This is a genomic window from Shewanella sp. T24-MNA-CIBAN-0130, from assembly GCF_040310185.1.
GTDB classification, from domain to species: Bacteria; Pseudomonadota; Gammaproteobacteria; order Enterobacterales; family Shewanellaceae; genus Shewanella; species Shewanella psychromarinicola.
In genome coordinates, this window is sequence record NZ_JBEOPP010000005.1 from 57,672 (window position 1) to 115,342 (window position 57,671).

Sequence of the window (57,671 nt, forward strand, 5' to 3'; positions counted from 1 at the left end):
AAGTATTTGATAACGATGGGGCGGTGTCTTTTGTTGCCTCTGCTGATATGCGAACCGACAGCAGTGGTAACTGTGCCGCCAGCAACGACTGCACTGCAACGTTATTATCGACCCAAGATTTACGTCATGGCAGAGTGGTGATGGACAATACCTTTGGCCCTGAAAATGAAATACTGCGTATGCCAACCTATGCCCAATATTGGAATGGTAGCGCTTGGATAACTAACACCGATGATAGCTGTACTCACGTTATCGATGCGCTTGATGGCAGCGAAATATACGCGCCATCTTTAACCGCTGGTCAAACCGTGACTCGCCGTGATGGTGGCAGTTCAGTTAGCAGTGGCCGATTAAGCTTATTATGGCAAAATAGCGGCTCTGCAGCATATCGAGGTCAGGTGACTGCCCCGTTAAAAGTAGAGCCCTGGCTTCAGTGGTATTGGAATTGGGACGAGGCAAGTCCAACTCTGCTCTATGAGCCAAGAGCAAGTGCGTTCTTGGGGCGTTACCGAGGCCATGATAGGATCATTTATTGGCGCGAAGTCGGTCAATGATCTGGATAAAAAAGCGTCAGTTTTGCGCTTTTTTGATTTAAAACTGCGCGAATGTTGTTTTTTTAACAGCTTTTGTAAAAAAAAACGCCAGATTAGCAATTGTTAACCTATTCGGTATTGTAGAATGGGGGTGTCATTGATAAAGTTAGCTGATTTTTCTTCTTCTGACTCAACAGAATACAGGCCTGATACATGTTCAAAAAGTTGCGCGGCATTTTTTCTAACGACCTATCGATCGATTTAGGTACGGCAAACACTCTTATTTATGTTCGCGATGAAGGCATCGTTTTGAACGAACCCTCAGTGGTTGCCATTCGCGGCGAACGCAATAGCAATGGGCCAAAGTCAGTTGCTGCAGTCGGTAGAGAGGCAAAACAAATGCTAGGCCGAACGCCTGGTAATATTCAAGCTATTCGTCCAATGAAAGACGGCGTAATTGCTGATTTCTATGTGACTGAAAAAATGCTTCAGCATTTTATTAAGCAAGTACACAACAACAGTTTCTTCCGCCCCAGTCCTCGCGTATTAGTGTGTGTACCCGTAGGCGCAACTCAAGTTGAACGTCGCGCGATTCGCGAATCAGCAATGGGTGCAGGCGCTCGTGAAGTGTACCTAATCGAAGAGCCAATGGCTGCAGCGATTGGTGCTGGTTTACCAGTATCAGAAGCGACCGGCTCTATGGTTGTCGATATTGGTGGTGGTACTACCGAAGTGGCGATTATTTCGTTAAATGGCGTGGTGTATTCTTCATCAGTACGTATTGGTGGTGATAAGTTTGACGATGCGATTATTAATTATGTCCGTCGTAACTACGGTAGCTTAATTGGTGAAGCAACGGCTGAGCGTATTAAGCATACCATTGGCACCGCATACCCTGGTGACGAAGTACTTGAAATTGAAGTGCGCGGTCGTAACCTCGCAGAAGGTGTGCCAAGAAGCTTCACCTTAAACAGCAATGAAATATTAGAAGCATTACAAGAGCCGTTATCTGGCATAGTGAGTGCGGTGATGGTTGCCCTTGAGCAGTCGCCACCAGAGCTGGCGTCCGATATTGCTGAGCGTGGCATGGTCTTAACCGGCGGTGGTGCATTATTGCGTGACTTAGACCGTTTATTAATGCAAGAAACGGGCATTCCGGTGATGGTCGCAGACGACCCGCTGACTTGTGTTGCTCGTGGCGGTGGTAAAGCCCTTGAAATGATTGATGTGCACGGTGGTGATTTGTTCTCTGAAGAGACCTAATTATCATCGGCTGAGCGGCTTTGTTAATGGCATTTTATGGGTTAACAAAGTTGCGAACAATTTATGAAACCAATTTTCGTTCGTGGCGTCTCTAGTCAATTTAGATTGACACTGGCAATTATTTTGTCGGTGGCATTACTGATGACTAATCATCGCCTGGATCCCATTCGCCAGTCTTTATCCTCGGTGTTAAGCCCGCTTCAATATTTAGCCAATGTACCAGGTGTGATGCTCGACTGGTCAGCCGAGGCATTTGCAACCCGCAACATGCTTGAATTGCAAAACAAACAACTATTACGCCAACAGCTGCTCATGTCAGAGCGTTTACAACGTTTTGAGCATGTTCGCCAAGAAAATGAGCGTTTACGGGCATTGCTCGGTTCACCTGTGCATATGGATTCTCGTAAAATGGTGGCCGAAGTAATGGAAGTGGCCAGCGATCCATTTAGACAGTTTGTGGTGTTAAATCATGGTTCGCAAACCGGCATTTATGTCGGTCAGCCTGTGGTTGATGGCCAAGGTGTTGTCGGGCAGGTGGTTGAAGTGAGTGAGTTTACCAGCCGTGTGTTGATGGTGTCAGATGCAACGCATGGTATTCCGGTGCGTGTTACCCGTAACGATGTGCGTGCAATTGCTAATGGCATGGGCGATATTGATCAAATTGAATTACGCCATGTGGCTAAAAGTACTGACATCATAGTGGGCGATTTATTAGTCACTTCAGGGCTAGGTAGTCGTTTTCCAGAAGGATATCCAGTAGCCCGTGTTATCAGTGTATCCCGTGATGATGGTCAGAGCTATGCAGTGATTAATGCTCAGCCTTTAGCGGCACTTGATCGCATACGTTACGTATTACTTATTTGGCCGGATGAAACCAAACCTTTTACGCTTCCAGCTGACGTACAAGAGTTGATAAAAAAGGCAGCCGAAGCCGCTGCGAATGAATCAGTATCTCAAGCTCCACCTTCAGAAACCACGACTACGCCAATAACCAGCGAGATAAACCAATGAGCGCGCATATTGCAAATGGTCGCTTAGTGGTATGGCTGACTTTATTTATCGGGATGATGTTTCAGATTATGCCGCTGCCCACAATGGTAGAAGCGTGGCGACCTGACTGGCTGCTTATGGTGATGATGTATTGGGCGATGGCATTACCGCATCGTTACAGTATTTTGACCGCGTGGTTGCTCGGCGTAATGCTTGATGTGCTATTGGGAGCCCATTTAGGCATCCGTTCATTAGCACTGTCGTTGGTTATTTATTTGGTGGTGATGTTGTGTCAACAATTACGCAATTATCCTCGCTGGCAACAGTCATTACTGCTCGCGTGTTTTATTTGTATTTATCATGTGGTGATATTTTGGGTACAGTTTGTTGTTGTTGGGGCTGCACCGTTTAATCTTGAGATGTTTTTACCCGCGATTTCGAGTTTATTTATTTGGTGGTGGGTGTTTTGGATACTACGCAATATGCGTCGCCATTATAAAGTACGTTAATTCACCCGATAGGGTGAATATTGTTTTTATGTTCGTTAATTAGAGTAAATATCAGATGACATGGGTACTGGCTTCAACATCGCCAAGAAGAAAAGAATTACTGGCTCAAGCAGGCTTTAGTCATCCCGGTTTTACGTTCGAGCTCGTCGCACCCAATATTGATGAAACGCCTTTATCGACTGAAACGGCAGAACAATATGTATGCCGTTTAGCGCTTGAAAAAGCCCTAGCAGGTTTGGCGCTCAGTGGTCATATTATCGCCCCTAAAGTACTGGGTTCAGATACAATCGTGGTGTTAAATCAGCAGATATTAGGTAAGCCAATGGACCAAAATGATGCCAAGCGTATGCTGACATTGTTATCCGGTCAAACTCATGAAGTGATGACAGCGGTGGCGTTAACGGATGGTGAACACACCTTTAGCCGATTATGTCGTACCCAAGTGAGCTTTTGTGAATTATCCGCTGCCGACATAGACGCTTATATTGCCTCAAATGAACCAATGGACAAAGCTGGTGCGTATGGAATACAAGCCTTGGGTGGTTGTTTTGTTCAATCTATTAGTGGTAGTTATTCTGCCGTTGTTGGTTTACCCCTAGTAGAAACGCGTGAATTATTAGCCTGCATGATGCAGCACACTTAATAACCTTTTGCTTTAATCGGGCATCTACGGTGGTGCAACTACTGTCAATATTCCCATTGAAGCATGACCCGAATACTGGTGGCTTATGAACATAAAAGCACAACGTAAAAAAGGCACAGAATTGCTCATCAATGTCACGCCAACTGAAGCGCGTGTTGCATTAGTCGAGCATGGTGTTTTACAAGAGGTGCATATTGAACGCCGCATGAAGCGAGGTTTGGTCGGTAATATCTACAAAGGTAAAATCAGTCGAGTATTACCTGGTATGCAAGCCGCGTTTGTTGATATAGGCTTAGAAAAAGCCGCTTTCTTACATGCTTCAGATATTGTTCCTCATACCGAATGTGTTGCCGATGTCGAAAAGGGCAACTTTGTGGTGCGTGATATTGCCGAGTTAGTGCGTCAAGGCCAAGACATTATGGTGCAAGTGGTCAAAGATCCACTCGGCACTAAAGGTGCCCGCCTGACAACGGATATTACTTTACCCTCGCGTTATCTAGTGTTTATGCCTGGCTCTAGTCATGTTGGCGTATCGCAACGTATTGAACTTGAAGAAGAACGTCAACGCCTTAAAAATATTACCCTACCTTATGTTGATGATGACGGCGGCTTTATTATCCGTACCGCAGCTGAAAATGTTGGCGAAGATGAACTCGCCCAAGATGCGGCCTTTTTGCGTCGGGTGTGGGCTAAGGTCAGTGAACGACGTAAGCGTAAAGGCGTTATATTACTGTATCAAGATTTGGCATTACCTGTGCGGATCATTCGTGATTTTGTCGGTACTGAACTTGACCATATTCAAGTCGATTCGCGCCGTACTTATGCTGAATTACAACACTTTGCCCAAGAGTTTATGCCTGAAATTGCTGAAAAAATTGAGCATTATGCGGGCCCAGCACCTATCTTTGAATTGTATGATGTTGAGAATGAAGTTCAACGGGCCTTAGGCCGTAAAGTTGAGCTTAAGTCTGGCGGATATTTGATTATCGACCAAACCGAAGCCATGACTACGGTCGACATTAATACCGGTGCATTTGTTGGCCATCGCAACTTAGAAGAAACCATTTTTAATACTAATCTTGAAGCCACTCAAGCGATAGCAAGGCAACTGCGGTTACGCAATTTGGGTGGGATTATCATTATCGATTTTATCGATATGCAGATTAAGGAACACCAAGCGCGGGTGTTAGAAAGCTTAAACGCGGCATTGGCGTTAGATAGAGTCAAAACAAGCGTCAGCGGTTTTTCGGGTCTGGGCTTAGTTGAAATGACCCGCAAACGTACTCGCGAAAGTTTAGAACATGTGGTGTGTGGTGAATGTCCGTCTTGCAAAGGCACGGGTACCATGAAAACGATTGAAAGTGTGTCATATGAAATTTTCCGGGAAATTATTCGTTTAGACCGAGCTTATAAAGCCGATGAGTTTTTACTGTATTGCTCGCCGGCAGTGTATATGAGCTTTAGTGGTGAAGAATCGCATTTGCTGGCAGAATTAGAAGTTTACATCGGTAAGCGTATTCGTTTGCAAAATGAACCCTTATACATTCAAAGTAAATATGATGTGGTGATGATGTAGTGTCGACAACTCAGGCGGTAACGATTAACAGATTATCTTGGCAAATTTTGGCTATTGCACTGGTGCTATTTGCATTGGTCGTTAGCCTTATTCGTGGTTTATTGCCTCATATTCCTGAAGTCCGTACTGAATTAGTTCATTATCTTCAAAACGAATACCAACTGCATGTGCAGATGGGTGAACTCAGTGCCGAATGGCAAGCTTTTGGGCCAGCACTGACCGTGAGCAATTTAGTGTTACTGCCACAAGATAATCTGCCGATTACCGTTATCAGCGAAAATGTACATATCAAACTCGATTTTTGGCAGTCACTTTTAACCTTGAGCCCGCAGATTGAAACCGTGGTATTTGATGGTGTTAAAGTGGCATTAAATCTCGATGAGTTGGCATCTACGGATGAGAACGCTACCGCGGGTGATATGACTAATCTTGATTGGTTGTATGGATTGTTATTAGAACAGTTAGGGCATTTTTCAATCACCGATGCGTCATTACAACTGTTTAGTAAACAACAGGATTATCGGCCGATTTTTATCGATAATCTGCTGTGGCAAAACAGTGCCAATAGTCACCAAGCGCAGGGTATGATCCATGTGGATCAACTTGAGTCGCAGCAAGAACAGTTAACCTTACGTATTGATCTTAGCGGTGATGGTTATCAACCTGATACGGTCGCAGGCCAACTTTACGTTACCGCAGATTCATTAGACTTAGGTGAATGGGCGTCTAGACAACATATTGCGCAAGAAAACACTGACAACATTGAATTTCAAGGCGTGATTAACCTTGATGCGTGGATGACATTTGCACATCGTCAGATCCAAGATGGTGTATTAGTGTTTAAACCCAGTTGGTTGCAATGGAGTGACGCTGATACCCAGCAAAAATTTGCTATCAACTCAGGTTCATTGCAATGGACACCGCAGCCTGATGGCTGGAAAATCGCCAGCCATGATTTAGATTTATCGACTAATGATCAAACTTGGCCGTCTCTTAAGTTAGCGATAGGCACTCGTGATGGTGATTTTTTTGGTTATGCCAACCAGATTACTCCGTCGAACTTAAAGCCAATGCTGCCGTTAGTGCCCGGTTTGGGCAAACAGCAAGTGAACCTTTGGCAACAACTCAATCCTCAAGGTCAAATTGGCCCCATTAGGCTGTATAAAGCGGCCGACAAACCGCTTATCGGCAACGTTGAAGTTCAGCAATTACAGTGGCAAGCTTATCAGTCGATACCGGGTGTGAGTCCGATTGATGCTCAATTGACATGGGCGAATAGCCTGCTTGAATTTAGCTTGCCAGAACAAGAGTACAGTGTCGATTTTAACGGTGGTTTTAGCCAACCATTAGCGCTTCACGGCAGCGCAATGATGGGCCGCTATGATGTAGAACAACAGCGTCTTACCGTGGCTGATATTGAATTAATTAATGATGATATTACCTTGCAAGCGAGCCTGAATCTTGAGTTTGTTGACGAGATTCATATGGGGTTGGCGGCTCACTTAAGCATTGATGATGTGGCCGATGTTGGACGTTATTTCCCACAGATGGCCATGAGTCCAAAATTAGTCAGTTATCTTAATGATGGTTTAGTCGCAGGGCGAGTCAACGACGCGCAGGTAGTGTGGCATGGTGCGTTAGGCGGTTATCCCTATCAAGATCACAGTGGTGTATTCCAAGCTGCATTTCGCCTCGACAGTGGCACCTTTAAATTTCAACCTAATTGGCCAGAGGTCAGCGAACTCACGCTATCAGCCTTGTTTGAAAATGCCATGATGGATTTGCATATTGATCAGGGCAAACTCGATAACGTTGCGGTTGACGGCGCGCGAGTCTCTATCCCGCAGTTGGGTAAACAGTCTTTATTAAGAATTGAAGCGGATATCACCACCGACGCACAAGCCGCGGCCAAAGTGATTAACGCCTCTTCACTTCGTGATTCAGTAGGTGCCACGTTAGATGTGGTACAAATTCGACAGCAAATCAATACCCAATTAGATCTGGCGATCCCGTTATACAAAGGCGGTGAAAAATTGATTAAAGGCCAGGTGACCTTTGATAATAATCCGCTGTTTATAACCACTCCCGGCTTAGATTTACAAGGCGTATCTGGACAAGTTAATTTTGTGAATCAGTTGGTTGAAGGCAAAAATATCAAGGCGAGGTTATTTCAACAACCGTTGACGTTTAGTGTAAAAACCAAGAAAAACAATAGCAATTTTAGCTTAAATGTTGATATGAATGGTCGCTGGGATCTCGACACATTACCCGCCAGCTTACACAATCCATTGAGTGACACTTACCAGGGCAAAATGGACTGGAATGGTGGCTTAACCATGATTTTTGACCCAAGTGGTTATAGCTTACAAGTCTCTGCTAATTCCGATCTTATCGGCACCTCACTGGATTTACCGATGCCTTATCAAAAGTCGGCCGCTGAACCTAGAAAACTAAGCGTGGATCTTATTGGCGATAATAAACAATCATCGTTAAGCATTAAGTTGGCTAATGATGTCGAGTTTTGGGGGGAATTTAATGCCGACAGTGGCAGCCGGCTTGCTTTTTATGACGTGATGATTGGTCGTCATTTTAAATTGGGTGACAGATTAAATAAACAACAAGGCCATATACATGTAGACCTGCCTAAAGTCGATTTAGCGCAGTGGTTGCCGATTATTAATCGCTTCAGTGTTAGCGCTGAACCAGATGTTGTGAGGTCGTCGGTACGCGATCGTATTTTAACAGCAGATGAGTTGCCGGGGATGGCAACTCAAGACAATCGAGCTGAAACCACAGCGATTATTAATGCCGCAAGGTCATTCCCTCGATTAGCTGGGATTCATGCCGACATCGAGCAATTAAATGTGTTGGGACAATCATTTGATAAATTACATTTTTATGCCGAACCCACAGAACAGGTGTGGCGCTTTGACGCTGAGTCGCAACAGTTTGATGGCCGTATCGATTTTTACCCTAACTGGCGCGATCAAGGGATTAAAGTGGTCGCTAAAAAGTTGTATTTATACCCTAGCGTCAGCATGGCTGAACAAACAGAGCCGACAGCGGCATCCATGCTGCAATATCTGCCCACTTTAGCAATAGATGTGGATGATTTTAAGGTTAATGACTTATCGTTAGGGCACTTAGTGTTACAAGGCTTACCCCATGAACTAGGATACCAATTTCAAACGCTGTCATTAACGCAACCTACTGTTACCTTACAGGCCAATGGGTTATGGTCGCTTGAAAATGGCACCGATAAAACCGTGTTCGATATCAATTTACAGGCTGAAAAGTTTGATGACCTATCAAGGATATTAAACATCAATCCTGGACTACAAGATGCGCCATTGGATCTCAGCGGTCAGTTATCTTGGCAAAGTGCGCCCTATTACTTCACTCTCGACACGCTAAACGGCCAACTCAAGTTTGCACTAGGCAAAGGTCATCTTTCGGAGATTAGTGATAAAGGCGCGCGAGTGTTTTCATTGTTTAGTTTAGATTCATTATTGCGTAAATTATCGTTAGACTTTTCGGATGTGTTCGGCAAAGGCCTATATTTCAATACCTTTAACGGCAATCTTATGATCGATAATGGGGTGGTTAAAACCACCGATACTGAAATGGACGCCATTGCCGGTAACATGCGAGTACGAGGTTACACCGACTTAACCACCCAAAGCTTAAATTATGACATTCGTTTTGTGCCGCAACTTGCGTCCAGTGTGCCAACCGTGGTGTTATTGAGTACCAGTGCGTGGACTTTGGGGTTAGGGGCATTTGCCCTGACAAAAGTGTTAGAACCGGTTATTGAAGTGATCTCAGAAATTCGTTTCCGAGTCACCGGTACCATGGACAATCCGCAACTAGAAGAGCTTGAGCGTAAGAGTAAAGAAATCGAAATCCCAAAGGCAATATTACCGCAGGTAGACGAAACCAGTATAGAAACTAACCTTAATACTAACGCCAATGCTAAAGTAGAGGCTAAAGTCGAAACTGAAGTTGACTCAGATGTTAAAGCTCAGTAATAAAAGCGATAGATCGTGAGGCCATACTCCATCGAGCGCGCCATCAACTCAGCTCGTTCCGGTTATCGATAATTGACCTTAAGCTGACCGACTGCCAGGTAGCGATGCTGAAGTCGGTCCAATGAGACAGGCTTGGGTTTACTCATCAACTAATGTGTTTATGCGATAAGGAGTTCGAGATGCAAATCAGCTTATTACAATCCCAAAGCGGCCGCGATGTCAAAGCCAATCTTGCGTTTATCGACTCGCAACTCAACGCCTTACCCCGTGATGCCAATGAGCCACAATTAGTGGTGTTACCTGAGTGTTGTTTATTGTTTGGCGGCCATGAAAGTCAACAGCTTGAATATGCTGGCAGTCAGCATCAAAGCGAACTAAAAAGCGCATTAGCCGCGTTGGCAAAGCAGTACCAAGTGTATGTTATTGCCGGCACCATTCCCATGCGTGCCGACGATGGTAGAGTGTTCAGCCGCTGTTATTTTTTTGATGATCATGGCGCCACCCTAGGTCATTACGATAAACTGCATTTATTCGATGTTGAGGTGAGTGATGACACCAAAACTTATCGCGAAAGTGATACCTTTCATCCCGGTGATCACATTAGTGTCATTGATACACCTTTTGGCAAAGTTGGTCTAGCCATTTGTTATGACATTCGCTTCGGCGATATATTCCGGGCTTTGCGTTTGGCGGGGGCAGATTATATTGCCCTACCTTCGGCATTTACTAAAGTCACCGGTGAAGCGCATTGGCAAGTGTTATTACAAGCGCGTGCAATTGAAACTCAATGTTATTTGTTGGGCGCAGGCCAATGGGGGCAACATAATCAAGGTAGTAGAGAAACATGGGGTCACAGTATGATAGTCGACCCTTGGGGCCGAGTCATTGCTGAGCGAGCCACTGAATGTGGCTGGGTACAAGCTAAAGTCGATTTAGCCGAATTACGCCGTATTCGTCAACAAATGCCGGTGATGGGCCATAATCGATTTATGGCGCCACAGTTGAAATAACACTGGATACTACTATTAACACTGAATTCGCAGTATGCGTTACCCATTAATAAAGAGAATTTTAATGCCATTTTTAACCCAAATAGAGCAGAGTTTATTGCAAGATGGATTAACCTTAGATGGACTACAAGGTTACTTAAATACCATTCATCAACACAATATCGATTTTTCAGACCTGTATTTCCAAGGTAGCCGTCATGAGTCTTGGGTATTAGAAGATGGCATAGTCAAAGAAGGCAGTTTTCACATTGAGCGTGGTGTGGGTGTGCGTGCCATTAGCGGTGAAAAAACCGGTTTTGCTTATGCAGACGAGATTACTCCGGCCGCCCTTGATGCTGCAGCAAAAGCTGCCCGCGGCATTGCTAGCGCAGGTGAACAACACAAGGTGCAAGCCTTTAAACGTCAAACGGCTCATAAACTGTATGACAGTGCCGATCCGATTGCGGCTATGGACGAAGTCAAAAAAATCGACCTATTAAAGCAAGCCGATGCCTATATTCGTAGCCTCGACAGCCGTATTATTCAGGTAGTGGTCAGCTTATCTGGCGTGCATGAAGAAATATTAATTGCCGCAAGTGATGGCACGTTAGCGGCAGACATTCGTCCGTTAGTGCGTTTTAACTGTAGCGTTATCTTAGAAGACAAGGGCAAACGCGAGCGTGGTAGTGCTGGTGGCGGTGGTCGTCACGATTACAGCGCCTTTTTAGCCACAGATGAAGCAGGCTTACCTTTAAGCTTTGAATTTGCCCGTGAAGCGGTGCGCCAAGCACAGGTTAATGTTAACGCTATTGATGCCCCAGCAGGTGAAATGCCAGTGGTACTAGGTAATGGCTGGCCAGGTGTTCTACTGCATGAAGCGGTCGGTCATGGTTTAGAAGGTGACTTTAATCGCAAAGGCAGCAGTGCTTTTAGCGGTAAGATGGGTCAACAAGTGGCGTCCACTTTAGTCACCATCGTCGATGATGGCACCATGGAAAATCGTCGTGGTTCATTAAGTATTGATGATGAAGGTGTGCCAAGCCAAAAAACCACCTTGATTGAAAACGGTATTTTGAAAGGTTACATGCAAGATAAGTTAAATGCCCGTTTAATGGGGCAAACACCAACCGGGAATGGTCGCCGCGAATCTTATGCGCATTTACCTATGCCGCGTATGACCAATACTTACATGAAAGCCGGTGATTCCAATCCAGCAGACATTATTAAGTCAGTGAAAAAAGGCATTTACGCACCTAACTTTGGTGGCGGACAGGTAGATATCACTTCAGGCAAGTTTGTGTTCTCGGCTTCTGAAGCATATTTGATTGAAGACGGTGAAGTCACTCAGGCGATTAAAGGCGCGACCTTAATTGGTAACGGACCTGAGGCCATGGGATTAATTTCAATGGTGGGTAATGACTTAGCCCTAGATAAAGGCGTCGGCGTGTGCGGTAAAGACGGACAAAGCGTGCCTGTTGGTGTGGGACAACCAACATTGAAAATTGATCGTCTAACGGTCGGCGGCACAGCTTAACGTTAAGCTTCTATTATTAGTATTTTGACGGCTTGCTGAGTGTGTTTACTCAGTGAGCATTTGTGATCTGAGCATCATTTAATGGCTTATCGTGGCTTATGTCAATTTACTGGTATCGATGCCAATTCTATTCGTGTCTGGGTATGTGTGGCCACTGGCGCTTATTTCTGAACCATCGGTATTAGCATCTCAAATTATTCCTGCAGTGCCTGCTATTATGGGAATGCTCGAGCTGAATCAATTAGGAAGTAGGTTGGTTGGCTGTCATGCCTAAATGGCAGCAATTATGGGGTTTGTTTGCGCTATTCGTCACCATGGTCATTATGGCAATTGCGCGTAAACAGCAAGATTTTAAGGTTGCAGCATCAATACCTACAACACCTGCATCATACAACATCAGCACCATAGCCGGTGAAGTCAGTAAGCTAACGTTACTCGGTTTAAGAGATGGTATAAGAGGTGGTATCAGTAAGCTAAAATCAGCCTCTTTCACCTATTTCATCTCAAACATCCCTTTTTTGTTAACAAGGTGCCTTCACGTGTTAATAGCAGCGCTAATAGTGGGTCTATTGCAAGTTATTGCAAGTCTGTTACAAGTTATTGCAAGGTAGTTAGCAGGGCAAAGGGTTGCTGATAACCGTTTATTATCTCGCGGTGAGGTGAAGTAAGCAGGGCTAGCGCTTAGTTAATGTGTCTGGTTAAAAGTACAATGTTTCTTGCTTGGTGCCATCGATAAAGATGTCGCACTTATCTGCCGTGCTCGATTTTGCCGATTGTATAATGCTAGCAACAATACCAAAGCGTCCACCTTGATCACCGAGTACCGAGCCAAAGTAACAATCACCTTTAAACTTCATGTCCTCAAAGTTTGCATTGAGATTTTGTGTAGGCGTCATAGGCGGGAATCTGCCTTGCATGATCGCGTCACCATTGGCGGTCAGTAGCAGTTTCTTCTTTTCTGTATCATACGATCCGCCAAGCACGAAAGTTTGGTCGTTGACGACAACCGTTTTATTTTGAGCCACGATCGGTGGTTTAGCTGCACAAGCGGTGAGTAGTACGCCTGCTGTAAAGGTAAAAAGTATAGAAATTATGCGCATTATTATTCCTTAGTATGCGTCGAGAGTCATAAGTCGGTCCCTCGTGATAGTAAACTAGCCCTGTCTACATATTCATTGTAACAAGTTATTAACAAATTCCAATAAAAAACAGCCTGCTAAATAGCAGGCTGGTTAGTTAGTTTGTCGTTGTATTTTGGTTAGTTACAACAAGGTGACATAAAACGACAGCACAGTTTCAATGCCTTTAGGCGTAGTGGCTGTTAGTGTTACCAAGCTTGTACCAGCAGTACCATCATTTTCAATGCTAAATGAGGTTGATGTTCCACCTGCAGCGGTCTTGTTTGGCACGGTATAGCCAGAGAATTGCAAATCACCCTCTGTGCTAGCCACGGTTAAAGTCGTGCCAAAGGGTAATATTTGCTCAGCATTGTCGGTTAATACCACAGTAAACTGAGCAATATCGCCATTTGCAATTTCTTCATTGTTAGTGATCAAACTACCATCTCTGCTTACTGTCATCGTGGCCGTTGAACCTGACATTGTTAACACCAACGCCTTACGGATATAAGTGGTCATGGCATTGCTATCGCACAAGCTACCTTGGCACTGTGGGCCGTTAAACTTACTATCAGCCGCTTGGTATGTGTCACTCGCTTGAATATTAAAGTACGGTTCACCTGATTGATGTGTTCCTGACTCATCGTCATCTCTAAAAGCATCAGGCAAATCAACAAAACCGCCGTCATGGTAGGTTTCTACATCCATGCCGTTACCACTACACACTACAGGCGTTGTACCGCTTAAGCAGCCGTTAACTACGCCGCCATCAGCATCGTCAAATACATTATTGCCATTGGTATCGAAGAAGGTTTCGTGGCCTAAAGCATAAGCTAAAATGGTGATGCGGTGATCGCTCACCCTAGGCGATGTTGAAGTCCAAGTGACTGAACATGTTCCGTTTACTATGGTACACGATGGCTCAATTTGGCCACCTTCTGCGGTAAAGTTGATGGTGGTGTCGTCCGGTGCTGGGTTAGCAAAACTGTCAGAGGCATAAGCTGTAATAGTGACTTCTTCACCATTGTTATCTCCAGCTTCTGGGTTGCCGGTCGATCTTGAAAGACTAAACCCCAACTGTTGCGGTAAACCAGTGTTAACCGTTAGCTGTTCTGATTGGGTTGTAATGGTCTGGTTATCATCTGAAGTTGATGCCATTACACGCACTGGCGTTGGGGAAGTACCCGCTTGCACTCTGACACTCACTAAACCTTCTGAATTGGTGACACTGCTATCTGTTACGTCACCATTAATAAATTGTAAGTCGCCAACTGAGGTGTCTAAACTAAAGTTCACTGATTGTTGTTCAGCAGGTTGACCACTCGCACTAGTCACTAAAAAAGTCACCAAAGAAGATTCTGTAGTGCCAGTGCCGCCTGAACCTTTAATGCGAATTTGGTTTGGTTCAGCAGATACAAAACTGATATTAGATAAGGTTTGACGCGCCAAAGTAAAAGGTAAACTTGCGCTTATGCTAGTGCCATTAATGGTTGCTGTTGCGATAATGATGTCATTGCGTTCACTGTTGCCACTGCAGCTGATATCTAAAAAGGTTGAGTTGGCAGAACCTGATAAGCTAGCTACTGGGGAATCGAGTGAAGCATTATCAGTTGTTGTACAGTCTGAGCTAAAACTAATACTGGTTGGGCTTTGTAAACGCGTAATCGTACCATCTGAATCTTCAGTCACCAGTGTGGCAGTAACCCCAAATGTGCCACCTGAACTTATGGCATAATTACCATCAATGTCAGCGGTAAGTGTCGTTGATAATTTACCCTCAATAAACGCATCATCCACATAAGCGCCCATTTTAACGATGATATCCGTGACAACATCGTCAGATGAAAGCACCTCATAAGCACTGGTGCTATTGAGGGGTGTGTCTTCGTATTCAGTGGTGACGGTAAGTAAACTCGCACCGAGATCTGAATCTGAAGGTGTGAAGTTAAGGGTAGCAATACCTGAGGTTTTTGTTAGCGCGGTTGCTGGTGTTAACGTAGCACTACCGGCATTAAAAGTAACAATTTGGTTGGCAATACCTTGATTATTGCTGTCTGTAATCAAGGCGTTGAGTTGAACGGTATTGTCAATATTAAAGCGTGTAATAGGGCCCGTTGCATCGCTAATTGAAGCGGTTATGCTAAGTGCTTCAGCTGGAGCTGTGGAGTTATATTCTTTAAATTGATAATTACGAGTCGCACTGACTGAATCGTCATCACTTGATGTATAAGTTGCGGTGAGGACGCCGGCATCGCTGCTGCTTGATGTGACAACTGTTGTTGCAAGACCAGAAGATAGGGTTAACACCGTTGTAGGGGCTATTGCTGCATTGGTTGTGCTAAAAGTAATGAGTGCCCCACTGACGTTGGTATTACCAAACTTGAGGTGAGCTACGGCACAAAAACTGCCATCGATATCAAAAATAAGTCCATCGGTGCTGGAATCACATTGGCCATTAACCACATTTTGATAACTAACCGATAAACCATAACTGTCATCTGATGTATCTGAGTCGGTGCCGTCTGCGGCACCGTTACAAGCTGTCAATAACAACACTGAAGTCAGTAATAACCATAGTGTACGAGCCATCATTTTGAGCCGCATTAGCAACATCCTTATTCTATTAAACGGTTTAGTCTTTTATTTCAGCGCGCAAATACTTAAACAACTCTCTTGATGATTTTGATTCAGCACCTTTAGCCAGTTCTTTATTGGCTTGGCGGATCAATTGACGCATTTTTTGACGCTCAAGTTGTGGGTATAGATCCAATAACACTTGGATTTCATCATCGCCATTAGTTAATAAGCGTTCGCGAATTTTTTCAAAAATCTGCACTTGAGCTGCTTCATTATTGTTTTTATTCAACACTTTATCGAGTGCAGCTTGAATAGGTTCATGCTCAAATCCGCGCATCAACTTACCAATGTATTGCAAATGGCGACGATAGGCTTCAGTTTTTTGTTTAATCAGTTTTGTTTTTAGAATCGCATCATACAGAAATTCATCTAAACCCATTTTGTCTAATTGAGTTTTGCTCAGGGCAATCAAACGCATGCCAAGTTCTTGAGCATCCTCACTTTCTTTTTTTACACCCGTTCTGCTGACATAGTTGTCATCATTATCATAGGGCTGCTGAAATAGCTCAGAATCGCCAACAATTTTCATAGTCATAAACCTCAAATCAATATGCATCAATGATAACATTTATTCGGCCTAGAATATGCAGAATTTATTGCTGATAGGCAGCGATATAAATGCTCGGTTATCAATCGCCATTTGAATTTGATATGCTAAGGTCAATTAGACTAATCAAAGAGTAAATTTGTGGCTTCTCATCCTTCTCCAGCGCCTAGCGCAAGTGAACCAACCCCTAGAATTGATGCTGAATTATCGGCGTTAAAAGACGCTGTCACTGTTGCGTTAGAATACGCAAAAGTGTTGGGGACTTCGGCCGCTGAAGTGGCCATCAGTAAGCAGCAAGGTTTGTCGGTTTCGACCCGTGAAAAAGAAGTTGAAACCGTTGAGTTTAATAAAGACGGTGCATTAGGCATTACCATTTACCGTGATGGCCGCAAAGGTAATTCATCAACTTCAGACTTAAGCCCTGAGGCGATTCGCCAAGCGGTAAAAGCGGCCGATGGTATTGCCAAATATACCTCAGAAGATCCGTTCAGTGGCTTGGCTGATCCCGCTTTGATGGCGCAAGATATTCGCGACTTAGAGTTATATCATCCACAAGATATCGATGCAGAAGAGCTCGCTCAGTTGGCCATTCGTGCAGAAGAAGCCAGTTTGTCAGTTGATAGCCGGATCCGTAATTCCGATGGTGCCAGCGCCAACGCGCATACGGCCGCCAGAGTTTATGGTAACAGCCATGGTTTTCTTAACGGTTATTGCAGCTCTCGCTACAGTTTAAGTTGTGTTGTAATAGGCCAAGAGTCTGATGGCAATATGCAGCGCGACTACGACTATACGGTGGCCCGTAAGTATCATGATTTACTTTCACCTGAATTGGTAGGTTTGCAAGCAGCAAACAAAACCTTAAGTCGATTGGATGCGCGTAAAATTCCTACTGCAAAAATGCCAGTGTTATTTGCGCCTGAAATTGCCACAGGCCTCATGGGTCATTTAATTGGTGCGATTAGTGGTAGCAGTATTTACCGTAAGTCGAGCTTCTTAATGGAAGCGTTGAACACTCAAATATTCCCTGACTGGTTTAGCATTGAAGAGCAGCCGCATTTGGTTGGGGCCCTGGCTAGTGCTAATTACGACAGTGAAGGCGTGGCAACTCAAGACCGACGTATTATTGACCGTGGCCAACTAGAGACCTATTTATTAACCAGTTACTCCGCACGTAAATTGGCGATGACTAATACAGGCCATGCCGGTGGTATTTATAACTGGACCTTGAGCCATTCAAACCAAACATTTGACGACTTAGTGAAAGCCATGAATACCGGCTTAATTGTGACGGAAGTGATGGGCCAAGGCGTTAATGGTGTCACCGGGGATTATTCTCGCGGCGCGGCGGGGTTTTATGTTGAAAACGGCGAGGTGTTATACCCCGTAGAAGAAATTACCATCGCAGGCAATTTAAAAGACATGTTTATGGGAATACAAGGTGTAGGTAAAGATCGCGATTTACGTTCATCAATCCGCACCGGGGGTATTTTACTGAGCGAGATGAAGGTCGCGGGTAATTAACCCCTTTTGCTAAAAAACGCATTTATGGTTTAAATGTAAAAATAATTAAAGCCTCTTATCTAATTGATTAAGAGGCTTTTTTTTGGCTTTAATTTGTCTCTTGACGCTTTATATCTTTACTTTACCTTTCTTGACAGTCGTTTACAGGCAAAGGTTGTCATAACTCTTGTAAATGTAACTAGATGGTTAATGGAGTAAATATGTTTAACAAAAAAATAAGTCGATTGATGATGGTGTCTGCAATGGGAGCCTTGTTATTAGGGTGTGGCTCAGACAGTGAAGAAAGCAGTGATGATGTCGCATATGTGCAGTTTTATAATGCATCACCTAATAGCACATCGACCTCGTTAGTGCTCGATGACTATTCATATACTGCGGTTGATTTTGCTGATGCAATGCCGCGTTATGCTTATAGTACAGGGAGTACAGAACTGGACATTTATGGTCAAGATGAAGATAGTGAAACGGTAACCGTTTACAGCGATACCATTGATTTAGCGAGCGACTCGAACCATTTGTTTGTGCTTTATGGTGACTATCACGATCCCGTACTATTGGATATTAACTATTCACGCGATGAAATGGACGAGTTAAATGCCGACGAGGATAATGACTACAGCAAAATGGAAGTGCTGGTGGCTAACGTAGCGACTGATGAAGGTACTTTTGATACCTATATTTCACTCGATACCCAAACCATTGACGAAGCGGTGATGCTCGGTAATGTGCCGTATAGCAGTTACACCAGCGAACAGATATTCGATACTGATGATTATATTGTGTATCTGACCGAAACCGGCACTAAAAATGTGATTTACACAACAGGCAGCATGAGTTTAACCTCGGAAACTGCCTATAAACTGATGATTCGTAACAGTTTTGGTGCAGGTGATATTAACGTCACTATCGACAGCATTGACTCAACTACAACGCCTGTTACTTACGCCGCATTAGAGGCAACGGCCGATTATCGCGTGTTTAATGGTTTAGAAACTCAAAGTATTGACGTTGATGTGGCCAGTAAGCAAGAGACACAATACTTGTATGGTATTTCACCCTTCACAGTAACGGGTTACCAATCAACATCGTTTAATGATTATGGTATCACTGCTAAAGATGCGACTAGCAAAGCCAAGTTGTTCGATAACTTGCTAGTAACGTTTAACCAAGATGAAGTGAAGTCCTTACTGATTTATCAACAAGAAGACAGTTCTGTCAAAGGTATGGTGATCGAGCAAGACTTACGACCTCGAGCTTTTGAATATAAAGTCGATGTGGTCAATTTGGCTTACGATTATGATGATCTAACCGTGTATTTTGTCCGCGCTTCAGAAACTATCGAAACCGCCGAATACAGCTTAACGGATTTAGATTTTGTCGAGCAACTAAGCCTAACACTGCCTGAAGATTATTATGAGATTAACATTGTTTACGAGGCCGATAATGGCACGCAAACGTTAGTTTATCAGTCTGATGCAATCAGCTTTGATGGCGACAGTAACTATACTTTCGTGCTGACTCCAGACAGTACCAGTACTTTAGGTCATAGACTTACGTCATTACAGTAATGTTAAGTTAATTGAGAGTGAGTTAAGCCACTGTCGATAAAACATCAAAAAAGCCGATATCATCGATATCGGCTTTTCATTTAGCGCTTATATTCAAATGGACATACAAACGAGTAAGTTAGTTAGCCTAAGGCTAATTAGTGCGGTATTGGCTTAAAATTTTACCTAAATCAGCGGATGCTTTTGATAACGCTTTAACACCGCTTGAAGACTGTTGTGATAAACCCCTAATAACATTTGATTTCTGTCTTATATCCGTCAGTTCTTTGGCAATGTCATTTGCCACTGCACTTTGTTCTTCTGACGATGTAGAAATTTGGAAACTCATGTCCATAATTGAACGTGACGATTCTGAAATCGCATTAATATCAGTACCAATATTAGTGATCAAATCGCTGCTGGTTTGTGCCTGCTTAACCGTATCTTGAGTGATACTGTCGATATTGAGTGTTTCACTTTGCAGGAGTTCAATCATTTTATGAATTTCAACAGTCGCTGCTTGAGTACGACCTGCAAGGGTTCTTACTTCATCGGCAACAACGGCAAACCCTCGTCCCATTTCACCCGCGCGTGCCGCTTCAATGGCAGCGTTTAATGCCAGCAAGTTGGTTTGATCAGAAATAGCATTAATGGTGGTGATCACATCATTAATATTGGTCGCATTAATTTTTAGGGTATGGACCGAGTTTGACGTTTGTTCAATGTAGGTCGATAACTGTTTAATTTCATTAATGGCACGCTTTGCCCGGTCATAACTCTGACGTGTATACTCCGAATCTTGTTCAACTTTTTGGGTTGAATTGCGTGCAATATTAGACACTTCAGCGGCGGATGCGGTCATTTCTTCCATTGCCGTAGCAACCGAGTCAAGTGATGCATATTGTTGATCAATTTGTTCAGCACTTTGAGCCGTTTCACTGGCAAACGAGCTGGAAGTCGTTTCCAATGTTTCGGCACTTTTTTTCACTGTAACAACAAGCTCGGTTAATGTGTCCATGGCTTTATCTAGCGCACAACCAATGGTGCCGAATTCATCACGACCAGGATGGAAGCCTAAACGAGAGGTGAGATCTCCTTTGGCAATTTTTTCCGTGGTATCCCATAACACCCACAGCGCTCCACCAATAAAAGTGGCATTCCAGTAAAGCACGATAGCAAAGGGCAAGATCCATAACAATGAGAGCAATAGTGACATTAATGCAGCTTGCTTAGCATTGGCTTCTTGACCATAGACTGATTCACTCAGCGTATAATATTGGCCATCTAATGCATAAACCGCAGTAACGGTATCTTGTTGGCGTGAACTAATTTGCGAACGACCAGACACCTGCAAGCCTAAGTTTGAAGCTTGTGCAAGCTGGCTGGTAGCATCTAGTGCTTGAACGGTAGCGGCCATTTTTTGTTCTAAAACATGTAATGATTGCTGTTCAATATGTTCAATTTTATTTAAGTAACCACTAATCGATACACTGGATAAAATGATCAGGAACAGTCCGAAGACAGTCCAAAACTTATCGTTAATGGACATTTTGATAAAGAGTTTATCGATATTTCTAAAATCAACTTGTTTCATGGTTTTGGTACCTAAACCGGTAAAGACAATAAATTCAAAGACTAGATAAGCTTGTCATATTTTAATATTAAATAGACAGCTTAATCGTATTTTGTGTGTGATGAACATGACATTCAATCATCATCAATACATGATCAATATCGACAATAAATCGAATAGCTTAAGTTATTTATTGGATTTTTTGTACAATGTCTATTTAACGTACTAAGTCACTTACTGTTGGTGGAAATGTCATCGCGACAATCTGATAATGTCTGACATTTTCAAAATGATTAGATGATTAGATGAGAGGAATATACGGCACGCAACAGTATGTTGTAAGTTTTTTCTTTTTTATTTAAACAAGTGTTACAAAGTTTATTTTAACGTGAGCATATTAAAATGGGGGTTGTTTTTGTGTTAGCTACTGTTTTTAATTGGTTATTTCCCTCTCAAGTTATCCTTGTTCTTTTGCAAGCATAAAATATTAAAGTTAATCAATGAGATAGCTATTTATTTGCCTCGTTAATGTGATCTATGTTGTTTTTTATGTAATCAAAATTTGACACAATCCAGCCGAATATTACAAAAAAATAGCATTTTGATTACAAAATATGGGGTTAAAAAATGAAAGGACTGACTAAACTAACGGCGGTTTCACTCGCAGTTGCTGCAGCATTGCCAATGATGGCAAATGCAGATGTATTGATTAGTGAATACGTTGAAGGTAGTTCATACAATAAAGCGATTGAGCTTTACAACAACAGTGATGTTGAAATTGATTTAACTGGTTATAAATTAGTACGTTATAAAGATGGAGACACCGTTGCACTGGATATGGTGGTGTTAACTGACTCAATTGCCGCTAAAGGTGTCAAAGTTATTTTGAATACAAATGCAGCGATTACCTTACCAGCCTCAACCGACACTATGACGGGCGATGTCAATTTTAATGGTGGCGATGCTGTCGGCTTATTAAAAGACGGTGTGCTAGTTGATGTGATTGGTGACATTCCAACGCCAGACGGTTGGGGCAGCAATACTACATTCCAACGTAAATTAGACGCCTTAACAGCCAGCACCACTTATGATGCAACCCAATGGGTTACATTAAATATAGACACCTTTAGTGGTTTAGGCTCGCTTGACGCAGCCACCATTCCAGATACCGTCGCATTTACCTGTAATGGCGCCACACTCACCAATATTTATGATGTCCAAGGCGCTGGAGATTCTAGCCCATTGATTGTTGATGGTAGTTTTTCATCGGCTAACGAAGTGACCGTAAAAGGGATTGTTACTGCGAGAAGTGACAGTTTATATAAGGGTTTCTTTATTCAAGACATGCAAGGCGACAACTCGCCTTATACCTCTGACGGCATTTTTGTCTTTCTAGACCAAGCCGCGCCAGACACGATTCAGCCCGGTGCTGAAGTGTGTGTGCAAGGTAAAGTAAACGAGTTTTACGGCTCAACTCAGATAGACCTTAAAGCCGATCAAAAATTTGAAGTGGGCGCATTAGGCGAAGTACCTGCGGCCAGTGCATTTTATGTTGCCGATGGTGAAACCCTAGCGCAAGCATTAGAGCGTGTCGAAGGCATGAAAGTGACATTAGATGCCGGTAGTGAGATGAAAATCACCCGCAACTTTAGTTTCGATTATGATTCATATCGTAACAATATGGTGTTGTCTCATAAAGCCCCATTAATGAAGCCGACTCAAGTGTTTGAGCCAAATTCAGCTGAGTCTGTTGCATTAGGTGAAGCCAATGCTGTTAATCAGTTATTTGTAGAATCTGACTATAAGGCTAAAAGCGGCGAAGTACCTTACTTCCCAGATTTTAACGCTGAAACCGGCTATATCCGTGTTGGCGACCAACTAACAAACCTTGAAGGTGTGATTGGTTATAGCTACAGCGCATACCGTATTTTAGCGACCAACACCATTACGGCCGGTGATTTTATCCGCGCGAATGACCGTACCTATGCGCCAACAGTAGCAGATATGGGTGATATTCGGGTAGCGAGCTTTAATGTATTGAACTTCTTCAATGACTCGGTTGGTGGTGATGTTAATCCATCAAACAGCAATCGCGGTGCGAAAGTAGAAGCTGAAATGGTATTGCAGCGCACTAAAATTGTGACTGCGCTAGTGGCCATGAATGCCGATGTTGTTGGTTTAATGGAAATTGCTAACAATGGCTTTGGTGAGCTTAGTGCAATCCAAAACTTGGTTGATGCCCTTAATGCCGAATTAGCGGATGATCAAGCCTATCGCTTTGTTGAAGTTGAAGAGGCTGATAAATATGACGGCAAATTCATCGGTGGTGATGCAATTACCGTTGGTATGCTATATCGCCCCGCGCGTATCAGCTTAGACGGTGCAGCAAACGTTATCGCAACGCCAGAGCAACATGCTGCCGAAGGTGCTCAAACCCGCGAGAAAGACAGCGTGGTTGAGCAAAGCCCAGGCTATGATAAGTTCCAACGTCACAGCTTAGTGCAAAGCTTTAGCATTAATGATGAAAAACTGACTATTGTTGTTAATCACCTGAAATCGAAAGGTTCAGGTTGTATTGAAGACTGGGCTGAGTTTAACGAAGATTCAGAACCCGCAGACATGCAAGGCAAGTGTAATGCGTTCCGAGTGTCCGCTGCCAAAGTATTAGGTGAGTCACTAAGAGATGTTGAAGGTGATGTACTGGTTATTGGTGACTTAAATGCCTATGGCAAAGAAGATCCGGTTGCAGTATTGACTGACTATGATGCGTCAACAACTGATCATATTATTCGCACCGCTTCTTGGACAACCTTAAACGGTAAAGTGTACGAGCGCGAAGGTAGTGTGATTGATAAAGGTTATGGGTTAATTAACTTAAACACTCAAGCACATGGTGCAACGACTTACTCATATAGTTATAACGGTGAGTTAGGTAACTTAGACCATGCTTTGGGTAATGCGAGTTTAGCGGCTAAGTTAGTCGATATTGACGACTGGCACATCAACTCGGTTGAATCTAACCTGTTTGAATATGGCAGCAAGTACACTGGTGATTTGGTTAAATCAGAGAATGCATTTTCTGCCTCAGATCACGACCCTGTGATCATTGCATTGAGCTATCCAGAACCAGTAGTGGTATTACCTACGCCAACACCTGAACCTGTGAAAGACAGCGATGGTGGTAGTTTAGGTTACTTTGCGTTGATGTTATTAGGTGCACTAGGCTTACGCCGTCGCAGTTAATGATGAGGTGATAAAGAAGTATCATCGTTCATTGATGATGCAGAAAAAAGGATGACAACTGTCATCCTTTTTTTATGATAAAACGACTCTTGGCTAGGGGGTAACGTCAAACGGATACCTACCCATTTTGATAAGGACAGCCAATACGGTTTAAAGCATTGGCGATTCAACGCTTAAGGCTTGCTGACGACGATTTTGTATTGATTTCAGCCGCTGTTTACGACGATGCCAGTACAAATAAGGCGCCATAGGCGCCTTATTTGTAATTGGGGAAACGTTATTTATACAATTAAATCATATTGTTCACGTAATACTTTAATAATGTCTGCTTTAGGGTTAGCTGGGAGTGAAATCGTGGCTCCGGTGACTTTTTCTGCAACACCAATATAAGTACGAGATACGTTCATCATTGCTGCTAACGGTAGCTCGTTATCTCGAGCAAGGGCTTCACGTTCTGGCATTCTGTCTTTGTTTAACAAAATGTCGGCATCGTCAAAGTGATTTAATAAAAACTGACGGAAACCTTCTTTTGAGTTTTCAACAATCTTACCTTCGCGATAAGCTGCGCCATCCCAAATACGTGATGAATCAGGAGTGCCGACTTCATCCATGTAAATCAGTTTAGCGTTGCCGTCTTTATCGTTGACATAACCAAACTCAAACTTGGTATCAACAAACACTTGGTCAAGCTTGGCTAGTGCAGCAGAAATCACTTTAAAGCCTTGCTTGAGCAGGACTTCATATAGGTCGATATCTTGTGGTTTTTCAAAGCCAAATGCTTGGTAGTTGGCTTCAATGTCGCTACGACTAATATTGACGTCATCCTGTGCTGGTACACCTGGAATGCCGGTTAAAATACCTTTGGTTGACGGAGTGATTAGCAGTTCAGACAGTTTTTGATCTTTGTTTAAGCCTTCAGGCAGGGTGATGCCGCAAAATACTCGTTCACCTTTTGAATAAGCCCGCCACATAGAGCCGGTAATGTACTGACGACAAATGGCTTCCACTTTAATTGGACGGGCTTTTTGCACTATCCACACAAAAGGGTGTGGGATATCTAAGATATGGCTATCAGCTAAGCCATTTTCGGCAAATAAACTAAACCAATGGTTTGAAATGGCATTGAGTGCCGCGCCTTTGCCTGGGATGCCTTGCAAGTTACCTTCGCCATGAAAAATACAATCAAAAGCAGAAATTCTGTCACTGATCACCATAATCGCTAGTGGCGTATCTTCAGGTACATCGTAACCTTTGTCGCGAATTAAGCGGCGGCTATCAGTATCGGTTAACCAGTAAACACTGCGAACTTTGCCACTGTGGACAGGCTTGTCGGTACGGATAGGTAAATCATTGTTCACGGCAAGAACGGAATCAGCAAGACTCATGCGAATGTTCCTTAGGTTGAAGGGCGTATAGGGTTTTTATGGCGGCTATGTTACCTGCATTAAGCGGGTTTGCCACGGGAAAGGGTGAGTTGAAATAGGCTTTTTTGTTATGCGAACAATCATCGACTAGTTTAGCAATATCTTGATAAAGACTTTGTCAGGTTAATCAGGCAAAATTCACTTCCTAAATAGTGCTTGGAATAACAAAAATTGAACAGCGAACAAGTAAGTATTAATAACCGTTTAGGGCTGATATTTGTGTCTATTGCGGTATTTTTCTGGGGCATTTTACCTATTGCGTTAAAGCTATCAGGTGGTTTTATTACCCCAGTAACCCTGACTTGGTTTCGGTTTGTCGTGGCATTAGTGGTGACCTTGTTAATTCAATGGCGCTTAGGGGCATTAAGGCAATTTGTCGGTTTGTCTGTATCCGTTTGGGTTAAGTTAGTATTGGCGGGCGTATTGTTGATGTGTAATTACGTGTCGTTTGTGTATTCATTGGGATACTTAGCCCCTGGAACCGCGCAGCTTAATTTTCAAACCGCGCCGTTTTTCTTGGCCTTTGGCGGGGTGCTATTTTTTAAAGAACGTTTTAACGCATTTCAACTGAGTTGTTTTGCCACGTTAGCCTTAGGTATGCTGATGTTTTTCCATCCACAGCTCGATTTAAACCAAACCAGTGATCATCAGGTACTGGTTGGGATTATGATTGTGCAGTTTTCGGTAATGTCGTGGACCAGTTATGCCTTATTACAAAAGTCGGTGAGCCAGCGTTTATCACCGAGTAACGTATTGTTATTTATCTATGCATTAGGGATTGTGGCAATGGCGCCATTTAGCGACTTTAGTCAGTTTGACGCGATGACATGGGATCAATGGTGGATAGTACTTTTCTGTGGTGCCAATACCTTGATTGCTTACGGCTGTTTTGCTCAAGCGCTGCATTATTGGCCGACAGCGCAAGTGAGCGCGATGTTGTCTTTAACCCCGGTATTAAGTTTTACTGCTACCGAGTTGGTGGTCAGTTTAGGCTGGTGGAGTGGGGTATTTTCCAGCGCCAATATTGATGCATTGTCATTCATGGGCATAGTGTTAATTGTCTGTGCGGTGTTTGCGGTGCAAATTGTGCCCATGTATCAAAAGCGCAAACAGGCAAAAGTATTCAGAACGGTGCTGTAGCCCTTTAGTCCTTTAGTGCTTTAATGATACGGATTATACCCAGACGAACTCGACATGCAGGCTAGGGCGGACTGCGTCCTGCTAGAGTCGCTTCGCTTCTAAGATTTTATAGCATCTAGCCGCGCAGCGTCCTAGCAGCGTAGCGATCTAGGCTCTTGCTATAGCATCTAGCCGCATAGCGACCTAGAACCTAGAACCTAAGAATAGTGATATTAAAAAGATAATCGCCAAGTTAATGGATGCTAATGATGTTTAGACTTATTTTGTCATTAGAATAGAAAACAAAAATGGAGCCCTTAGGCTCCATTTTTTATGTCATTCAACAGAATGATTAGCCGTTGTCACGAGGCTTACGTGGGCGATCACTGCGAGCACGATCTGTGCGCGGACGACGTGGAGCACCTGCGCCGCGAGTCGTATCAGCAAAGACTTCATCACCGGCTTCACGAATGTTTAAAGGACGACCACAAACACGCACTTTTCTAAGGTGTGAAAGGATGTCTTTAGGCATTCCGTCAGGTAAATCAACGGTTGTGACTTGATCAAATAATTGAATTTGACCAATGAAACGGCTATCGATGTTCGCTTCGTTAGCAATCGCGCCAACGATGTTACCTACACCTACGCCATTTTCACGACCAACATCGATAACATAACGATTCATTTTCACGTCTGGATTATCTTTTAAGCCTTCTGCATCACCAAAACTATTTGGTGCTGGACGGCTACTACGTTCGCCACGGTCACTGCGTTCACGACGTGGACGGTCGCTGCTATTACGGTCATTACGATCGTTTCCGCGCTCGTCACGTGAATCACGCTGACGCTCTGTAATTGTCGGTAATTGTAGAGGGCGCTCTTGCTGTACTTGTTTCAACAAAGCAGCAGCCAATAAATCAGTATCAACTTCAAGCTGTTGGCATAATTCAGCAACGGCATTTTTCATGAAATCTAAGTCACCATTAATGGTCTCTTGGATTTGCTCACCTAAACGAGATAAACGACGCTCTGCAACTGACTCTGGGCTAGGTACTTTCATTGGCGAAATACGGCTGTTAGTGGCGCGTTCGATAGTGCGTAACATGCGCATTTCACGATTGGTCACAAACAAAATCGCCATACCAGCACGACCAGCACGACCGGTACGACCGATGCGGTGAACATATGCTTCTGAATCATAAGGAATATCGTAGTTTACTACGTGTCCAATACGTTCAACGTCTAGGCCACGTGCCGCAACATCTGTCGCGATTAAAATGTCTAACTTGCCGCGCTTAAGCTGCTCAACAGCACGCTCACGAGCTTGTTGATTCATGTCACCATGTAATGGTGATGAAGCATAACCACGGGCTTCTAATTTTTCAGCTAATTCAACACAGCTGTTACGAGTACGAACGAAGATGATGATACCTTCAGTATTTTCAACTTCTAATACACGTACTAACGCTTCTAGTTTGTTGTGCTGTGATACTTGCACATAACGCTGATCGATAGACTCAACAGTTGCCTGGCTTGAGGCTATGCTGATGTTCACTGGATTGTTTAAGTGCTTAGCAGCAACACGCTTAATTTGCTCAGGCATAGTGGCCGAGAATAAGGCAAGTTGGCTATCAGCTGGCTTGTGCTCTAATACCCATTCGATATCGTCGATAAAGCCCATTTTTAGCATTTCGTCGGCTTCATCTAATACTAAGGCTTTTAGGCCATCTAGCTTTAATGTGCCACGGCGCATGTGATCCATTACACGACCTGGTGTACCGACAATCACTTGTGGTCCACGCTTAAGGGCGTTTAACTGTTGTTGCATGCTTTGACCACCGTAAATCGGTAGTACGTGGAAGCCTTTCATGTGTTTAGCGTAGCTACCAAATGCTTCGGCAACTTGAACCGCTAATTCACGGGTTGGTGCTAACACTAAAATCTGTGGGGCATTGATTTTCATGTCGATTTTGTTTAGTAAAGGCAGGGCAAACGCACCTGTTTTGCCGGTACCGGTTTGTGCTTGACCGATAATATCTTTACCAGCCATAAGCGGGTCGATACTCGCCGCTTGAATTGGCGTTGGGTTTTCATAACCTAAGTCGTCAAGCGAACGCAACAAAGACTCAGACAGGCCGAGTTCGCGGAAAGTTTTTTCAGATGACATTGAGTTGTAGCCTTGTGGATGCGCACGAAGTTCGGAAGCTCGTGCTAAAGTTTCACAGACAGAAAATCAACCCCGTGTCGATTTCCCGCGCCGATATAAGGGGGCATATTATAGCAGCAACTATGCGTGTTGACCACGTAAAAACTGAAAATAAACATTAATTTGCCTATTCGAGGTTAATATTGGCCTGATTCTTGATTTTTAGTATTTGTTAATTGGTTGAAATATGAACAATTGTTACTGTGAATTAGGTGATTTATGGGGCCTTAGTCAGTTTATCTATACTGAGCATTTGATACACTGTTTCAGCTACTGCCACAACAAAGTCGATGTCTAAGGTGCTTATTGTGTCGTCTGGCGTGTGGTATTGTGCATGGGGTGGTACGCCAAAATACACCCAAGAGTAACCTGCCTTATGGAATGCATAATGGTCTGATGCCCTTAGCCAATCACTTTTTCTCATCCGCCCACTTAACAACCTCGTGTGATGAGTACGGATACACAATTGATTTTGCTGCATCAACCCTGGCTCGATAAGTGCAAAATCAGCCAGATTGTGTTGACCTTCCATGTAGATTGCCCTGCGGCGGTCTGGGTGACCTATCATGTCTAAGTTAATGCTTAATTCAATGTCCATCTGTGGTTGTTGTTGTAACAACGCCACCAAGGCATCGCTGCCATACAAACCGGGTTCCTCAGCATCGGTGGCAACAATCATTACATTGACATCATCTAACGGCGGATTGCGTTGCCATTGGGCGGCAATGGCCATCATTCCGGCAATACCTGAGGCGTTATCATCTGCTCCCGGATACATGTTGCGTGCCGTTTGACCTAAATGATCATAATGCGCGGTGATCACTCGCCATCGAGTGGAGTGGGTTTTTGCCGCAATGGTGGCGATGATATTAACCCCAGAGACGGTCGAAAATTGATGCTGATAGCTAAACGGTACTGCAAATGTTGGCTGCCAAGGTTGTAATCCCATCTCAGTAAACCGCTTTATTAAGTAGTCTTGAGTGAGACGCGCACCGTGTGTGGCAGTCTTGCGGCCTTGAAATTTCGCAGAGGTTAAGATGGATATGTCTTGGGTGACTTGTTGATTGGCATCGGGCCAGGTGGTAGTGATATTAGGTGAGCATTGGCGCGGTGTTTGGCTACAGCCAATTAATAAGCTGCATAATAGGCTAAAACCGGTCACCTTAAGGCGAATTTGAGCAGTAAACATGGTGTGTTATCTCCTCTTATTCGCTTAAGGCTTGGTCGTTGATCTAAGCCTCGGATTGGGCTTTTTTCGCCTTTACCCGTTTGTTGTGTAACGCAAGCTTGGGCTTTAAGAATCTGGCCGTATGCGACTCTGGATGCTCTGCGATATCTTCTGGGCTGCCGGTGGCTAAAATCATTCCGCCGCCAGCACCACCTTCAGGGCCTAAATCGATAATCCAGTCTGCCGTTTTAATCACATCTAAATTATGCTCAATCACCACCACAGTGTTGCCGTGAGATTTTAAGCGATGCAATACTTCTAACAATAGTTGAATGTCGGCAAAGTGCAGGCCGGTAGTCGGTTCATCCAAAATATACAAGGTTTTACCCGTGTCGCGTTTAGACAACTCTTTAGCTAATTTAACCCGTTGGGCTTCACCGCCAGACAAGGTGGTTGCACTTTGGCCTAAACGAATGTACGACAAGCCTACATCCATTAAGGTTTGCAGTTTACGTGCTATTGATGGAATAGCAGTAAAATAGCCACGAGCATCTTCAACCGTCATTTGCAGCACTTCGTGAATGTTCTTGCCTTTGTATTTTACTTCTAAGGTTTCGCGGTTATAGCGCTTACCTTTACAAGCATCACAAGGCACGTATACGTCTGGTAAAAAATGCATCTCAACTTTAATTAAGCCATCACCTTGGCAGGCTTCACAGCGACCGCCTTTGACGTTAAACGAAAATCGACCTACCAGATAACCCCGGGTGCGCGATTCTTGTGTGCCAGCAAATAGCTCACGTATTGGGGTGAAAATACCCGTATAAGTGGCAGGATTAGATCGTGGCGTGCGGCCAATCGGGCTTTGATCGATATCGACTACTTTGTCGCAATGATCCATGCCTTTAATGCTTTTGTAGGGCGCGGGTTCGTCAACGGTGGCACCATTGAGCATATGATGAGCTATTTTAAAGAAGGTGTCGTTAATCAGTGTCGATTTACCTGAGCCAGATACCCCAGTAACACAGGTAAATAATCCCACTGGAATGGTTAAATCAACATCTCTTAGGTTATTACCCGATGCGCCAAATAACTCAATTACCTTTTTCGGATCGATTGGGGTGCGCTCGTCACTAATGTGTATTTGCTTTTTACCGGAAATATATTGACCCGTGACAGACGCTTCACAGTTAACAATATCTTCTAGGGTACCGTCGCAAATGACTTCACCGCCATGAACACCAGCACCAGGGCCGATATCAATAATGTGATCAGCAAGACGAATAGCATCTTCATCGTGTTCGACCACAATGACAGTGTTACCTAAATCGCGCAGGTGGATTAATGTTTGTAATAAGCGTTCATTGTCGCGTTGATGTAAACCAATTGACGGCTCATCAAGCACGTACATCACGCCCATTAAACCAGCACCAATCTGGCTGGCTAAACGAATACGTTGTGCCTCGCCACCCGATAAGCTGTCGGCTGAGCGTGACAAACTTAGGTAGTTAAGGCCTACATTGACCAAAAAACCGAGGCGTTGACTGATCTCATTTAAGATTTTTTCGGCAATTTTGGCCCGTTGACCTTCAAACACGACCGTATCGAAGTATTGTTTGGTTTCGCCAATCGACCACATTGTTAGCTGGGGTAAATTGAGTTCGCCAATAAACACGTTGCGGGCTTCTTCACGTAAGCGCGAGCCGCCACAGCTGTTACAAGGTTGCATATTAATAAACTTAGACAGTTCGTCGCGTACCGAGTTACTTTCGGTTTCGCGGTAGCGGCGGTCCATATTATTTAAAATGCCTTCAAACGGATGATTACGCACCACTACGTCGCCGCGGTCATTAATGTATTTAAAGGCGATGCTTTGTTTGCCAGACCCATACAGGACTATTTTTTTGATTTTGTCGCTAAGGGTTTCAAATGGCTGTTCGACGTCAAATTTATAGTGCTCGGCCAGTGAACTGAGCATTTGGAAATAATAAAAGTTACGTCTGTCCCAACCGCGAATAGCCCCGCCAGCCAGCGACAATTCGGTATTGGTAATGACGCGTTCTGGATCAAAAAATTGCTGCACGCCTAAACCGTCACAGGTTTGGCACGCGCCAGCCGGATTGTTAAATGAGAAAATTCGTGGCTCAAGTTCTGCCATCGAATAGCCACAATGTGGACAGGCAAAATTAGCCGAGAATATCAGCTCTTCAATATTGCTATCTTCCATACTGGCAATTTTAGCGATACCACCAGACAGTTCTAAAGTCGTTTCAAACGACTCCGCTAAGCGCTGTTTCATGTCTTCGCGAACTTTGAAGCGATCGACAACCACCTCAATGGTGTGTTTGATGTGTAAATCTAATGTTGGAGGATCGGTTAAGTCACACACTTCACCGTCAATACGAGCACGGATATAGCCTTGTGCCGATAAGCTTTCAAGCAGCTTAACGTGCTCGCCTTTACGATCGTTTACCACAGGCGCAAGCAGCATTTGGCGGCTGTCTGCTGGTAAGGCTAATACTCTATCAACCATTTGGCTGACCGTTTGCGCCGATAAAGGCTGGTTATGCGTTGGGCAACGAGGTTCACCCACACGGGCAAATAATAAACGTAAATAGTCATAGATTTCGGTAATGGTACCGACGGTGGAGCGCGGATTGTGTGAGGTTGATTTTTGTTCAATTGAAATGGCAGGACTTAAGCCTTCAATATGATCAACATCGGGCTTTTCCATTATGCTCAAGAATTGACGCGCATAGGCCGACAGCGATTCGACATAACGACGTTGACCTTCTGCATACAAGGTATCGAAGGCTAATGATGATTTTCCTGAACCGGATAACCCTGTTATCACAATAAGTTTGTCACGGGGTATGGTTAGATTGATGTTCTTAAGATTGTGGGTTCGGGCACCGCGTATTTCAATTTTATCCATCGACTCGCTCTATGACTTGTGTAAAACAAAACAGCAATCAGTATCGCATAGTTTATTGGCGGACTTCATATCAATTTTGTCTATGGTGGTTTTAAGATACGCATCGAACAGACCTAAGGTTTAACGTGCACCCATAAAACATCTTATATCAAAAACTGTGATTTCCTTTTGAGCTAATTTATGTCGCTGTGATAATATGCGCAGCTCATAATATTATTGAATCACTTATCAAAGGGCGCCGCATGGCCAGTAATGGACTGTCAGGTTTGGAGAAAAAGGTCGCATTTTCGTTAGCCGGAGTGTTTGGTTTACGCATGATGGGATTGTTTATGATTATGCCTGTCTTCGCGCTGTATGGTCAGCATTTAGAAGGCTTTTCACCGCTGTGGGTAGGTATTGCCATTGGTGCTTATGGATTAACCCAGGCTTTTTTACAGATCCCTATGGGTATTTTGTCCGACAAATACGGACGTAAGCCGATTATTCTTGGTGGTTTAGTCTTGTTTGCGATTGGTAGTTTAATTGCCGCATCGTCTGACCACATCTATGGCGTGGTATTTGGCCGTGCAGTACAAGGTATGGGAGCCATTGCTGCAGCCGTGTTAGCCCTTGCCGCCGATTTAACCCGAGACGAACAACGCACTAAAGTGATGGCCGTCATTGGCATGTGCATTGGTTTTTCATTCGCCTTGTCATTATTAGTCGGACCGATTGTGGCGCAGTATTTAGGCTTAACAGGCTTGTTTTTGTTAACCGCAGTATTAGCCGTATTGGGTATGTTAATCGTGCAGTTTTTTGTGCCCAATCCAATTAGCCAAGCGCCTAAAGGCGATACGGTAGCGACCCCGACAAAACTCAAGCGTATGTTGTTAGATCCACAATTATTTCGCTTAGATGCAGGCATTTTTATTCTGCATTTAGTGCTCACCGCGGTGTTTGTCGCCTTACCATTAGATTTGGTTGATGCTGGTTTAGTCAAAGAAAAACATTGGATGCTGTACTTTCCCGCGTTTGTTGGGGCCTTTTTCTTAATGGTGCCGCTGATCATCATTGGGGTTAAACGCAACAACACCAAAACCATGTTCCAATTGTCGTTGATGATCATGATGGTGTCACTTGGCATGATGGGGTTTTATGCTGATAATATTTGGGTGCTCAGTGGCGCCGTAGTATTATTTTTCACTGGCTTTAACTACCTTGAAGCATCACTACCGAGTTTAATTGCTAAGTTTTGTCCTGTAGGTGATAAAGGTTCGGCTATGGGCGTGTATTCGACCAGCCAGTTTTTAGGTGCCTTTTGCGGCGGCATGTTAGGCGGCGGAGCCTATCAACTCGTCGGCGCATCCGGGGTGTTTTTTGTCGCACTAGGACTGATGTGTGTGTGGTTATTCTTGACCATAGGCATGCAAAAACCTGTACTATTGAAAAGCTATACCCTTGAAGCTACAGTAAAAGATAAATCCGATGCACAAAATATGGCCAGCAAATTGTCGCAGTTAATTGGCGTCGTTGAAGCCATTGTGGTACTCGAAGAGAAAGCGGCTTATTTAAAGGTCGATGATAAATTCAATTTAAGCGAAGCGCGAGCTGTGTTAGGCTCTGTAGATTAGATCGTATTGATCGCTAAGCTTAGTATTCAGATAAGTAAACAGATAAAAATCTCAGGAGATTTCGATGGCCAGTCGTGGTGTGAATAAAGTCATTTTGGTAGGTAACTTAGGTAAAGACCCTGAGGTTCGTTACATGCCAAATGGCAATGCCGTAGCTAACTTTACCGTAGCGACAAGTGAGTCGTGGAAAGACCAGCAAGGTCAAACGCAAGAGCGGACCGAGTGGCACAACATTGTAATGTATCGTCGTCTTGCGGAAATTGCAGGCGAGTACTTAAAGAAAGGCTCTAAAGTTTATTTAGAAGGCAAATTGCAAACCAATAAATGGCAAGATCAGACTACCGGTCAAGACCGTTATAAAACTGAAATTAACGCCATGGAAATGCAAATGTTAGACAGCCGTAATTCTGGTGGTGATAACGCCAGTGGTGGTCAAGGTCAATATCAGGGGCAAGGACAGAACTCGGGGCAAAACCCTGGACAAAAGATGGGACAACAACAGTCTCGTCCCGCGCCAGCACCTCAAGCTCGTCCGCCACAAGCACAATATAATCAAACTGCACCTGCTTACCAAGCTCAACCAGATGCTGGCCAGCAAGGTGGTTACCAGCAACAACCGGCGCCAGCGCAACAAGCCGCTCCAGCTTATGCACCAAAGCCAGCCGCTGCACCACAGGGTAATTTCCAACCACAAAATGCCCCTGCACAGCGCCCAGCACCACAGCCACAACAAAACTTCACTCCAGATTTGGATGAAGGCTGGGATGACGATATTCCTTTTTAACCAAAGACAAATTTAACATAGAATGATCTAAGCCACGCCAGTCGTGGCTTTTTTGTGTTTGAAAATCAATATCGGTTGTGTGTGTTATGTGGGGTGTAAAGTAAATGAGTCTTATATGCTTCGTTTTGTAAAAAAACGACCGATGAGCTGCAAAGCAAAAATGGTAAGCTCGATGATACGAGTGATTTAGCCATACTTATCGTTGATGAGATTGGCAATTCGGTTGATTTACCCTATCGTTATTTATTCGCTATACGCGAGATGTTTGCGACTCAAACAGTGCTAAATCTCGGCAAGAATATCTTTAAATTATATCACTGGGCTGACGAGAACCCTTGCAACGTCTATGAATGTATTCGTTCGGGGTATGTTTTTATTATGTTGCCAGCAAGCGTAAAATGCATAACGAAGATGATCTAAATAAAGTTCGACTTTAGTACTGACTTAGCGGTCAAGTTGAGGCTGCAGATGTTTCAAAAACCTGTTAGTAATGCACTGCGAAAGTGAACACTCGCGGGTCGTGTTAAAAGATTTGGATATTCTGGTTAATATACAGCAAACAACTCCACTGAACGCCTATGATTGCTACCGCATTACGCCGCTCGCTTTACGTTGGTCAATCGAGTTTTGGCGACTAGCTGCAATATGGTTTACTATTACTCTTGATATTCGTTCTTGTCAGTTACCACAGCTTATAGGTGGTAATTTAGGTGTCAAGGTCGTCAATTTTGACGAAAAGTAGCAACTAAAAACTGACCTATTGATTTAACATATGGAGCTGCATGGCCTATGGGAGTATACTTGGCGCTATATTTAGAGTTTAAGCTCTAAAAAAAGGATGAGTATGAATTTTTATGATCAAAGCCGCGCCCTACTTGGGCGCTTTAATTTAGCCAAAGTGCAGCTTAAAAGCCTTACTCGTCGCCTGTTCAGCCGTCCAACGAGGAATCTGGCTACTTTAGCATTTACGGGTGTTTTGACTGTTGTCAGTCAGCCGCTGCTTGCCGATGAGGTAGTCGCTTTGTCATTTGCTAAGGCGTGGCAACAAGTACAAAGAGTCAGTGATTCACAGCAGGCCCAATCGGCTCAAGTCGCCCGAGCAAAAGGGCTCGAAGAGGCTGGTGAAGACATGGACTGGCCATCGTTACAGCTCACTAGCAGTTATTCCTTACTAGAAAAACCCTTAGCTCTGGATGTGGCCGATCTTGGGATCGATGCGACAAGCTTACCGCCAGCTCTGGGTCAGATGTTAGGGGCACTGCCGAGTCAGTTTGCCTTTTCAGAGCAAGATATTTTTCGCACTAGCTTAAAAGCCATGTGGCCTATTTATACCGGTGGTCAGATCACCGCGGCTCAAGGGATACATAAGGCCAAAGTGGAGGAGAAAAAACAGCAGCAGGCCTTGGCGACAAGAGAGTTATTTCTTCTTCTCGTGAATCGCTATTACGGTGTTGCTGTCGCTAAAGCTACGGTGGAAACTAACCAGACCTTAGTCGATTCCTTAGCTGTGCATTTAGATCATGCCACTAAGCGCGAACAGCAAGGGCAAATCGCCAGAGTCGAAGTGCTCAATGCTGAAGTGGCATACAACAATGGCAAAATTAATTTAGCCAGCGCAGTTCGCCAATGGGAAATGGCCAATATTGCTATGGCACGTATGCTAAAGCTGCCTTCGGTAAATTTATATTCGGCACTTTTCATGCTCGATGAGTCGCCTTCTTTGCCTTATTTGTCGCAACTAACCCTAACGCAGCACCCAGCACTAAAATTACTTCAAGCGAAGGAAGCTCAAGCGGAAGGGCTGATTGATGTGGAAAAAGGCTTGTATAAGCCTAAGGTGTTTCTGTACGGTAACTATACCTTGTATGAAGATGACAGCACTTTATCCCATATTGAGCCAGACTGGATGGTAGGTGTTGGCCTGACTATGCCGCTTATTAGCCGAGACGGGCGCAGTGGTAAGGTTCGGGCGGCCAAGAGTGCGTTGCTGCAAGCTCGTTATACTAAGGCACAAACTCAGCAAGATCTCAGTTTGCTGCTCGATCAAAACTACCGTCAACTGTTACAGGCCGAGGAAGAAAGTCAGTCCCTCGATACCAGCTTAGCTTTAGCGAAGGAAAACCTACGATTAAGAGACATTGCCTTTAATCAGGGATTATCGACTTCCATAGACAGGGTTGATGCTGAAATCAAACTCAAAGCCGTGCACACTCAGCAATTAGCTGCCAAATATCGCTACCTACAGGCCTATGCGAGTCTGATGACGATAAGTGGTCAGCTTGATAAATTTATTAATAATAGCAACAGCTTGGAGAAATGATATGCAAGCTAACCGTATTCTAGCCCCCGTGGCGTTAGTGGCTTTAGGCTGTATTCTTGCCTACGGCCTGCACCTTGCATTTGTGCCAAAACCTTTATTGTTACAGGGGCAAATTGAAGCCAGAGAATATAATATCTCTTCCAAAGTACCTGGGCGCGTAGAGCAAGTGCTGGTTAGGCGTGGGGATAAAGTTAAAGAGGGTGATCTGTTATTTGCTATTAGTAGCCCAGAGCTTGATGCTAAGTTACTGCAGGCTCAGGGTGGTCTCGACGCGGCAACGGCTATGCAGCAACAAACCATTAATGGTGCGAGGCAACAGCAAATAACGGCAGCCAAAGAGCAATGGTCAAAAGCCAAAGCTGCGACAGAACTGAGTGCCAAAACCTATCAACGAATTGAAAACCTGTTCGATGAAGGTGTTGTTGCACGGCAAAAGCGCGATGAAGCTTATACACAATGGCAGGCCGCCAAATATACCCAGCAAGCAGCCTATGCCATGTATGAAATGTCTTCCGAAGGTGCGCGCGTCGAAACCAAAGCCGCAGCAGCAGGTAAGACGCGTATGGCAGAAGGTGCGGTTAACGAGGTGAATGCGATTTTAGCCGATAGCCAAATGCGCTCACCTAAAAAAGCTGAGGTGAGTGAGGTGTTATTACAAGCCGGTGAGCTAGCACCGAGTGGATTTCCTGTGGTGAGCTTGATTGATATGCAAGATGCCTGGGCGGTATTTCAGGTGCGTGAGGATCTGCTATCTGAATTTACCTTAGGGCAAAACGTTCGCCTAGCACTGCCTGCACTCAAACAGAGTTACCCCTTTCAAGTAACACATATTAGCGTGATGGGAGATTTTGCTACTTGGCGTGCCACCGAAAGCGGCCATGATTTTGACATGCGCACCTTTGAAGTTGAACTGCGGCCTGTTGAGCCCATCTCTGGGCTACGTGTTGGCATGTCAACCTTGATCCAGTGGTAACCGATAATGCGCCCCCCCCTTAGTGCGTTAGTCATCAGAGAGCTTAAGGCCCTATGGCAAGATCCTTGGCAGCTGGCCTTGGTGAGTTATTTGCCATTAGTTGGGATCTTCATGCTCTGGTGGTTATTTAGTGCCGGACTGCCCCGAGCTTTACCTGTGGCTTTGGTTGATCAAGATATGAGTCAGCTAAGCCGCAGTTTAGGGCGTAACTTAGCGGCAAGCCCGGTGATCACCCCTATTAGTTATCCTGATTTACTCAGTGCACAACAAGCCATGAAAGAGGCGGAAGTATATGCCATGGTTGTGTTGCCCTATGGGCTTAGAAAGGATTTGCTCACAGCAAAACAGCCTGTTATCGACATTCGTTACAATGGACAATTTCTGCTGGTGGGTAAATTACTGGTAAGCCAAATCCAGCAAAGTTTAGGGGCGGGATTGTCTGAACTTGCGGGGATCAAGCAGATGGCCGCTGGGGTGCCTAAGGTCAAGGTAGAAACTCGTCTTAGGCCGGTGGCTAGCCAAGTGACGCCTTTATTTAATATGAACAAGAGTTACCTAGTGTTTTTATTGCCGCCAGTGTTAATTGCCCTCGGGCAGTTATTAGCTATGCTAGTGTTTGCCAACTGTTTAAGCCGCGAGGTGCGTTTAGGCAAGCTAACGCAATGTTATCGTGCCGGTATTTGGCGGGTAATCGGGGTTAAGTTTTTGCTGTACACTCCATTGCTTATTTTACAGGGTAAACTTATTTTAGCCGTTTTATATCAATATCTTGCCTTACCTTTGGCGGGTAAGTTTGGTCAGTTATTGTTGGCACAATTCCTTATGATTTCGGCGGTATGGTTAATTGTGTTGGCGATCTTCTTTTTACTCTTAGATGCCACCCGACTTGTGAGTTTTTGTACCGCATTATTTGCCCCAGCATTCCCCTTTATGGGCATTACCTTTCCCACTCAAAATATGCCGGTTTTAGCCCAATGGTGGCGTCAAATTATGCCTTCAAGCCACTATATTGAAACCCATGTTGGGGTGGTTAGTTATGGCCAGAGTTGGTTTAATATGCTGCAACAAGTGGCCAGTTACTGGGGGTTTTTATTGCTTGTTCCTGTGATATTTTATTTAGTTAAGCGGCAAAGAAAAGCCTTGGCTGTGATGAGCACTGCCGATAAGCCCGATGATATTACGCAACCATCAAGGGGCATCTAATGCAGTTTTGGCAGTTAGTCTACTTAGATATTAAGCACCTAATAAAAGATAAAGCCATTTCATTAACCTTATTTGGTGGGGTGATTTTTTATGCATTACTTTACCCTTTGCCTTACCTTAATCAGGTGGCGACTGAGCAAGAAATCGTTTTGGTGGACTTAGATAAATCGAGTCTTAGCCGCACTTTGGCCCGCCATGTGGATGCCAGCCCTAAGATAGCATTGGCCGCGTCATTAGATTCTATAACCAGCGCCCAGGAGTGGATTGAAGCCGATAAAGCCCATGGTTTACTGGTGATCCCTGAAGGTTTTCGTCGGAATTTAATTTTGGGTAAAGGGGTAACCTTAAGTTATAGCGGCGATGCTAACTATTTCTTAATCTATTCCGCGATTGCCGGAGGTTTAGTGGCCTCAGGGCTAGATATGGCTAAACAGGTGCAGTTTGTGGATTTATTAAGTGCAGGGGTTCAGGCCAAGCAGGCAGAATTATCCCTCAATCCAGTGACCCTTAATGCTGTGCCTGTGTTTAACCAAAGTTTAGGTTACCTTCCCTATGTGGTGCCCGCGGTATTATTACTGGTATTGCATCAGACGCTACTGATCGCCAGTGGCATTTTGGGGGCAGGCCAATGGTTGCATGACGGTTATTGGCAGCAAGTGTCGGCGCTAGAGTTAGTCTGTGGCAGAATTGTGGCACTCCTGTGTATTTATGCTTATTTAACCAGCTTTTACCTAGGATTTTGCTTTTATGCCTATGACTTGACACTGCAAGGCTCGCCCATAGAGTTAGCCCTGTTGATTAGTGTCTTTTTATTGGCAACCGCGGCCGCAAGTGTGGCGTTTAGTTGCCTATTTACTCGCAGAGATTTACCCACTCAAGTGCTGTTGCTTATTTCTATGCCGATATTGTTTGTTTCAGGCTTTGTGTGGCCATTAGAGCTTATTCCAACACCTTTGATCTGGCTGTCGCAAACCATCCCCGCCGTACCAGGCATGATGGGGCTGCTTAAGCTCACCCAAATGGGCACCGACTGGCGCAGCTTGCTAGGACTTTGGCTTCAGCTGTGGGGATTATTTGTTGTTTTCTTTGTCTTGGCTATTATCGGGGTTAAGTATCGCCAGCGGCAATTTAAGTTATCGAAAAACTATCATTAGCCTTTGAGCACAAAGAAAATAACATATCCACTCTGTTGTTCTGCTTGTTTTATTTTTTCACTCATCAAGGTTAATAGCGCTAGCAACAGGTGAAAATGCCGAGGCCTTCTTGGGCGCTCAAGGTTATATTTGGGATACACAATCAGATATGGCGTTGGCGTTAGTCGGCGCGCTCAACGCACTGGTGATATTGAGCATTCCCCATGATAAGCAATTACACGCTGTGGCCTAGATTAAACCGCGGTAAAGACTTTCAATGAGTATTGCCGAGCATAAACAAAAAAGAGGCGCATTTAATGCGCCTCTTTTTTGGTTAACTGGCGTTTTTTATGAGCAAGACGCTCAAAGCACCTATAAACAATAAATGTTTGTTATTATTCCTTTAAGGCTGAAGGCGCTTAATGCTCTAACCATTCGAGCATGACCCGATTAAACTCCTCTGGCTCTTCTGCCATGATCCAATGGCGGGTATTGAAAGGAACCACCTTATTACCTGGAATAGACGCCATCTTGTGTTCCCATTCCTTAGAATGGAACATGCCGGGCTTGTTCTCGCCATACATAAATAGCAGTGGGCAGTTAACAACGAGTGGCAGATTGCCTAGGGGCTTACCGGTGAGGGTTTTGCTCCATTTCCAGTAATAGGAATAGGTCATGGAAGAGGTAATTAGCTTTTGATCTCCAGGGGCTTTTAACATCTTGGCCATCTTGCGTGTCATGGCATCACCTAAGCTGCCGCCTAGTTTCCAGGCCAACGCCAGCCACATCTGGTAGCTGAACATGAATAGCTTCACTTTAAGGCTTAATTCATGTTCTATTGATCCTGCATCACCAATGTCTACCCCAATGATTCTATTTACTTTTATTTCATTCCTTAGGTAGAACTGGTAACCAAAGAAGCAGCCCCAATCGTGCAGCAACAAAGTAACGGGCTGACCATCGCTAACAGCATCGACGACTGAATTAATTTTGCTAATAATTTCTTCTAGTGAATACATGCCTCTGTTGGAGTCGAGTTCATAGCCTGGCAAGGTAAAGCGCACACAGCGGTATTTATCTTTGAGCACCTCAACTTGTTTGTCCCACAGCCTGTAGGTATCGGGCCAACCATGGATCATGACGATGGTTTCTTCGCCGCTGCCTTCTATGATGACGTCAAGATCATCGACTTTTATTATGTTACTCATCCTCTTCCCTTTCTATTGAGTAAATGCCTGCATTATTTGCTTAAATCCGCTTGATAGGGATTGGCATTAAAAATTTTATTTAACGTAACCTAATGGTGTAGCACTGATGTTATTCACTCTTATGAGCCATTAGCCGATGAACTTTTATCTTTTACTAGGGGCTTGTTGGCACTGCTATTGACGCAGGCATCTAAGCTTTCAGCCAGTACATTTAAGGCGCTCACTTGTTGAGTGAGCGCGGTCCCTTGGGCTGCTACTGAGTCTGAAATATGGTGTGTATTAACCACGCTGGTGGCCACGTGACTGCTGGCACAATTTAATTCGTTTAAGGCAAGCACTTGCTGGGACATAATATCTGCAAGCTGGTTGATATCCCCAAGGACTGGAGTAATTTGCTCAAGGATGCCCGAAACTTCGGTGGCCGTGTGTTGTATCACCTTTTGACCTTGAAGTACTTGCTCCTTGCTATTGTCCAGAAGTGTGCGAATTTCAATGGCTGAGTGTCTACTCTTAGCTGACAGCTCTCGTACTTGATCTGCAACCACAGAAAAGCTTCGGCCCTTGTCACCTGCTCTGGCGGCTTCGATAGCAGCATTGAGTGCCAGCAAGTTAGTTTGATCGGCAACCGAGGAGATAAGATCCGCGACGGACATAATTGCTAGGTTGCTATCAAGAATATGGTCAATTGCCTGGGTTGATGCCAGTAAAGAGCTAGCACTTCGTTCAGCTTGAGTGCTAATGACTTGGCTGCGCTCTTTAAGGCCGCAAACAAATTGCTCTGACTGGGCGATGTCTTGAGTCATCTGCTGTAATTGTTGGTTCATTTGCTCTGTGGCACTGGCTTGGGCATCACAGTTAGTGTTTAGTGAGGTCACTTGGCTGTGAAGTGCATTGGCTTGCAAGGCAAGCGACCCGGCCACTTGGTTTAATTGGTTTGCATTATCACCGGCACTGCTTAGCACCCCCGAGAGTTGTTCTTCCCCAGCTAAAGATTTCGCTGCAGCTTGCTGCATTTGTTGCTGAGATTCTTGAGTGAGCTTATGGGCTTTTTGTCGCTGAATCGCGGTAAAACCTTGGGCGATGACAATCACAATAAGCGGCAACAATACACCAGCCCAGGTTTCCAATTTGGCTTGGTCTGCAGTCAGGATTAGATGAGGTAGTGGGATATCAGCTAATACGCGCATTAACATAGCACTGGTTGCAGCTATGACGACTAGGCTCCAGATGACGGCGTTGATTAATCGAGTTGTAAGAAAAATCGCTATGATGATCAATGGGATCCAAAAAGCTTGTGCCGATATAGGCCCACCACTTTGATAGACAAGATTGAGGGCGTGTAGCACTACGCCAGCAAGGCCCAGATTAATCGCCAGCCAAGGGCTGCGAAGCCACTTAATTAACAAACCTGCGCCAATTTGTGTGATGACCACACCAACAGAGGTGTATAACAACAGTTGGTTTTCGTATTGGTTCCACTTCATTATGCTGTAAAGGCCAGTACAGATGGAGAGTAAAGTGAAAAACAACAGCGTGTCGATATTGCGAAGCTCATCAGAGCCCCAGCTGTGGAATTTGGGTAAAAAGGCACTGCGCCAGAGGGTGAAGGGGGTCATGGCTTATCCTTTTCCGGTGGTAAAAAGTGAGCAAGTCGCCTTGCTCACTCACTTATAGGGCAGGTATGGTTATAGATCTAACATGGCCTCTTTTAGATCATCATCAGTAGGATCTTCACCCAGCCAGATAGCCAGTAAAGCTTTTCTAAAGTCTTCGCCTTTGGTGACAGAGAGTTGCTTGTCGTTTTTATAGCTAATTACCCCTTGGCCAACGATGCTGACTAAGGTGAATTTATCTCCGGTTTTAATCGGCTCAGCAAAAGTGGCAATAAAGGCACTAATACCACTATCTATGGCCGAAGTATCGCCATGGGTAGCGAGCTGGAAACCATCATTCATGGCATCGGTCATTTTTTCTGAGGTGATCATATCTGAGGTGATATTGAGCTGGATAACCACAGGCGTTTGGCCATTAATCACCATTTTGGCATTGTCTGTTTGGGTTAAGGTAAATAGCGAGCCTACATATAAATCCATGAAGAATTTACTGCGAACGCCGGCACCATTGAGTTGCAAATGTTGTTCTTGCACTGTGAGGGTGTCGGGCAAGGTAACATCGCCGATCTGAGTATCGGCAAAGGCTGAGCTGCTACATAAGAGGACTAGGGCTAACCCAAGAGATTTTTTTATCATGATGAACTCCAATTTATAGATAAAACAAGGTTTTGATAACAAACGTTTTAGACTGCTAACTGCATAGACAACATAAGATCTAGCTAACAATTATGTTGAAACTCGTCAAGGTGGGCAGCACTGATGCTGCCCACCTTGATGATTAAAATGCTTGGTTGTATTCAACCCAGTAAGAGTCATCAGTGTCGTCACTGTTGTCAGTTTTGTAGTTGAAACGAATGTTTTGGCGCTGGTTCATTTGATAGGCGACGGCGATTTCACCTTGGAAACTTGGCATTTGTAGGCCGCCATCGCTCACGTCATCATGCCAAGATTTACCTTGTAGTTCTTCGGTGTAACAAGTGCTTAACAGTACCCAGAAGTGCTCAGAAAGGGTGTAACGGGTGTAGATCATACCTGTCATCACTGTTGATGCTATGTCGATACCACTGCTAGACATGTTAGTGGCGGCAGCCTCTTCTGGTGGCAGCAGTTGCGACATATTGTCTTCAACTACCACGGCGCCGGCATACAGAATTGGCCATATGTATAGGTCTTCGGTGACGGGAATGGTCATCACAGGACCCGCTTGGATGACAGCATAGTTACCGTAGAAGGGATGGTCACCAAACACGGCATCGGCTGACCAGCCTATACCATTGTTAGTGTTAATTGTGCCGTAACGTAGACGGAAAGACCGTTCAATCTTAGTATCGTTAAAGGTTGGAACTGATCCATAGGTAGGGTGAGAGACCATGCCACTAAACTTAGGGGTGTCGTTATCTTCATCGAAGACGTTTTTCGCTTCGAAAATTATCCCGCTTTTTTGACCGCTGGTGGCGGTCTTTTTAGACAACATCAACTGACCTTTGATGTTAAAACCATCGTTACCATAGGATGCGCCAACTGAGGTAGACACGTCTGTGGGGTCAGACATGTCAATATCATTTTTTATCTCTTCGGCAATGGCGCTAGCAGAAATCATTGAAGAAAGGATTGCTATAGTAAGTAATTGTTTTTTCATGTTTTACTCCAGATTCTTATCATTATCATTAATGTGTTTTATTAACGTATGGTCAAGCAGTGGAACGGTGGCATCAGCAGGGTGAGTGACTGATGCCCTGAGTTAAGCTAAGTTAAGCTGGTGATTTTTCCATTTTTTACTAAAGAAAACATAAGCATAAGCACTATTGATTAAGAAGCTGGCAAGGCCTGCAGCTAACATAAGTTCATCATTACGGGGTAAAGGCACTACGTTGCTTTCGTACATAAACGGAAAGCAGAAGTAGTACATAAACGAGCCTGCCAACGTAAATGCGCGGGCTTGTAACCAAGTGCCTTTTTTCACAAACAGGGCCGGTAGGGTCGCCGCAAGCAACACCATGGCTTGGGCTGTGGCAGAACCGGGGAAATTAAGGTAGACAAAGACGATATTCCACACGTCATAGGCGATGATCCAGAAGGTGGTCATGGCAGGCCAGATCATGTCTTGTTGTTTGCTCTTGTCGGCGGCAATCATGGCCCAGCCAGTCAAGGTGATGATGGAGAGCACGCCACCAATGGCATTTAAGATATTGGCCATATTACCCATAGTGAAATCTTGGGTCACGGCTTCGGCAATGTTAACGGCTAGGAAGGCGGCTGCGCCGAACTTAGCCCATTTTATATTCCCAATCTTAGTGAATCGTATTAAGGTGAATAGTCCAGCAGCGAAGATAACTGAATAGAGTTTTACCCATTTAAACCAGTAGGTGATGCCGTAGCTTGACCAGAGTGGAATAAGGACGATGGGCAGCAGGAACCAGAGTACGTAGTTACTCCATTTATAGCGGCGACATATTTCATTGAGTAGCATCAAACCACACAATACAAACAGAACATGGATGACAGCACGAACCATGTGCCATTCGTGGATCTTAAACTTGTCACCATCGAGGCTAAATTGGATTTGGCTGTCGTCGATGAACGTTAAACGGGCACCATCAAAATCAGTGATTTCATTGCCTGGGGTGCTAGTAATGACTAGCTCGCCTAAATGTTCATGCCATTGTTGTTGCTCAACCTTGTTAAACCCGCCAGATTGTTTCATGACGTTAACGTGGTTATTTTCAGTGAACTCTAGGCGATAGAATAAACTGCCTTCACCGGGTTTTCCGTCTCTTGTGCCTTGCCAAACTGCCCCTTGAAGCTGCATTGCATCTTGGCTTTGGGTGTCTGCTATGGCTTGCTGAGCACTGCCGGTGCCAAGGAGCAATAGCAGAGACAAGGCCATGGATTTGACTGTGATAAATTTCATATGCTTCCCCTCTTAGCGTGAACTCTTGGCAGTGTTGGCGTTGGCTTAAGCGTTTTGGCTTAAGCCAACGCCTTGCAGTACTAGGCCGTTTGTTTAACGAGTTTTGGTTCAAGGTCGCTAATTAAGGGCGCAGGATTGTCACCGCAGGGAGGTTCGTTTGTTGGGCTGGTTTTCTGCTTGTAGAAGTACCAGATTGCAAACGGGATATGCAGAGCCAAGTTGACAGCGCCCCAAACCCATAACACATTGTCATTAGCCCAGCTGCTGGAATCCATCAGGGGAGTGAATATGTCGGAATTGGATCTTATCAAGATGTGAAAAGCTAAGGTGTAAACTCGCGCTATGATATATAGCTCTGGACGGCCTTTGATGATGGGGTAAAGCTCAGCCGCCATCAAAATACAGAAGGAGCTAGCGAAGAAGCCAGGGTTTTCACCGAAGACGAAAGCTAAGTTCCAAGTTGTGTAGAGGAAGTTCCACGCCGCCGTTGAATAGAGCAGAAGATCATTTGGCTTGTCTCTGCCTATAACCCAGAACTGACGCTTACCATTCTTATAGCGAGGGAATGGAATTGTGATACATAAGATGAAACCACAAATAGCGTTGAAGTAGTTTGCCGTTGCAAAGTCTTTTAGCGTCGCTTCAGCAATGTTAAGGAATAACACTGCATAGAGCACTTTAAGTACCCAATCACCACGGAAGAAAGACAGCACCCGGTTTGGGTTATCGTTATAGAGCCAGGCAATCCTAGCACCACCGACAACAATAGCCGTTGGTAATAAAACGCTAACTGATTTTGCCCAGCGAAACCAGCCGTCTAAGTGATCAACCCATAAAGGGGCGGTGAGTAGGGACAGCACCCAAAACACTGCCGTTAGTCTTGGTGTCCGGCGCATGCCTTCAACCAATAAGAGTAAGAAAACGATGTAACCACTCATAGATACAACATATTGCCACACGGGGATTTCCATAATGCCTCCAGATAGCCCATTGAAAGAGTTTAACAACTCTATAACTAATTAGAGCTTATACTCTAAATTAGAGCATATACTCTAGTTTGTTGGAGGTTATGACTGTGATCTAGCTCTCATTCGTTATATCTCTGTTTGTATTTTTAGGTTGATTTTGAAATTTTGTGATCTAGTGTTGGTTTTTTGGTGGTAAATGTACTTTAAACGTTACTTTATTAGGTTTAACTTAGGTTGAACTTAGGTTTTTTTAGTGTGTTTAAGAGATATCTTTGGAGGCGGTAGGAAGGGATCGGTATTATATTTAAGCGCCAATAGGTACAAAAGGAGCCCTTAGGCTCCTTTTTTGATCTACAGGATTAATCTCGAGGATTGACCATATTGTTTCTTGGTTTGCATAGACGATGCTCGCGGCACCTGCTGAGCGGTCACGTTGAGGAGCTCAACGACCAAAGTCTTTAGCGTTCTCACCACCAGAGTTTTTAGCGTTCTCACCACCAGCTTCACCAATGTTCTGCGCTCTGTCACATACGTGAACTTTACGTAGATGCTGTAGAGCGTCTTTAGCCTACTTTCTGGTAAATCAGCGGTTGTTACTTGATCCTATTACTGGATTTGACCAATATAACGGCTGTCTATGTTAACTTCGTTAGCGATAGCACTAACGATATTACCCACACCATGTTCACGACCCATATCGATAACATAAGGTTTTATCTTCACATCTGGGTTATTGTTAAGGCTGTCGGCGTTGCCAAAACCTGTCTATGAAGTTTATATAATCCATTTTTATATTGCCTATTAACTACAATGATATTGGCAAGTAACATGTTTGTGTCCTAGCAACAGGCTGACGCTTAACCAATATAACTTATTGAATCGTTCTGCCAGTGAAAAAGTTTATTAAGCAGTTGATTAAATTCATCTTATACTTGCTCTCTTTTTGAACTAAAACCATTAGCTCCTGTCATAAAAAAACACCTTGCCAGTGACCTGACAAGGTGTTTGATTTATGCAATAAACGTGTGTGTTAACACCAGTATTATTGGTTTACTCTTTGTATTTTAATGTGCCATTGGCTTTAATTTCGTCGTACCACAAGTTATGGTGCTGTGAAGCCCAGTTTTCGTCGCAATAGCCCGAGACCATACACTCCATACCGCCTTCACTGAGTACGGTCGCCATCCAAATATGCACTATGGTAAACGCGACAATAATCACAGCGCTGACGCCATGTATAAGCAGCGCAAGCATTGACCATATTCGTGGTAAATCAAGTGTAGGGAAGACTAACATTATCCCGGTCACACTGATGCAAAGACCGAAAATAGCTAAGCTCCAGAACCACATTTTTTCACCCGCATTGGCAAACCCACTGTCTGGGTGTTTACCTTTAAACGGGCCAAAGTTAATGTAGCCACCGACTACTAAAAACCATTTTAAATCATACAGTTTAACGGTTTGTAGTGGCATCCACTTGATAACACACGCCAGCCAAGACACCATAAAAATGGGGCTAGACCAATCGTGGCTAAACTTGCTAAAGGCGATTATTCCTGCCCAAATATCGTCGCCGACATACGGGGCTAAGAAATGGCGTCCAAGCATAATGACCAAACCAGTTAACATCATGATTAGGCACGATACGGCCATAATCCAATGCAACCAAAGATCCGCTTTGCTCCAACGAAAGACCATTTTGCCGGAAAAGCCTTTACTCAGTGTAGATGGACCATTAACAAAGTAAAAGACTAAAAAGGCTACAAAAACCCCGACAAAAGCTAGGCCTAGTAACGGTTTTAGATAAGTATTTCGTAATATTTTGCCTTCATTACCCGCGACATTTATTAGAATATCAGCATCTACACCTTTATATGTGCTGTAGCCTGATTCACCGGCTTTTATTGCACGCCAGAGATCGGCATCACTGGTCATCGACTTTGCTTGTTGCTGGCTTGATTGTTCATCGGCGGCATACACAGGCACTGTAGCCAACCCCAATCCCATACACAGAACCAACAGAGCAAATATCCTGCGCAATGATTTGTTTAACATTAACGTTAACATTGTCACTCCTTAAAATGGCTGCGAACAAGGTCGCAGCCCATGCTCTGATTAGATTATTTCGCCTGTTTTAGGATCGTAACCCCAAATTGCATTGGGATTACCACGTGCTGCCATGCGCTGACGATAAATGTCAGATACTATGCCAGCGTCGCCCGCAAGTAATGCCTTAGTCGCACATAACTCGGCACACATGGGTAATTTACCTTCTGCGATACGGTTTGAACCGTATTTTAGATGCTCAGCTTCTGAATGATCTTCTTCTGGGCCACCGGCACAGAAGGTACATTTATCCATTTTGCCGCGGCCACCATAAGTACTCTTTTGCGGGAACTGCGGCGCACCAAATGGGCAGGCATAGAAGCAATAACCACAACCGATACACGTATCTTTGTTGTGTAGCACGATGCCGTCTTCGGTACGGTAGAAACAATCTGCCGGACACACCGCCATACAAGGTGCATCGGTACAATGCATACATGCGACTGAGATAGACACTTCACCAGGAACACCGTCGTTCAGTGTCACCACGCGACGACGTTGAATACCCCACTCTAAAGCAGAGTCGTTTTCGTTTTTACAAGCTGTGACACAACCGTTACATTCGATACAGCGCTTGGTATCACATAAAAATTTCATTGTAGCCATATTGGCAATTCTCCTCGCTTAACTGCAATTACGCTTTTTCAATCTGACAAAGCGATGCCTTGGTTTCCTGCATTTGAGTTACAGGGTCATAACCATAAGTCAATGCCGTGTTAGCAGATTCACCAATAACGTAAGGCACTGTGCCTTCTGGGTAGTTAGCCGCTAAACTTTCGCCATGCATGACACCGGCAAAGTGATAAGGCATCCAAGTCACACCAGGCTTAACGCGTGGCGTTACCATGGCCTTAATCTTAATGCGTCCACCTTCAGCGCCTTCTAACCATATTGAGTCACCATCGCGTAGTCCGCGATCCGCTGCATCCGCTGGGTTAATTTCAACAAACATTTCTTGCTGTAATTCTGCCAACCAAGGGTTAGAACGCGACTCTTCACCACCGCCCTCATACTCAACTAAACGGCCAGAAGTCAGTATTAAAGGATATTTAATAGAACTATCATGCTGTTGAATTGATTTATATAAGGTCGGTAAACGGTGAACTTGCATATCATCGTAAGTGGGATATTTAGCGACTAAGTCACGACGCGGGGTATACAAGGGTTCACGGTGGATAGGCACTTGATCGGGGAAATTCCACACGATACAACGCGCTTTAGCGTTACCATAAGGGCTACAACCATGCTTCACCGCGACACGCTGAATACCGCCAGAAATATCGGTTTTCCAGTTTTTGCCTTCAGCATATTGTTTCTCTTCAGCCGTTAAATCATCCCACCAGCCAAGCTGTTTAAGCATGCCTGAAGTGAACTCAGGGTAACCGTCTTGGATTTCTGCACCTTTAGAGAAGCTATCTTCTGCTAATAGATTTTTTCCTTGGTATTCAACACCGTAACGGGCGCGGAAGTTACCACCACCCTTTGACACATGTTTACTTGTGTCATACAAAATTTGAGTACCTGGATGTTTCTGTTCTGGTGTTCCCCAACATGGCCAAGGTAAACCGTAGGTTTCACCTTTTACTTCGCCACCGGCAGCTTCTAGGGTCTTATTGCTGAATAAGCCCCAGTTTTGGGTGTGTTGCTTAATACGCTCAGGGCTTTGGCCCGTCATACCAATAGTCCACATACCACGGTTAATTTCGCGAGTAATGTCTTCTATCACCAACATGTCGCTTGAATCTTTAGCGATACGCTTGGTGTACTCTTTATCAAAGCCCAGCTTTTGCGATAAGCGGTACATGATTTCAAGGTCAGTTTTCGATTCAAATAATGGCTCGATCACTTTTTCACGCCATTGTTGGCTACGACCAGAGTTAGAGACTGAACCCTCTGTTTCAAATTGAGTCGTTGCAGGTAACAAGTACACGCCATCTTGACGACGGTGCATAACTGCTGCCATGGTTGGGAATGGATCAACCACTACCACAGTGTCCATCTTGTCTAGTGCATCACGTACATCAGCCTGACGAGTTTCAGTGTTAACCGATTGTCCCCAGAAGAAGCCCATACGCACACGGTCTTTCTGAGCTAAATGCTCAGGCGTTTCTAACACACCATCGTGCCAGCGAGAACATGGAATACCCGGGGTATTCATTGGTACACGGCCTAAATATTTGTTTTGATCAAAGCGTGATTTAACCCAATCTAAATCTAGGTTCCAGACATTGGTCCAATGTTCCCATGCGCCAGAGGTTAAACCGTAGTAACCCGGTAGATTATCGAATAATAAACCTAAGTCAGTCGCGCCTTGTACATTATCGTGACCACGGAAGATGTTAGTACCACCACCTGAGACACCCATGTTGCCAAGCGCAAGCTGTAAAATACAATAAGCACGTGTGTTAGCATTACCCACGTGATGCTGAGTACCACCCATACACCAAATAACGGTACCTGGACGGTTATCAGCCATTAGTTTAGCGGCTTGGTAAACTTCTTCTTCGCTACAACCTGTGACACTGGCCACTTCTTTAGGTGGGAACTTCTTGGCTTCTGCACGAATGGATTCCATTTCGAAAACACGTTCTTTAATAAAGGTTTTATCTTCCCAACCATTTTCAAAGATGTGCCATAACATCCCGTAGATAAACGGAATGTCAGTACCAGGACGTAGGCCACAATGTAGGTCTGCGTGTGCAGCAGTACGGGTAAAGCGAGGATCGACAACGATTAATTTAGCGTTGTTTTTCTCTTTTGCGATCATGATATGTTGCATTGCAACCGGATGCGCCTCTGCAGGGTTAGCACCGATAAAGAAGATTGCATTGGCATTTTGAATATCATTAAAAGAGTTAGTTTGCGCACCGTAACCCCAAGTGTTAGCAACACCGGCTACCGTGGTAGAGTGACAAATACGAGCACAATGGTCGATGTTGTTCGTGCCCCACATGGCGGCAAATTTGCGATACATGTAGCAGCCTTCGTTCGAAAACTTAGCGCTACCCATAAAGTAGATCGAATCAGGACCTGACTCTTTACGAATATCCGTCATCTTGTCGCCTACTTCGTTAAAAGCTTGCTCCCAAGATATTTTTTTCCACTTGCCGCCGACCAATTTCATTGGGTATTTAAGGCGTTTTTCACCGTGACCATGTTCGCGTAATGCCGCACCTTTAGCGCAATGTCCACCATTGTTAAATGGGTGATCGAATGCAGGCTCTTGACCAGTCCACACGCCATTTTGTACTTCGGCATATACACCACACCCTACGGCACACGCACTACATACAGTACGTTTGATTTCAGTGGGTGCATTGTGAGGCACATCTTTGGCTTCAGCACGACGGATCATGCCAGTGCCCATCATTGATGCTGCCGCAATACCGCCGGTGGCAACACTCATTTGCTTCATAAATTGACGACGATTAATACCAAGCTTGTTTGAAGCTTCATTGGTAGGAGCCGTGATTGATTTGCGAGTTAATTTCATCGCTTAAATTCTCCTAAACTAGCCGCGTAAGCTATCGTAATAATTGCGAATGTGAGTTGTTTCTTGATAGCCTTTAGTGCGAGAAGTGCTAGCACTTTTTTCTGTTGCATTAGCAATATTCATGCCAGTTGCTGCAATCGCGACACTTGCTGTACCACCAATAGTGATGGCTTTTAGTAAAGACCTGCGATTCAAATCAAGTTGTTGCTTACTCATTAAATCTCCCATCGAAACGACTATTTTCTGCAACATGTTGTAGAGGTTGCATTTTTGTTGTATAAAAATGAATAATCACTACATATATATGTAGTGCTTATTTTCGCGGTCATACTAAAAGAATGAGAATAGGCTTAATTGATCTATATTAAGAATGTGGAGGTTTATTCATAAAAAAGCTAAAAATGTTTGCCAGATCACACTGGTGACTGTTCACTAAAACAGCAGCGATATAAAATCAATAGTCAGCGTCTGGCGAACGACGTCTTGCCTAGATTAATGCACCAGGGAAAGAGGCTGTTGAGATCGCAGTTTGGGTAGGATAATAGCTCTAAGCAGGGTTAAATGTTATTGAATGGTGTTAGCCCATTCGCTTTAGCCGCAAGCGTCTTAAGCAAGCATTGCTTAAGACAATCAACATCTTTGGGTAGGCTATCAGGTACAATTTTCTTAGAATGATTATATCAAATATCAGCCTAAACAAGACCAATACCGTGATCTATATGCTGGCGTTAAGCATAGATGCTGTTAAGGATCTCTTGAGTAGCGCGGCCGGATTGCTGTGTAGCAGGCTGATTGATTAGCTATCGGTATTAGTCGGTAATTGGCCCTGCGATTAACCATCTTAATCAGCAAATACACAGCCGTATAGTACCAGCGAGAAGTGCGTTGCATTCTTGTTTAACACTAGCGGGTTAGCAATAGCGGGTTAACACTAGCGATAAATTAGCTTGGCAGTAGGACGAATTTGCCAAAATGCTGTTTTTTCAAAAACTCAGTTTGAGCTTCTACAATATTTTCCAAAGCATATGTTCTTGCGACCAAAGGTTTTATTTCATTGTTTTCAATGTACCTTATTAGGTTGGGGAACACGGGTTCATCCCATGCCGTTGTACCGATCAACCCAATATCTTTTAAATAGAGTTGGCGAAGGTCTAATGACACAATCGGTCCCGCTATAGCTCCTGAAGTCACCAGGCGGCCACCGCGTTTTAATAGTTGCAGAGCACGGCCGAACTTATCACCGGCCACATTATCAATAACGACATCTATTGATAATTCACCCAACTCCTTAACGAGACTTGCCTCACGATCAAAGACACTATCTGCGCCCATTTTTTTCAGCTGGGCATGGTTTTTTAATGATGCGACCGCAATGATGTGCGCGCCTCGACGTTTCGCTAACTGAACAGCCGCTGAACCTACGCCGCCAGAGGCTCCCATAATTAACACACGCTCACCTTGGATAACCTGTGCTCTATGAAGCATGTTTTCTGCGGTGCCGTAAGCACACGGTATGCTCGCCAATTCATCATCTTGCCATGTTGAATCAATAGGGAAAACTTCTGTAGCCCGTACTTTTACGTATTGGGCGAATGCACCATCAAAGTCAGATGCCATCCAGATATTGTCCAACGAATCAAATCCATTTACCCGGATACAAGGTCGAATTAACACTCTCTTGCCAACAAGATGTTGATCGTGGTTTTCTGCTGTTTTTAAGACCTCACCACAACAATCTGTTCCCTGAATCAGCGGAAATGGTGTTGCCGCATTCCAGCCTCCATCAGCTAACGCTAGTTGATCCACGTTGTCGGCCATATTATTGGTTGACTCACTCACCTTGGCAGAATACCAGCCTAAACGAGTATTAATTTCGGTGTTGTTCACACCCGCCGCGAGCACACGAACGAGAACTTCATTTGCTTGCAGTTCTGGAATGGGGACATCTTTATAGACCAGTTGCTCCATTCCGCCACTGCCCATGGTCACAACGGCTTTCATTGTTTTATTCATCATTAGCACATCTTTCCTATAGAATGGTATTCGTTGTATAGTGGTCACTATACTTGCATGTAGAGGCGAAAATTGTCAAAAAAAAATGATATAATGCACACCGCTGAAAAGTTATTTTATGAAGAGGGTTTTCATCGCACAGGTGTTGCAAGGATAGCTTCAAAAGCAGGGACAACGCAGAGAACGCTCTATAAGCACTTCCCGTCCAAGGAAGACTTAGTTCTATGCATTATGGGTGAACGTGAGTCTCGCTACTTTCAAGATTTTGCTAGATCAGCGCGCTTAAATACATCTCACTTCCATGCACTGATCCCGTTTTATTCATTGCTGAATTGGTTAGAGAAAGAGGCTAGTCATGGCTGCTTTTACATGCACGCTTTAGCAGAATATAAGGGTAAGCACTCACGTATCGAGAATTTCGTCTTGGAGCACAAGCAGCGAATGCGAGTCGACCTTACTCAACGCTTACAGCATGACGGTATTTCTGATGACGATTTGGTTTCAATATTGATAATACTACTCGAGGGCGTAACCGCTATATCTGCAATTGGCTCACCTCGTGAGAACTGCCTGCAGGTGATCAAACAGGCTGAATGGATAATTAAGCAGAGTGCTAAAATCAAACACAATCAATAGCCTTGAGTATGACTGCAATTATGTTCAATGAGTTAATGTCGATTTTATAGCAGTCATAACCGTGGCGGTAGCTTTTTGGGCGCGACGCTAACGAAGAATTGACCGTGATATACCACTTTTTAAAATATCTGCAGATAATTTTTTGCGATGGCGATATCCTATAAACACCATCTGCTGATGGCTATACACTATCCGAGACAAACTATCCGAGACCCGAGGCAAACTACCCGAGATAAATGATGAGAGATGAATTAAGAGCTAAAATTATCGACGTTTGTGATAAAAAAATTGCCAGTAAAGGCGATAATGTGGGGTTGTCATTTTATGCTTTTTTTGCCAATAAAAATGATAATCCTGAGCTACTGATGGAAGTGGCGACATGGTGGATCCAGACTCATCAATTAGATCATTTCGTTAAGGCTGATAAAATTAAACAAATGATTAATAATGGCTTGTAATGATCTGCAGCACTTATGCGCGTTAAGTTATTCACAATCGGTTATGAACAACCCATCATGAACAACCCGTCATCAACCAACTAGTCATCAACAAACGATCAACGAGCATGTTAAGCCATACCTTAATGGATAAGGTGGGTCATTTAGCTGATTCGATCACGACATAAGTTATTTTTGAACGATCAATCAAACTTGTATTAATGGTTTCAGTGGTTTTAATGTTATATTTCCAATCTTGAGTATCGTAAACGATAGTAAATGTTGTGCTCAATACCAATATAGAGAGCAGATACTTTTGAATAAAAGCCGGAGGAATGGGTGGCAGTAATGGGTCGACTATTAGTTATTATGTTCACGCTACTGTTTTTAAGTGGATGTGCTAGCACCTCCACACCGGGTGATCCACTAGAATCGGTTAATCGAAAAAGTTGGTATTTCAATTACCAGATAATGGATAAACATCTGCTAAAACCCGCCGCCGAAGGTTATGAATATGTTCCTCTTTCTATCCGAAATGGTGTGACGAACCTGCTATCGAATTTAAGTGAACCGCTCTACGCCGTGAACAATCTTCTACAAGGTAAAGTGACCGACAGTGGCAGCACAGTGTTACGATTTGTATTGAACACAACAATTGGTCTTGTCGGTATTTTTGACCCCGCCACTGGCATGGGATTACCTAAGAAAGAAGAGACCTTTGCGCAAACATTTGGTGCATGGGGGATCGGTAATGGGCCTTATATTATGTGGCCTGTTTATGGCGCCAGCACGGCACGCAATACCGTCGGTGATTTTGTTGATATTTTTGTCTATCCTTTATCTATTCTTTCATTTGAGCAAAGAGCCGGTAAATTTGTAGTGGAAGGTTTAGACAGTAGGATTGAATTTCAGCAATATGAACCCATATTAGACGGGTCGTTAGATCCCTATGGCTATGTTAAAGATGTCTATCTGCAACGGGATGCGCACTTGGTCAATGATGGCCAGACCGATGAGATTGAGACTGATGAGTTTGACTTAGAGTTTGACATGGAGCTTGATGACGAACTATTAGGTGACGAACCACTTGATAACGAATTAGTAGATGAACAACCTTTAGATATTAAAACGTTAGAGACCAAACCATTAAATAACCAAGC

The 57,671-nt window shown here is 44.2% G+C and carries 42 protein-coding genes and 2 pseudogenes (2 of these 44 cut by a window edge); 24 read left to right on the forward strand and 20 right to left on the reverse strand.

The annotated features are described in order from the left end of the window. The 10 genes and pseudogenes from AAEZ02_RS03350 to AAEZ02_RS03395 form a co-directional block, all read left to right on the forward strand. Positions 1–554 carry the end of a DUF6701 domain-containing protein gene (locus tag AAEZ02_RS03350; RefSeq protein WP_351121951.1) on the forward strand. 3,775 nt of this gene lie to the left of the window's left edge, so 554 of the gene's 4,329 nt are visible here — the last part of the coding sequence; its start codon lies off the left edge, out of view; the stop codon is at positions 552–554. Between the two features lie 192 nt (positions 555–746). Then, entirely contained in the window at positions 747–1,796 is a 1,050-nt protein-coding gene (locus tag AAEZ02_RS03355) for a rod shape-determining protein (RefSeq protein ID WP_101033814.1), read from the forward strand. Positions 1,797–1,859: 63 nt separating this feature from the next. Further along, complete coding sequence (gene mreC / locus AAEZ02_RS03360; protein WP_101033815.1) at positions 1,860–2,807, forward strand: rod shape-determining protein MreC; 948 nt, start codon at positions 1,860–1,862, stop codon at positions 2,805–2,807. Next, positions 2,804–3,295, forward strand: coding sequence for a rod shape-determining protein MreD (gene mreD, locus AAEZ02_RS03365; protein WP_124013458.1), 492 nt, complete (start codon positions 2,804–2,806; stop codon positions 3,293–3,295). Before mreC ends, mreD begins: the two co-directional genes overlap by 4 nt. A gap of 55 nt (positions 3,296–3,350) precedes the next feature. After that, on the forward strand, positions 3,351–3,938 hold the full coding sequence (locus tag AAEZ02_RS03370; RefSeq protein WP_124013459.1) for a Maf family protein: 588 nt from the start codon (positions 3,351–3,353) through the stop codon (positions 3,936–3,938). Between the two features lie 85 nt (positions 3,939–4,023). After that, positions 4,024–5,514: a ribonuclease G gene (gene rng / locus AAEZ02_RS03375; protein ID WP_101033818.1), complete on the forward strand. Its 1,491-nt coding sequence runs from the start codon at positions 4,024–4,026 to the stop codon at positions 5,512–5,514. Beyond that, on the forward strand, positions 5,514–9,542 hold the full coding sequence (locus AAEZ02_RS03380; RefSeq protein WP_351121954.1) for a YhdP family protein: 4,029 nt from the start codon (positions 5,514–5,516) through the stop codon (positions 9,540–9,542). Before rng ends, AAEZ02_RS03380 begins: the two co-directional genes overlap by 1 nt. A gap of 179 nt (positions 9,543–9,721) precedes the next feature. Next, positions 9,722–10,552 carry a carbon-nitrogen hydrolase family protein gene (locus AAEZ02_RS03385; protein WP_101033820.1) on the forward strand — a complete coding sequence of 277 codons (831 nt, stop codon included), beginning with the start codon at positions 9,722–9,724 and terminating at the stop codon, positions 10,550–10,552. Positions 10,553–10,616: 64 nt separating this feature from the next. Then, positions 10,617–12,065, forward strand: coding sequence for a metalloprotease TldD (tldD, locus tag AAEZ02_RS03390; protein ID WP_101033821.1), 1,449 nt, complete (start codon positions 10,617–10,619; stop codon positions 12,063–12,065). A gap of 100 nt (positions 12,066–12,165) precedes the next feature. Continuing rightward, positions 12,166–12,406 (forward strand): annotated as a pseudogene (locus tag AAEZ02_RS03395) (ABC transporter permease); the annotation flags it as partial. 357 nt (positions 12,407–12,763) lie between these two features. On the opposite strand, the gene AAEZ02_RS03400 reads toward AAEZ02_RS03395, so the two are convergent. From AAEZ02_RS03400 to yjgA, 3 genes are all read right to left on the reverse strand, one after another. Beyond that, positions 12,764–13,165 (reverse strand): hypothetical protein, encoded by a 402-nt coding sequence (locus AAEZ02_RS03400; protein ID WP_351074671.1) that lies wholly within the window; start codon positions 13,163–13,165, stop codon positions 12,764–12,766. Between the two features lie 162 nt (positions 13,166–13,327). Next, positions 13,328–15,787, reverse strand: a complete 2,460-nt coding sequence (locus tag AAEZ02_RS03405; protein ID WP_351074669.1) for an Ig-like domain-containing protein — start codon at positions 15,785–15,787, stop codon at positions 13,328–13,330. A 28-nt stretch (positions 15,788–15,815) separates the two neighbouring features. Next, positions 15,816–16,349, reverse strand: a complete 534-nt coding sequence (gene yjgA / locus AAEZ02_RS03410) for a ribosome biogenesis factor YjgA (protein ID WP_101034789.1) — start codon at positions 16,347–16,349, stop codon at positions 15,816–15,818. Positions 16,350–16,508: 159 nt separating this feature from the next. Between yjgA and pmbA the strand changes: the two genes are divergently transcribed. Both pmbA and AAEZ02_RS03420 read left to right on the forward strand, forming a co-directional pair. Further along, positions 16,509–17,888 (forward strand): metalloprotease PmbA, encoded by a 1,380-nt coding sequence (pmbA, locus tag AAEZ02_RS03415; protein WP_351074667.1) that lies wholly within the window; start codon positions 16,509–16,511, stop codon positions 17,886–17,888. 200 nt (positions 17,889–18,088) lie between these two features. Beyond that, positions 18,089–19,456 carry a hypothetical protein gene (locus AAEZ02_RS03420; RefSeq protein WP_351074665.1) on the forward strand — a complete coding sequence of 456 codons (1,368 nt, stop codon included), beginning with the start codon at positions 18,089–18,091 and terminating at the stop codon, positions 19,454–19,456. A gap of 133 nt (positions 19,457–19,589) precedes the next feature. Here AAEZ02_RS03420 and AAEZ02_RS03425 read toward each other — a convergent pair whose 3' ends face one another. Next, the gene (locus AAEZ02_RS03425) at positions 19,590–21,029 is read right to left on the reverse strand and encodes a methyl-accepting chemotaxis protein (RefSeq protein ID WP_124013463.1); all 1,440 of its coding nucleotides are present in this window, start codon (positions 21,027–21,029) and stop codon (positions 19,590–19,592) included. Between the two features lie 606 nt (positions 21,030–21,635). On the opposite strand from AAEZ02_RS03425, the gene exeM reads away from it, so the two are divergent. Then, on the forward strand, positions 21,636–24,251 hold the full coding sequence (gene exeM / locus AAEZ02_RS03430; protein WP_351088527.1) for an extracellular exonuclease ExeM: 2,616 nt from the start codon (positions 21,636–21,638) through the stop codon (positions 24,249–24,251). Between the two features lie 281 nt (positions 24,252–24,532). Here exeM and AAEZ02_RS03435 read toward each other — a convergent pair whose 3' ends face one another. Continuing rightward, a complete protein-coding gene (locus AAEZ02_RS03435; RefSeq protein ID WP_124013465.1) occupies positions 24,533–25,636 on the reverse strand; it encodes a phosphoribosylaminoimidazolesuccinocarboxamide synthase in 1,104 nt (367 codons plus the stop codon). Positions 25,637–25,846: 210 nt separating this feature from the next. On the opposite strand from AAEZ02_RS03435, the gene AAEZ02_RS03440 reads away from it, so the two are divergent. Further along, positions 25,847–26,815, forward strand: a complete 969-nt coding sequence (locus AAEZ02_RS03440; protein WP_351121958.1) for a DMT family transporter — start codon at positions 25,847–25,849, stop codon at positions 26,813–26,815. Positions 26,816–27,146: 331 nt separating this feature from the next. On the opposite strand, the gene AAEZ02_RS03445 is transcribed toward AAEZ02_RS03440, so the two are convergent. From AAEZ02_RS03445 to uvrA, 3 genes are all read right to left on the reverse strand, one after another. Continuing rightward, positions 27,147–28,961 carry a DEAD/DEAH box helicase gene (locus AAEZ02_RS03445; protein ID WP_101033829.1) on the reverse strand — a complete coding sequence of 605 codons (1,815 nt, stop codon included), beginning with the start codon at positions 28,959–28,961 and terminating at the stop codon, positions 27,147–27,149. A gap of 256 nt (positions 28,962–29,217) precedes the next feature. Beyond that, on the reverse strand, positions 29,218–30,189 hold the full coding sequence (locus AAEZ02_RS03450; RefSeq protein WP_351074656.1) for a M20/M25/M40 family metallo-hydrolase: 972 nt from the start codon (positions 30,187–30,189) through the stop codon (positions 29,218–29,220). A gap of 43 nt (positions 30,190–30,232) precedes the next feature. Next, positions 30,233–33,103, reverse strand: a complete 2,871-nt coding sequence (uvrA, locus tag AAEZ02_RS03455; RefSeq protein WP_351121961.1) for an excinuclease ABC subunit UvrA — start codon at positions 33,101–33,103, stop codon at positions 30,233–30,235. 242 nt (positions 33,104–33,345) lie between these two features. Between uvrA and AAEZ02_RS03460 the strand changes: the two genes are divergently transcribed. From AAEZ02_RS03460 to AAEZ02_RS03490, 7 genes and pseudogenes are all read left to right on the forward strand, one after another. After that, positions 33,346–34,713 carry an MFS transporter gene (locus AAEZ02_RS03460; RefSeq protein ID WP_351121964.1) on the forward strand — a complete coding sequence of 456 codons (1,368 nt, stop codon included), beginning with the start codon at positions 33,346–33,348 and terminating at the stop codon, positions 34,711–34,713. 64 nt (positions 34,714–34,777) lie between these two features. Continuing rightward, complete coding sequence (locus tag AAEZ02_RS03465) at positions 34,778–35,497, forward strand: single-stranded DNA-binding protein (protein ID WP_351088526.1); 720 nt, start codon at positions 34,778–34,780, stop codon at positions 35,495–35,497. A gap of 844 nt (positions 35,498–36,341) precedes the next feature. Beyond that, on the forward strand, positions 36,342–37,817 hold the full coding sequence (locus AAEZ02_RS03470; RefSeq protein ID WP_351121967.1) for a TolC family protein: 1,476 nt from the start codon (positions 36,342–36,344) through the stop codon (positions 37,815–37,817). A 1-nt stretch (position 37,818) separates the two neighbouring features. After that, positions 37,819–38,790: an HlyD family secretion protein gene (locus AAEZ02_RS03475; protein WP_124014072.1), complete on the forward strand. Its 972-nt coding sequence runs from the start codon at positions 37,819–37,821 to the stop codon at positions 38,788–38,790. 6 nt (positions 38,791–38,796) lie between these two features. Further along, positions 38,797–39,993, forward strand: coding sequence for an ABC transporter permease (locus AAEZ02_RS03480; protein WP_101033837.1), 1,197 nt, complete (start codon positions 38,797–38,799; stop codon positions 39,991–39,993). After that, a complete protein-coding gene (locus AAEZ02_RS03485) occupies positions 39,993–41,147 on the forward strand; it encodes an ABC transporter permease (RefSeq protein ID WP_351121971.1) in 1,155 nt (384 codons plus the stop codon). Before AAEZ02_RS03480 ends, AAEZ02_RS03485 begins: the two co-directional genes overlap by 1 nt. 73 nt (positions 41,148–41,220) lie before the next feature. Further along, positions 41,221–41,379 (forward strand): annotated as a pseudogene (locus AAEZ02_RS03490) (DUF2238 domain-containing protein); the annotation flags it as partial. Between the two features lie 166 nt (positions 41,380–41,545). On the opposite strand, the gene AAEZ02_RS03495 reads toward AAEZ02_RS03490, so the two are convergent. From AAEZ02_RS03495 to AAEZ02_RS03550, 12 genes are all read right to left on the reverse strand, one after another. Beyond that, positions 41,546–42,334, reverse strand: a complete 789-nt coding sequence (locus AAEZ02_RS03495; RefSeq protein WP_351121974.1) for an alpha/beta fold hydrolase — start codon at positions 42,332–42,334, stop codon at positions 41,546–41,548. A gap of 119 nt (positions 42,335–42,453) precedes the next feature. Next, a complete protein-coding gene (locus AAEZ02_RS03500; protein ID WP_124014075.1) occupies positions 42,454–43,950 on the reverse strand; it encodes a methyl-accepting chemotaxis protein in 1,497 nt (498 codons plus the stop codon). A gap of 69 nt (positions 43,951–44,019) precedes the next feature. After that, positions 44,020–44,583: a chalcone isomerase family protein gene (locus tag AAEZ02_RS03505; RefSeq protein ID WP_124014076.1), complete on the reverse strand. Its 564-nt coding sequence runs from the start codon at positions 44,581–44,583 to the stop codon at positions 44,020–44,022. Between the two features lie 142 nt (positions 44,584–44,725). Continuing rightward, positions 44,726–45,586: a hypothetical protein gene (locus tag AAEZ02_RS03510; RefSeq protein ID WP_351121979.1), complete on the reverse strand. Its 861-nt coding sequence runs from the start codon at positions 45,584–45,586 to the stop codon at positions 44,726–44,728. A gap of 102 nt (positions 45,587–45,688) precedes the next feature. After that, a complete protein-coding gene (locus AAEZ02_RS03515; protein WP_351121982.1) occupies positions 45,689–46,858 on the reverse strand; it encodes a DUF5692 family protein in 1,170 nt (389 codons plus the stop codon). 80 nt (positions 46,859–46,938) lie between these two features. Further along, positions 46,939–47,829: a hypothetical protein gene (locus AAEZ02_RS03520; RefSeq protein WP_124014079.1), complete on the reverse strand. Its 891-nt coding sequence runs from the start codon at positions 47,827–47,829 to the stop codon at positions 46,939–46,941. Between the two features lie 603 nt (positions 47,830–48,432). Continuing rightward, entirely contained in the window at positions 48,433–48,549 is a 117-nt protein-coding gene (locus AAEZ02_RS23715; RefSeq protein WP_459178790.1) for a DbpA RNA binding domain-containing protein, read from the reverse strand. A gap of 327 nt (positions 48,550–48,876) precedes the next feature. Beyond that, positions 48,877–49,893, reverse strand: a complete 1,017-nt coding sequence (locus AAEZ02_RS03530) for a formate dehydrogenase subunit gamma (protein ID WP_124014080.1) — start codon at positions 49,891–49,893, stop codon at positions 48,877–48,879. Positions 49,894–49,941: 48 nt separating this feature from the next. Beyond that, a complete protein-coding gene (gene fdh3B / locus AAEZ02_RS03535) occupies positions 49,942–50,538 on the reverse strand; it encodes a formate dehydrogenase FDH3 subunit beta (RefSeq protein ID WP_101033847.1) in 597 nt (198 codons plus the stop codon). A gap of 28 nt (positions 50,539–50,566) precedes the next feature. Next, positions 50,567–53,425 (reverse strand): molybdopterin-dependent oxidoreductase, encoded by a 2,859-nt coding sequence (locus AAEZ02_RS03540; protein ID WP_351121985.1) that lies wholly within the window; start codon positions 53,423–53,425, stop codon positions 50,567–50,569. 18 nt (positions 53,426–53,443) lie between these two features. Beyond that, a complete protein-coding gene (locus AAEZ02_RS03545) occupies positions 53,444–53,641 on the reverse strand; it encodes a twin-arginine translocation signal domain-containing protein (RefSeq protein WP_101033849.1) in 198 nt (65 codons plus the stop codon). A gap of 726 nt (positions 53,642–54,367) precedes the next feature. Further along, complete coding sequence (locus AAEZ02_RS03550; protein WP_351121988.1) at positions 54,368–55,441, reverse strand: alcohol dehydrogenase family protein; 1,074 nt, start codon at positions 55,439–55,441, stop codon at positions 54,368–54,370. A gap of 69 nt (positions 55,442–55,510) precedes the next feature. Between AAEZ02_RS03550 and AAEZ02_RS03555 the strand changes: the two genes are divergently transcribed. From AAEZ02_RS03555 to AAEZ02_RS03565, 3 genes are all read left to right on the forward strand, one after another. After that, positions 55,511–56,074 (forward strand): TetR/AcrR family transcriptional regulator, encoded by a 564-nt coding sequence (locus AAEZ02_RS03555; protein ID WP_351121991.1) that lies wholly within the window; start codon positions 55,511–55,513, stop codon positions 56,072–56,074. Between the two features lie 239 nt (positions 56,075–56,313). After that, entirely contained in the window at positions 56,314–56,532 is a 219-nt protein-coding gene (locus tag AAEZ02_RS03560) for a DUF6500 family protein (protein ID WP_101034791.1), read from the forward strand. 327 nt (positions 56,533–56,859) lie between these two features. Beyond that, positions 56,860–57,671 carry the 5' portion of an MlaA family lipoprotein gene (locus tag AAEZ02_RS03565; RefSeq protein WP_124014083.1) on the forward strand. It continues 82 nt past the right edge of the window, so only the first 812 of its 894 coding nucleotides appear in the window; its start codon is at positions 56,860–56,862; the stop codon falls past the right edge of the window.

Excerpts from the sequence above, each read along its gene's own strand:
- AAEZ02_RS03530 (WP_124014080.1), bottom strand. The coding sequence starts at position 49,893 with ATGTTAACGTTAATGTTAAACAAATCATTGCGCAGGATATTTGCTCTG.
- AAEZ02_RS03510 (WP_351121979.1), bottom strand. The coding sequence starts at position 45,586 with ATGAAAAAACAATTACTTACTATAGCAATCCTTTCTTCAATGATTTCT.
- rng (WP_101033818.1), top strand. The coding sequence starts at position 4,024 with ATGAACATAAAAGCACAACGTAAAAAAGGCACAGAATTGCTCATCAAT.
- AAEZ02_RS03385 (WP_101033820.1), top strand. The coding sequence starts at position 9,722 with ATGCAAATCAGCTTATTACAATCCCAAAGCGGCCGCGATGTCAAAGCC.
- AAEZ02_RS03445 (WP_101033829.1), bottom strand. The coding sequence starts at position 28,961 with ATGTCATCTGAAAAAACTTTCCGCGAACTCGGCCTGTCTGAGTCTTTG.
- AAEZ02_RS03420 (WP_351074665.1), top strand. The coding sequence starts at position 18,089 with ATGTTTAACAAAAAAATAAGTCGATTGATGATGGTGTCTGCAATGGGA.
- mreD (WP_124013458.1), top strand. The coding sequence starts at position 2,804 with ATGAGCGCGCATATTGCAAATGGTCGCTTAGTGGTATGGCTGACTTTA.
- tldD (WP_101033821.1), top strand. The coding sequence starts at position 10,617 with ATGCCATTTTTAACCCAAATAGAGCAGAGTTTATTGCAAGATGGATTA.
- AAEZ02_RS03560 (WP_101034791.1), top strand. The coding sequence starts at position 56,314 with ATGAGAGATGAATTAAGAGCTAAAATTATCGACGTTTGTGATAAAAAA.
- AAEZ02_RS03370 (WP_124013459.1), top strand. The coding sequence starts at position 3,351 with ATGACATGGGTACTGGCTTCAACATCGCCAAGAAGAAAAGAATTACTG.
- AAEZ02_RS03405 (WP_351074669.1), bottom strand. The coding sequence starts at position 15,787 with ATGCGGCTCAAAATGATGGCTCGTACACTATGGTTATTACTGACTTCA.
- AAEZ02_RS03435 (WP_124013465.1), bottom strand. The coding sequence starts at position 25,636 with ATGAGTCTTGCTGATTCCGTTCTTGCCGTGAACAATGATTTACCTATC.
- AAEZ02_RS03465 (WP_351088526.1), top strand. The coding sequence starts at position 34,778 with ATGGCCAGTCGTGGTGTGAATAAAGTCATTTTGGTAGGTAACTTAGGT.
- AAEZ02_RS03470 (WP_351121967.1), top strand. The coding sequence starts at position 36,342 with ATGAATTTTTATGATCAAAGCCGCGCCCTACTTGGGCGCTTTAATTTA.
- AAEZ02_RS03450 (WP_351074656.1), bottom strand. The coding sequence starts at position 30,189 with ATGTTTACTGCTCAAATTCGCCTTAAGGTGACCGGTTTTAGCCTATTA.
- AAEZ02_RS03355 (WP_101033814.1), top strand. The coding sequence starts at position 747 with ATGTTCAAAAAGTTGCGCGGCATTTTTTCTAACGACCTATCGATCGAT.
- AAEZ02_RS03460 (WP_351121964.1), top strand. The coding sequence starts at position 33,346 with ATGGCCAGTAATGGACTGTCAGGTTTGGAGAAAAAGGTCGCATTTTCG.
- AAEZ02_RS03500 (WP_124014075.1), bottom strand. The coding sequence starts at position 43,950 with ATGACCCCCTTCACCCTCTGGCGCAGTGCCTTTTTACCCAAATTCCAC.
- exeM (WP_351088527.1), top strand. The coding sequence starts at position 21,636 with ATGAAAGGACTGACTAAACTAACGGCGGTTTCACTCGCAGTTGCTGCA.
- AAEZ02_RS03545 (WP_101033849.1), bottom strand. The coding sequence starts at position 53,641 with ATGAGTAAGCAACAACTTGATTTGAATCGCAGGTCTTTACTAAAAGCC.
- AAEZ02_RS03505 (WP_124014076.1), bottom strand. The coding sequence starts at position 44,583 with ATGATAAAAAAATCTCTTGGGTTAGCCCTAGTCCTCTTATGTAGCAGC.
- uvrA (WP_351121961.1), bottom strand. The coding sequence starts at position 33,103 with ATGGATAAAATTGAAATACGCGGTGCCCGAACCCACAATCTTAAGAAC.
- AAEZ02_RS03515 (WP_351121982.1), bottom strand. The coding sequence starts at position 46,858 with ATGAAATTTATCACAGTCAAATCCATGGCCTTGTCTCTGCTATTGCTC.
- yjgA (WP_101034789.1), bottom strand. The coding sequence starts at position 16,349 with ATGAAAATTGTTGGCGATTCTGAGCTATTTCAGCAGCCCTATGATAAT.
- AAEZ02_RS03520 (WP_124014079.1), bottom strand. The coding sequence starts at position 47,829 with ATGGAAATCCCCGTGTGGCAATATGTTGTATCTATGAGTGGTTACATC.
- AAEZ02_RS03495 (WP_351121974.1), bottom strand. The coding sequence starts at position 42,334 with ATGAGTAACATAATAAAAGTCGATGATCTTGACGTCATCATAGAAGGC.
- AAEZ02_RS03425 (WP_124013463.1), bottom strand. The coding sequence starts at position 21,029 with ATGAAACAAGTTGATTTTAGAAATATCGATAAACTCTTTATCAAAATG.
- fdh3B (WP_101033847.1), bottom strand. The coding sequence starts at position 50,538 with ATGGCTACAATGAAATTTTTATGTGATACCAAGCGCTGTATCGAATGT.
- mreC (WP_101033815.1), top strand. The coding sequence starts at position 1,860 with ATGAAACCAATTTTCGTTCGTGGCGTCTCTAGTCAATTTAGATTGACA.
- AAEZ02_RS03540 (WP_351121985.1), bottom strand. The coding sequence starts at position 53,425 with ATGAAATTAACTCGCAAATCAATCACGGCTCCTACCAATGAAGCTTCA.
- AAEZ02_RS03550 (WP_351121988.1), bottom strand. The coding sequence starts at position 55,441 with ATGATGAATAAAACAATGAAAGCCGTTGTGACCATGGGCAGTGGCGGA.
- AAEZ02_RS03480 (WP_101033837.1), top strand. The coding sequence starts at position 38,797 with ATGCGCCCCCCCCTTAGTGCGTTAGTCATCAGAGAGCTTAAGGCCCTA.
- AAEZ02_RS03475 (WP_124014072.1), top strand. The coding sequence starts at position 37,819 with ATGCAAGCTAACCGTATTCTAGCCCCCGTGGCGTTAGTGGCTTTAGGC.
- AAEZ02_RS03485 (WP_351121971.1), top strand. The coding sequence starts at position 39,993 with ATGCAGTTTTGGCAGTTAGTCTACTTAGATATTAAGCACCTAATAAAA.
- AAEZ02_RS03400 (WP_351074671.1), bottom strand. The coding sequence starts at position 13,165 with ATGCGCATAATTTCTATACTTTTTACCTTTACAGCAGGCGTACTACTC.